Genomic DNA, 57,114 nt, shown 5'->3' on the forward strand with positions numbered 1-57,114 from the left:
GGCGGGCGGCGCCGGGACACCACGGCCGGCGGTTGCGCCGCGGCGCCGTCCGGCCCGGCGGTGTCCGCGCGGGCCGCGACCGCCACCATGCCGTCGAGGGTCGGCCGGGCCAGCAGCGCGTGCGGGGCGATGTCGAGGCCCAGGTCGGCTCGCAGCCGGTGGGCCAGCCGGACGAGCAGCACGGAGTCGCCGCCCAGGGCGAAGAAGTCGTCGTCGGCGGCGACCCGGCGCACGCCGAGCAGCTCGCTCCAGGCGTCGCGGACGGCGTCCTGAAGACCGGTGGTCACGTCGGTGCCAGCGCTCATGGCCCGGATTATCGGCCGCCGCCGGGCACGGTCGTCTGCTCACAACTGAGCAGCAGGCCGCCGTCGGCGCTGCGCAGACTGGGGGCGATCACCGAGGAGGACCAGGATGAGCGCTGCCACCCTCACGGCCGAGCGGTTCCCGCCGCCGCGCCCGGCGGAGCGACCGCTGGGCATACCCGAGGACTACCGCCGGATGTTCGCCGGCGCCCGGGTGCCGCACGTGCTGCTGCCTTCCGGCCGTACGGCCCATCTGCTGGGCCGGTACGAAGACGTCCGCGCGGTGCTGACCGGCCCGGTGAGCGCGGACGGCGCGCACCCCGGCTTCCCGATGGTGCGGGCCGGCACCGCGTCCACCTCGAACGCCCTGTCCTTCTTCCGGATGGACGGGGCGGACCACCGCCGCTACCGCCGGCTCGTGGCGGCCGACTTCTCGGTGGCCCAGGTGGCCCGGATGCGTCCCCGCCTGGAGCGGATCGTCGACGAGCTGATCGACGGCATGCTCGCCGGCGACCAGCCGGCCGACCTGGCCACCATGATCGCGCTGCCCCTGCCGACCCAGGTGATCTGCCACATCCTCGGCGTTCCGTACACCGACCGGGCGAGTTTCCAGCAGCTGAGCGACACCCTCACGCGGGGACCCGAGCACGGCCGGGAGTCGTTCCTGGCCGCGGTGATGCGGCTTCAGGCGTACGTCGAGAAGCTGGCCGTCGCCAAGCGGGACGAGCCCGGCGACGATCTCCTGTCGGCCCTGATCGAGAATTTCGACCACGACGACAGCCTGGACCGCCGGCAGCTCGCGGCCATGGTCCTGCTGCTGTTGGTGGCCGGGCACGAGACCACCGCCAGCATGATCACGCTGGGCGCGCTGGCCCTGATCGAGCACCCGCACGTCGCCGAGGCCGTGCGGGCCGACCCGGGCGTGACTCCGAACGTGGCCGAGGAGCTGCTGCGCTACATCTCCATCGCCCAGTGGGTGCCGCGGGTGGCGACCGAGGAGATCGTCCTCGGCGACACCACCATCCGGGCCGGCGAGGGGCTGATCGCGCTGCCGCTGATGGCCAACCGCGACCCGGACGTCTTCGCGAACCCGGACGCGCTCGAGCCGTACCGCTGGAACGCCGATCGCCACCTCGGCTTCGGTTTCGGCCCCCATCAATGCCTCGGCGTGCAGCTGGCCCGGATGGAGTTGCAGGTGGTGTTCGAGGCGCTGGCCTGCCGCCTGCCCGGTCTGCGCCTGGCGGTGCCGGTCGGCGAGCTGGCCCTGCGGCAGCAGTCCGCGATGTTCGGCGTCGAGTCGTTGCCGGTGACGTGGTGAGCCCGGCCGGAGGAGGACCCATGGAGAAGACGGACCGTCCCGCGCTGCGGATCCAGGACGAGCTCTGCGTCGGCGCGGGCGAGTGCGTCCGCGCCGCCCCGGAGATCTTCGACCAGCACGACGAGGACGGCACGGTGACGCTGCGCCGCGTCACCTGGGACGAGACCTTCGACGAGGACGTGCGGCACGCCGTGTTCGTCTGCCCGAGCGGCGCCCTGACCCTCGGGGAGACCGGGTCTCAGTGACCTCGGTCCCGGTCGAGGAAGCACGACAGGAGTTGCCGGAACTCGTCCGGGTGCTCGATCGCCGGCACGTGCCCGCACCGGCCGAGGACGTGCAGGCGGACATCGGCCAGGTGGTCGAGCAGGGGCAGGGCCGCCGTCCGGAGTGGGGTGAGACGGTCCTCGGCGCCGTGAATCAGCAGTACGGGCGCGCGGATCCCGCCCAGCGTCGCCGCCGAGAGGGTGAGATCGTCGGCCCATCGCGCCCGGGGTGCAGGGAACAACGAGGCGAACGCGGCTTCCCCCGTTCGCATGGCGGCGGCCCGGGCGTCGACGGCCGCATCGGTGACGAGAGCCTGGTCGAGGACGAGGCGACGCAGCATGTCCCGTGCCCCGTCCCGCCCGGCGGGGGCGGCCCAGACCGCGTCGAGGTCGGCGGACAGCGGCGCACCGGGTGCACCCATGGTCGAGACCGCCACGACGCGGGTGACCTGCCGCGGGCGGGCCGCCGCCAGGGCCAGCGCGACGGCGCCGCCCATGGAGTGACCCACCACCGCGTACCGCTCGGCGCCGAGCGCGTCCATCAGGCCCGCGGCCTGCGCCGTCCACAGTCGCAGCCCGCCCCGGGAACCGGCGGGGAGAGGCGTCTGGCCGAACCCCGCCTGATCGGGAGCCACCAGGCGCCAGGACGTGCCCAGCGCCCGCGCCGTCGTCGCCCAGGCTCCGGACCCAGTCGTGCCGGGTCCGGAGCCGTGCAGCATCAGCACCGTGGGCCCGGTGCCGCTTTCCATGACGTGGACGGCGGAACCGTCGACGGCGACGGTCCGAGGTGCCGTCACCGGGAGTCGACGGACTTCGCGAAGAGCTCCATCATGGCCCGGCCGAACTGTGGCATGTCGGGCCAGCCCCGGCAGGAGACGAGGTTGCCGTCCACGACGTCGGGAGCGTCGATGACCGTCGCGCCCGCGTTCTCCATGTCGCCGGTGATGGGCGGGAAGCATGCCGTCTTTCGGCCCTTCAGCAGCCCGTAGACCGCCGGCACCTGCGCGCCGTGGCACACCAGGGCGATGGGCAGGTTGCGCGCGAAGAAGTGCTCGGTGATGCGCCGGACGTCGGCGTCGACCCGGATCCACTCGGGGGCACGGCCGCCGGGGATGATGAGGGCGTCATAACGCTCGACGTCGACTTCGGCCCAGGGCACGTCGACCGGCAGCTTCCGGCCGTTCTTCTCGACGTAGGCGTCGGAGTTGGGGTCGAACTCGTGGATGACCAGCTGCACGTCGCGCATCGTCCGTGACGAGACGTCGACGTCCCAGCCGCCCTCCTGCACGCGGTAGTAGGGATACATGGTGTCGAGCTCCTCGGCGGCGTCGCCGGTCAGGAGCAGCGCTCTGGGCACCTGCTTCTCCTCGCATCTGGTTACGGTGAGGTAAATCCGATCCGATCCGATCCGATGGAGTCAATATTCCCCGGCCCCACCCGCCCGTCAAGCCTCTACCGTCGTCGCCTCGAACAGTCGCCGGAAGCGCTCGCCGGATCGCAGGATGTGCCGGCGCATCGCGTAGGCGGCGGCGTCCGGGTCACGGGCGGCGATCGCGGCCACCACCTGCTCGTGCTCGTCCATGGCCAGATGGGTGACCTGGGTGTCGTGGTGCAGCCGGAACAGGTGCACGTGGCTGTGCAGGCGGGCGAGCGCCTCCCGGATGACCTCGTTCTCCGCGCTCAGCGCGACGAGATCGTGAAAAGCGGCGTCACGGAGCCCGAAGGCGCCGTAGGCCGTGGGCCCGCTGCTCCCCTCCAGCTCGGCCATCTCGGCCAGCATCCGCCGCAGAACGGTCACCTGCTCCGGGGAGGCCCGCTCGGCGGACCGGCGCGCCGCGGCCGGCTCGAGCAGCAGCCGTACCTCGAGCATGTCCTCGAACCGATGCCGGGTGATCTGGGGCGGAATCCGATATCCGGCATGGGGCACCCGCACGACCAGGCCTTCGGCCTCCATGCGGTTCAGGGCGTCGCGGATCGGCGTCTGCGAGACACCCAGCTCTCGCGCCAGGACGTCGATCGTGACGCGGGAGCCGGGTTCGATCCGTAGCGACATCAGCTGTCCGAGCAGCGTGTCGTACACCTCGTCGGCGAGCCGGCCACCGGATCGTCCGTGCGGCACGGCGTCCGTCATGGCCCTTCGGCCCCGCGCGATCGTCGCTTCGTCGTCCATCGTGACGAGAGGTCCTTTCTTGCGTCTTCACGAACCTGTTGACATCAGTCACAACGCTGCGACATGCTGACGCCCACATCGGATCGTATAGGAAAACCGACTGGTGATCGCCATCCGACGCCGTCGCGGAACCTACCCCGAAACCTGCTCGATATCACGCGGCGTACCCGTGACAGCTCAGCACCAATCACTCGGCGAGGGCAGAAAGCAGGCACAAATATGCGGCATTCACAGCGAATAGGACGACTGTCCGCGGCCCTGCTGCTGGTGGCCACGACCGTGGCGGCTTGCGGCGGCAGCCAGGACGACGACGCGAAGGCGAGCGCCCCCAAGGCGCCGGCGGCCATCCCGGAGCTCACCAAGGACCCGCTGACCCTCAGCTTCATCTGGTTCGAGTGGCCACCCGCCCAGGCGCTGGAGGCCTTCGCGAACGAGGAGTACAAGAAAGAGCGGCCGAACGTGACCGTCAAGGTCAACACCGTGCCGAACGCGAACTGGCACGACGCGATGTTCACCCAGTTCGCCGCGCGCAAGACCGACTTCGACGTCGCGATCCTGGACTCGCAGCACATCGGCGAGGCGGTGACGAACGGCAACATCCTCGACCTCACCGACTTCGTCAAGAACAACATCGACGTCGACGCCTACGACCCGTACCTGCTGGCCGCGTACGGCCAGTTCCCCCAGGCGGAGACCGGCCAGCGCGACGAGAACGCCAGCCTGTACGGGCTGCCGCTGCTCGGCGACACCTGGACGATGATCTACCGCAAGGACCTGATCGGCGACAAGCCGCCGCAGACCTGGGACGAGATGATCTCGGCCGCCGAGAAGTGCCAGGCCGACAACCCCGGCGTCAGCGGGCTGGCCTTCCACCAGGCCAACGGCTCCGACGCCGCGGCCGTCACCTACAACACGGTCAACGGCGTCTACGGCGGCAACCTGTGGGACGCCAAGAACCGCAAGATCGAAGGGGTCCTCAACGACGCGGCCGGCCAGGAGGCGATGGACGTCCTGGTCACCAAGATGAAGCCGCTGACGGCCAAGGGCTCCGGCAACTGGTTCATCGACGAGGTGAACGCGGCGGTCGCCCAGGGCAAGGCCTGCATCGCGTTCAACTGGATCGCCGCGAGCGGTGGCCTGCTCGACCCGAAGCAGTCGACGCTCGGCAAGACGCGGGAGCAGATCCTCGGCAAGCTGGGCTTCGCCACCCTGCCGAAGCAGAAGACTGACCTGGTTCCGCTCGGCGGCATGGGCATGCACGTGTCGGCCTACGCCTCCTCGGCCAACCAGGCCGAGGCCCTGAGCTTCATGAAGTGGTTCGAGCAGGCTGACGTCCAGAAGAAGTGGGCCGCGGCCGGTGGCGTGCCATCGCGCAAGGACGCCCTGGCGTCGCCCGAGTTCCTCAACGCCGGGCCGTTCAACAAGGTGTACGCCGACTCGGTGCCGCGGATGCGCGACATGTGGAACGTGCCCGAGTACGCACGCCTCGTCGACATCGAGAACACCAACGTCAACGCGGCCCTCAACGGCGCGAAGAGCCCGAAGGACGCGCTCAACGACATCGCGAAGGACCAGCAGGCCGTGCTCGACTCCAGCAACCGCAAGGGCGGCGGCGGACTGTGAGTGAGCCCGTCTCGCTGACGACCGACCGTCCGGGGCAGGCGGATACGCCGAAGCCGCCTGCCCCGGGCCGGTCCCGCCGGCTGACCGACCGCCGGCTCGCCGTGGCCTTCATCGCCCCCGCGCTGCTGCTGTTGCTCGCCATGTCGGTGTTCCCGTTGCTGTGGGCGCTGTACCTGTCCTTCACCGACTACTCGGCCACCCGCGGGGGTCCCGCCAATTTCGTCTGGTTCGGGAACTACACCGCCATCCTGACCTCGGCCCAGGTCCACCTGCGGGCCCTGACGACGCTGGTGTACGTGGTCGGCGCGGTCGGCCTGCAGACCGCGCTCGGCTTCACCATCGCCTATCTGATCTCCCGGCGCACCCGCGGGCGGGGACTGCTGACCACGCTGTTCCTGGTTCCGATGATGTTGTCGCCGGTCGTGGTCGGGCTGTTCTGGCGTTTCATGCTCGACGCGCAGTTCGGCGTGGTGAACAGCATGCTCGGCTCGCTCGGCCTGGGTCAGGTGGAGTGGCTCACCCGGCAGCGGACGGCGCTGCTCTCCCTGATCGTGGTCGACACCTGGCAGTGGACGCCGTTCATCATGCTCATCGCGCTGGCCGGCCTCACCGCGGTCCCCAAATACCTCTACGAGGCCGCGTCGATCGACCGGGCGTCCGAGTGGTTCCGGTTCCGCACCATCACTCTTCCGCTGGTGTGGCCGCTGCTGCTCATCGCCGTGCTGTTCAGGGCGATCGAGGCCTTCCGGCTGTTCGACCTCGTCTACATCCTCACGAGCGGAGGACCTGGGGTCTCCACCGAGACGTTGTCGTTCCACGTCTACAAGGTCGCGTTCCTGGGCTTCAACACCGGAACGGCTTCGGCGTACGGGATTCTCATGGTTCTCGTCGTGATCGTCCTCACGCAGCTCTACCTGCGCTACCTGAACAAGCTCAAGGAGGACTGATGGCCGTCTCCGTCGACGAGGCCGTGTCCGCCGGTCCGGTCCCGAAGCACGCGCCCCCCACGCGGCGGCGCAGCGGCCGGGGCCGCGCCATCGTCGAGGTCGCGCTGCTGACCGTGCTGGCCGTCGTCATGTTGTTCCCGGTGCTGTGGATGATCGAGACCTCGATCAAGGAGAACCGGGACGTCTACGCCGTGCCGGCGAAGTTCTTCGACTTCGACGTCACCCTGGACCATTACCGCGACGTGTTCGTCTCGTCCGGCCTGTCCGTCTCGTTCCTCAACTCCGTGATCGTGGCCGGGGCCTCCACGGTGCTGGCGACCGTGCTGGGGGTTCCGGCCGCCTGGGCCTATTCACGCTTCACCCTGAAGGCCAAGAAGGATCAGCTGTTCTTCATCCTGTCCACCCGCTTCATGCCGCCCGTGGTGGTCGTGATCCCGATCTTCCTCATGTACCGCTACATCGGGCTCATCGACAGCGCGCTCGGCCTGATCCTCATCTACACCGCGTTCAACGTCCCGTTCACGATCTGGATGATGAAGGGCTTCGTCGACGAGGTGCCCGCCGAGTACGAGGACGCCGCCATGCTCGACGGCTACACCCGCTTGCAGGCGTTCCGGAAGTTCACCCTTCCCCTGCTCGTGCCGGGCATCGCCGCGACGGCGGTCTTCGCGCTCATCTTCTCGTGGAACGAGTTCGTGTTCGCCATCTTCCTCACCTCGAGCGACGAGGTGCGGACGGCGCCACCGGCCATCGCCGGCCTCATCGGCGGCACCACAGTGGACTGGGGACTGGTGGCCGCCTCGTCCGTGGTGTTCGCCCTGCCGGTGCTCATCTTCGCCTATCTGGTGCGCAAGCACCTCGTCGCCGGCGTGACGCTCGGGGCGGTGCGGCGCTGATGGCCGGCATCGAGGTGACCGCGCTGCACAAGCGCTACCCGGACGGGACGGTCGCGGTCGAGCACGTGGATCTGTCCATCCGCGACGGCGAGCTGTTCGTGATGCTCGGCCCGTCGGGGTGCGGCAAGACGACCACGTTGCGGGCCATCGCCGGCCTGGAGAGGCAGACGACCGGCGACATCCACATCGGCGACACGCTGGTCAACGACCTGCCGCCGGCCGAGCGCGACATCGCCATGGTGTTCCAGTTCTACGCCCTCTACCCGCATCTGCGAACCCGCGACAATCTGGCGTTCCCGCTGCGGGCCGAAGGGCTGCCCAAGGCCGAGGTGCGAGCGCGGGTGGACGAGGCCGCCCGGCTGATGCGGCTCGGCCCGCTCCTGGACCGGCGACCGCGTCAACTGTCCGGCGGGGAGCAGCAGCGCGTCGCGCTGGCTCGCGCCCTGGTGCGGCGACCGCGCGCCTTCCTCATGGACGAGCCGCTGACCAATCTGGACGCCGAGCTGAGGGCGGAGATGCGTACGGAGATCAAGCACTTGCAGGGTGAATTGGGGACGACGATGGTCTACGTCACCCACGACCAGGTCGAGGCGATGTCGCTCGGTCACCGGATCGCCATCCTCAACAAGGGCCGCGTCGAGCAGATCGGCACGCCGCTGGAGGTCTACGACCGTCCGGCGAGTCTGTTCTGCGCCGCCTTCATCGGCTCCCCTCCGATGAACCTGATCGAGGTGGAGGTGGCCGACGGGAAGCTGCGCGGCCAGGGTGGTCTGGCCCTCACACCCCCGCCGGGCCTGCCCCGCGACCGTCGCCTGGTCGTGGGGGTCCGGCCGGAGGCGCTGGAAGTCGCCGAACCAGGAGCGGAGAGCTCGGTACCGGCCCGGGTCGTCTCGGCCGAGTGGCTGGGCGACGAAATCATCTACGTGGTCGACCACGGCGGTCAGCACGACGTACGGGTCCGGATGCCCTCGACCGTGCGTTTCGACGCCGACGCCAAGGTCGGGCTGCGGCACACCGGCGGGGCCCCGGCGGTCTACGACGTGAGCACGGAAGAGCTGGTGGCCTGATGGGAACCGTGGCCGCGCACGGGCTGCGCAAGTCCTTCGGCAAGGTCCAGGCCCTGGACGGGGTGACGCTGGACGTCCCGAACGGTGCGTTCTTCGTCGTGCTCGGCCCCTCCGGGGCGGGCAAGACCACGACCCTGCGCGCGATCGCCGGCCTCGAGAAGCTCGACGCCGGGTCGGTGCGTCTGGACGGCCGGGACGCGACCGCCGACACTCCGGCCGAGCGTGACCTGGCCATGGTCTTCCAGAGCTACGCCCTCTACCCGCGGCGCACGGCGTACGAGAACATCGCCTCGCCGCTGCGGGCGCGCCGCAGCTCGTCGAGCGAGATCGCCGCGGCCGTCGACCGGGTCGCGAGCCTGCTGCACATCGAACGTCTGCTGCAGCGCCGTCCCGCGCAGTTGTCGGGCGGTGAGATGCAGCGTGTCGCCCTGGCCCGGGCGCTGGTCCGCAGCCCGCGCGCGTTCCTCATGGACGAGCCGCTGACCAACCTCGACCTCAAGCTCCGCGTCGAGATGCGCACCGAGCTCACCCGCATCCACCGCAGCCTCGGAGCGACCTTCGTCTACGTAACCAACGACCAGGTCGAGGCCCTGTCCATGGCCGATCAGGTCGCGGTCCTCAAGGAGGGGAAAGTGCAACAGGTCGGAACGCCGACCGAGGTCTACGAGCGTCCCGCCAACCAGTGGGTCGCCGGCTTCGTCGGGAGCCCGCCGATCAGCCTGCTCGCCTGCCACGCCGAGGGTGACCGTCTGGTCGGTGCGGACGGCTGGACACTGCCCCGGCCCCGCTGGACCACGGCCGAGGACGGTCGTGCGCTGATGCTCGGCCTGCGCGCGGAGGATCTGTCCGTCGAGCAGCGCGGAGACGCGTCGTTGCCGGGAGAGGTCTACGGGCTGGAGCCGCTCGGCGATCGGACCGTGGTCGACGTCCGCGTGGGCACGGAAATCCTCAAGGTCAAGGCGCGGCCCACCATCACCGGTACGCCGGGCGAGCGACTGCAGGTCACGGTCGACCTGGACCGGGCACACCTGTTCGACGCCGGCACCGGGTTGTCGCTGTCGCAGGCCGGGCGGTGATCGCGTGAACATTCTGGCTCCCGAGCACCGGCGGCTCCGGATCGGTGATGACTGGCGCGACGCCACCGGCGGCGCCACCTTCGACGTCGAGGACCCGGCCACCGGCAAGACCATCGCCGCGGTGGCGGACGCGGGTGTCGCCGACGGGCTCGCCGCTCTGGACGCGGCGGCCGAGGCCATGCCGGCGTGGGCGGCGACCCCGCCGCGGAAACGCTCCGAGCTGTTGACCGCGACGTACCGGGCGCTGATCGACCGGTCCGAGGAGGTCGCCCGGCTGATAACACTGGAGATGGGCAAGCCGCTGGCCGAGGCTCGGGCCGAGGTGGCGTACGGCGCCGAGTTCTTCCGCTGGTTCGCCGAGGAGGCCGTACGCGTCGAGGGGCGCTACAGCACCGCTCCCAACGGCGGATATCGCATCCTCACGGTGCCGAAGCCGGTCGGGCCGTGCGTCTTCGTGACGCCCTGGAACTTCCCGCTGGCCATGGGCGCCCGCAAGATCGCTCCGGCGCTGGCCGCGGGCTGCACGACGATCACCAAGCCGGCCGCGCTGACGCCGCTGACCATGCTGTTGCTGGCCCGCATCATGCAGGAGGCCGGCGTTCCCCCGGGCGTCGTCAACGTGGTGACCACCAGACGGGCCGGCGAGGTGGTCTCGGCGCTGCTGGCCGACCCCCGGACCCGCAAGCTCTCGTTCACCGGGTCGACCGAGGTCGGGCGCGTGCTGCTGCGACAGGCATCGGACACCGTGCTGCGCACCTCGATGGAGCTCGGCGGCAACGCGGCCTTGATCGTGTGTGCCGACGCCGACCTGGACGTCGCGGTCGACGGCGCCATGGTGGCCAAGATGCGCAACATCGGGGAGTCCTGCATCGCGGCCAACCGGATCTACGTCGAGGAGCCGGTGCGGGAGGAGTTCACGGCGCGCTTCGCCGAACGGATGGGCGCGCTGTCGATGGGCCATGGCCTCGACGACGGCGTGAACGTCGGTGCGCTGATCGATGAGGCCGCTGTCGACAGGATCGACGAGCTCGTCACCGACGCGGTCGGCCGTGGCGCCCGGGTCCTGGTGGGCGGCGAGCGCCCGGGCGGGCCGGGCCACTTCTACCCGCCCACCGTCCTGGTCGACGTGCCCGAGCAGGCGCGGATGCTGAGGGCGGAGATCTTCGGCCCGGTGGCGCCGATCATCTCGTTCACGTCCGACGACGAGGTGATGGCGAAGGCCAACGACACCGAGTACGGCCTGGTCGGATACGTCTTCACGCGTGACCTCCGGCGGGCCCTGCGGTTCACCGAGGGCCTCGACACGGGGATGCTCGGCGTCAATCGTGGCCTGATATCGGACCCGTCGGCTCCGTTCGGCGGCGTGAAGCAGTCCGGGATCGGCAAGGAGGGGTCGCACGAGGGCCTCCTCGAGTACCTCGAGCTCACCTACGCGGCGATCGACCTACCGTGACCGGAGGGGACTGACATGCTGGAGACCGTCCGCGGACCACGCCATCTGATAGTGGGGGAGGGGGTCGCGCAGAACATCCCGCGAGTGGTGGCCGAGTGCGGCTCGCGAGCCCTGATCGTGACCGACCGGGTGCTTCTGGGCCAGCCGGGCGTGGCCGGGATCGTGGCCGCCGTACGGGAGAGGGTCGAGCTCGTCAGGGTCTTCTCCGACGCGACCCCCGACGTGCCGCTCGAGGACGTCTCCCGGGCCGTCGCGGCCGCCGCCGAGGTGAACGCCGACGTCATCCTGGCCGTCGGCGGTGGCACGGTGATCGACCTTGCCAAGATCGTCGGTGTCATCCGCCGCCACGGCGGGTCGCCGCGCGACTTCTACGGCGAGTCGAAGGTGCCGGGGCCGACGATCCCGCTCGTCGCGGTGCCGACGACCTCGGGCACCGGCTCCGAGCTCACACCGGTCTCGGTGCTGACCGACCCGGACCGCGTGCTGAAGGTGGGGGTGTCCAGCGTCCACATCGTGCCCGACTTCGCCATCGTCGACCCCGAGCTCACGTACACCTGCCCGGCGACCGTCACCGCCCACTCCGGCATCGACGCTTTCTGTCACGCGGTGGAGAGCTACACCGCGCGACCCCGGCCCCACGGGCCGCGCGACCCGGTGGAGCAGGTGTTCCTCGGCCGCAACCCGATCACCGACCACTACGCGCTGCGGGCCGCGGGGCGTATCGCGAGAAGCTTGCGCCGTGCCGTCCGGGACGGAGGCGACACGGAGGCGCGTGCGGACATGTCCTACGGATCGATGCTGGCCGGGCTCGCGTTCTCCCACGCGGGCAACGCGGCCCCGCACGCCCTCCAGTACCCCATCGGGGCCGCCACGCACACGCCGCACGGGCTGGGCGTCGGGCTGCTCCTGCCCTATGCGCTCGACGCGGCGGGGGAGGCCATCAGCGACCGGCTGGCCGTCCTGGCCCGGGTGTGCGGGCTCGACGTCGGCGGCGCCTCGGACGCCGAGGCCGCCGGCGCGTTCCTCGTCTGGCTCGACGAGCTTCTGGCCGACATCGGCATCCCGCGCACGCTGGCGGACATCGGGGTGGCCCGCGCCGACCTTCCCCGCTTCGCGGAGATGGCCGGCGGCGTCACCCGCCTGATTCAGAACCATCCGGGCCCGACCGACACCGCCAGCCTGACCGCGATCCTCGAAGCCGCCTGGGCCGGTGACCGGACCCGCCAGGTCCTCGCCTGATTGCCAGACCGGCCGAAGCGTTGCCGCGTAACGCTTTCTGGCCGTTCACCTGCGCTCACGCTTCACTCATGCCGAAAAGTAAACGCCGCGTTTCCTCGAGTCGCCTGTGAGTTGTGAAGGTTAACATAGCTGAACCTCAATACCTCAGGGCGGCCCGACCTGGGGAACCCGGCGAAGGAGTGAAGGTGCATCGATCTGAACCTGCCCGGTGGAGGGGCATTCTGCTGGCAGCCCTCATGACCGTCGCGATGGCCGTGGGGCTCGGAGCCGCCGGGCCACGGCCGGCGCGGGCTCTGGAGAACGGTGTGGCCCGCACCCCGCCGATGGGCTGGAACACCTGGAACACCTTCGGGTGCAACATCAACGAGACGCTGATCAAACAGACCGCCGACGCCCTGGTGTCCAACGGGATGCGGGATCTCGGCTACCAGTACGTGGTGGTGGACGACTGCTGGTTCGACCCCAACCGCGACGGCGCGGGCAACCTCCAGGCGAACCCGTCCCGATTCCCCTCGGGCATGCGAGCGCTCGGCGACTACCTGCACGCCCGCGGGCTGAAGTTCGGCATCTATCAGGTGCCCGGGGCCAAGACCTGCGCGCAGTCCACCGGCGGCTACCCCGGCGCGACCGGCAGCCTGGGGCACGAGGTGCAGGACGCCAACCAGTTCGCGGCCTGGGGAGTCGACTTCCTCAAGTACGACTACTGCAACGGCAGCGGGACCATCAACGACCAGGTCGCCACCTTCGCCAAGATGCGCGACGCGCTGCGGGCCACCGGACGGCCCATCGTGCTGAGCATCAACTCCAACAGTTTCCACTGCTGCACCGGCCCCCAGCGCAACTGGTCCGACGTGGCCAACATGTGGCGCACCACCGAGGACATCATCAACCGGTGGGACACCGGCAACACCAACGGCTACCCGATGGGCGTCAAGAACATCATCGACGTCACCGTGCCCCTGGCCGGGTACGCCGGCCCCGGTGGCTTCACCGACCCGGACATGATGGTCGTCGGCCGGGGCGGCATGACCGACACCGAGATGCGTACGCACTTCGCCATGTGGGCGGTCATGGCGGCACCGCTGATCGCCGGCAACGACGTCCGGTCCATGGACAGCGCGACCTCCACGATCCTCAAGAACAGCCGGCTGATCGCCATCAACCAGGACAGCCTCGGCCGTCAAGGCGCCCAGGTCGCCAACGACAACGGCCGCCGGGTGCTGGCCAAGCCACTTGCCAACGGCGACGTGGCGGTGGCGCTCTACAACCCCGGCTCCAGCACCGCGACCATGACGACCAGCGCCGCCGCGATCGGCAAGTCCGGCAGTTCGTTCACCCTCACCGACGCGTGGAGCGGCGCGGTCACCACCACCTCGGGGACCATCAGCGCCTCCGTGCCCGCCCATGGGACGGTGGTCCTGCGGGTCGGCGGCGGTGGCACGACCACCCCGACGGCGACCACCCTGGTCAGTTCCTCGTCCGGGCGGTGCCTGGACGTTCCGAACAGCGCCACCGCCAACGGCACCCAGCCGGTCATCTGGGACTGCGGCACCGGGGCCAACCAGCGCTGGACGGTCTCCGGTCAGACGCTGCAGGCCCTCGGCAAGTGTCTCGACGCACCCCTCAACGCGACCGCCGGCGCCAAGGTCCAGATCTGGGACTGCAACGGCGGCGCCAACCAGCAGTGGACCTCACAGGCCAACGGCACCATCCGCGGCAACCAGTCGGGCTTGTGTCTCGATGTCGACCGCAACCTGACCGCCAACGGCACCGCGGTGCTGCTCTGGACCTGCACGGGAGCCGCCAACCAGGTCTGGGCGCGCCGCTGATCGGCACCCGTGGCCACCGAGGCGCTCGAGGGCGCCCCGGCGGCCACGAGCAGACGGTTCGGGCGGTCAGGGGATGAGGACGACCTTGCCGATGTTCTCGCCGTTCTCGAGCAGCGACAGCGCCCCCGCCGCCGCGGCGAGCGGCCGGCTGGTGATGCGGGGCCCGGTCAGCTCGCCCTCGGCGAGCCAGGTCAGTAGCCGGCCGGCGGCGGCGGACGCGGCCTGTGGGCGCCGGGTCAGCCAGTGCGTGACGTTGAACCCGGTCAGCGTCTGCGCCGGCGCGGGGTTGTAGAGCACGCTGACCAGGGCGGCCGGATCGATGGTGTCGTCGTAGCCGGCGAGGCTGCCGTACGAGATCAGCCGGCCGAACGGGGCCAGGATCGAGATCGTCTCACTCAGGTGCCGCGGTCCCACTGCCTCCAGCGCCACATCGACGCCCCCGCCGCCGGTGATCTGCTCAACCTTCCGCGGCCAGCCGTCCCCGCGGTAGTCCACCGCGTGATCGGCGCCCAACTCGAGGGCGATCCGCCGCTTCTCCTCGGTGCCCGCTCCGGCGATGACGGTGGCGCCGAGCGCTTTGGCGATCTGCACGGCGAAGCCACCCAGGCCGCCCGCGGCCGCCGGCACGAACACCGTCTCGCCCTCGGTGAGCTTGGCCGCCTCGATCAGCATGACGGCGGCGGCCACGCCGACCACGGTCAGGCCGGCCGCTCGCTGTGCGCTCATGCCCGGCGGGATCGGGAACAGGCCGGCCGCGTTCGCCGTGGTGTACTCGGCCCAGCCTCCGTTCGCCAGGACTCCGGACAGCCCGAAGACCCGGTCGCCCACCGCGAGGTTCCGCACGCCGTCGCCGAGCACGGTGACGGTGCCGGCAACCTCAGCGCCCGGGACGAACGGCAGCGGCGTCGGGATGTCGAACGGCATTCCCTTACGCCGCATGAGGTCCATGAAGTTGACGCCGGCCGCTTCCACGCGGATCAGCACTTCACCCTCGGCGGGACGCGGAACCGGCAGGTCGACCTGTTCGAGGACGTCCGGGCCGCCGGTCGCGCTCATCTGGATCGCTTTCATCGAGTACGCTCCTCGGAGTTATGTGGCTAGCCACAGTATTTGTTGGCTAGCCACGTAACTCAACGTGCTCGCCGTCACACCGCCTTCACCGGCACGAAAGAGGAGGCCATGTCCGAAGACCTGTCGAGGCTGCTGGCCGACAAGCCGAGCCTGCTGCAACGGGCGCCGCTGACGTTGAGCCTGCTCGCCTTGGCGCGGACCCTGCACGGCGTGGTCGCCGAGCGGCTGCTGACGCTCGACCTCTACCCCGGGCAGGAGTTGATCCTCATGCGGCTCTTCGATCAGGACGACCAGATCCAGACGAGCCTGCAACAGTCGATCGGGCTCGACCACTCCACCCTGTCCCGCAGCATCCGGCGCATGCAGGACGCCGGCCTGGTGAACCGGCGCCCGGACGAACGGGACAAACGAGCGATGATCGTCTCGCTCACACCCGCCGGCCGAGCACTGCAACCCCGCCTCGCCGAGATCTGGGAACAACTCGAGGCGCTGACCGTCGCGACACTCGGCCAGGACGATGAAGACGGCCTGCGCAAGGCTTTGGAGGCCTTGGAGCGCGCGCTGGCCACGGCGCGCCGCAAGAACGCTTGAAGGGTACGCATACCGCCTTGACGCCACTGTGGAGCCGCACCTAACCTAACGTCGTTAGAAGATCTAACAACGTTAGGAATCAAGGGGACTTCCATGCGCACACGTACCTTCGTATCGGCCTTCGTCGCCGCAGCGGCTGTCGTCGCGGGCATCGCTGCTCCCTCGGCGGCGTCGCCGAAGGAGCAGACCCCGACGGCCGGCGCACGGTCGGTCGCCGAGCATGCGCGGATGAGCCGGGAAAGGGATGACGTGCCGGCGATCGGGCGGCGCTGGGCCGCCGCCTGGGTGACCACCGACACCCGCGATCTCGCTCGTCTGTACACCAAGGACGCCGTCTACACCGACCGCGCTCTCACCCTGGTGTTCCGTGGTCGCGAAGGGGTTGCGGAGTGGGAGACCGGCTCCCATCAGCTCATCGACGACTTCGGCTTCGAGGTGACGGGCGGGTTCCGCGGGCGCGACGAAGTCGTGGTCGAGGGAGTGTTCAGCGGCCACATCGCCGGCGCGCCTCGTCCGTTCGCGGTGCCGGCCGTGACCGTGCTGCGGTTGCGCGGCGACCTGATCCGGTCGAGCGACGACTACTACAACCGGGGTGAGATCTTGAGCGATTCCGGCCTGCCCGCGGACTGGACCCCCGCCGCCGGATGACCCCGCACCTACACGCTCGACGGCAGGCCGGTCCGCCAGCCCAGGAGCAACGTGCGCAACGCCTGCTGGGCGAGCCGCCGGGCGCGCTCGTGGCCGAGGGCGCCGAGTGAGGCCATGCCGTACAACGTGCCCCAGATGATGTCGCAGGCCTCGTCGAAATCGGCCAGGACCACGGCGTGAGTGTCCGACCAGGTGCTCAGCAGTTCCTTGAGGACGGCGATGGCGGGCGCCGCCGCTCGCCGGCGTTCCTCCGCATCGACGGCATTGCCGTTCATGACCTGGTAAAGGTACGGGTGTTCACCGGCGAACCGGACGTACTCGGACGCGAGCTGCATCATGCGCCGGTCGATGTCCGGTTCGCCGGCGGCCTGCCCGAGCTCGGCCATCATCAGGCGGTGGCCGTGGGCGACCAGCTCGAGCACGAGCGCGTCCTTGTTGGCGAAATGCTGGTAGACGACGGGCGCGGTGTACTCGACATCGGTGGCGATGCGCCGCATGGTCAGCGCCGAGGGGCCTTCGCTCTCCAGGACGTGCAACGCGGCCTCGATGATCCGTTCGCGCGTGCTCGCGCGTTCACGGGCCCGCCTAGCGCCGGTCGGCACCGTTGTCACCTCGCTACGAAATCCAGGCACCGAGCCGCGGCGCCGTCACGGCAGCCACCTTAACAACGCCGGCACCACTGCCGCCGTCGGCGATCGGCGTCTGTAGTCGTACTTCGGCCGAGGCTGGGTAAGCAGAGGTTGACAAGATCACTATCTCAGCCGGGAGAGCCCCTCATGTCTCATGCCATCACCCGTTCCTTGGACGGCACCGTCGTCGCGATCACGGGCGCCAGCGCCGGCATCGGCGCGGCCTGCGCCTACTCGCTGGTCGGTGCCGGCGCGCGGGTCGCCGTGTCGGCTCGCCGGGAGGACCGTCTCGCCAAGATCGTCAGTGACCTCGGCGAGGACAAGGTCGTGCCCGTCGTCGGTGACGTCCGTGATCCCGGTCTGAACGACGCCCTGGTCAAGGCCGCCGTCGACAAGTGGGGCCGGCTCGACACGATGGTCGCCAACGCGGGCATCGGCGCGTACGGCGGCATCCTCGACCTCGACGACGACACCCTGACCGAGATGGTCGAGATTAACTACCTGGGTACGGTCTGGAGCGTGCGCTCAGCCGTCAAGCAGTTCCGATCGCAGGACGGTGGCGGTGACATCATCATCGTCTCCTCGGTGGCGGGCTTCCGCGGCGGCGCCGACGAGGCCGTCTACGCCGGCACCAAGCACGCCCAGGTCGGGCTGGCCGGCTCCCTCGACCGCGAACTGCGGGCCGAGGGCACCCGCGTCACCCTGATCTGCCCGGCCGGAACAGCCACCGAGTTCGCCATCGGCGCCGGCCGCACCGAGGGCTCCCCGGACCTCGACGCCTACCTGCGCCCGGAGGACGTCGCGCACGCGATCCGCGTCGTGCTCGAGCAGCCTCGTTCGGTGCGCACCACGGTGTGGCAGCTCTGGAGCACCGAGCAGCAGAGCTGAGGCGGCCTCATGATCGCTGAGCGTGGCGGCAGGAGTGCGCTTAACATCTAAGGCATCGCGGCGAAGCGCGCTGTTAACGTTCACGGGACCGGCGAGAGGTCAGTGCGGTGACACGGCTACACGATCCGAGCGGTGCGCCACGGCCCGTCGCGGCCCGCGGCGGCAGTCCTCGCATGGAGTTGCGGCAACTGCGCTACTTCGTCACCCTGGCCGAGGAGCTGCACTTCGGCCGCGCCGCCGCCCGCGAGCACATCGTGCAGTCGGCGCTGAGTCACCAGGTGCAGCGCCTCGAACGGACGCTGGGCGTCGTGCTCGTCGTTCGCAACACCCGGCACATCGAGCTGACCGAGGCGGGCGCCCGCTTCCTGTCGGAGGCACGGCAGATCCTCTCCCAGGTCGAACGCGCGACCGCCGTCGCGCTCGGCGCCGCGGACACCGGCCCGGTGCTGCGCATCGGTGTCCTGGACGAGGGTTACGAGGCCGTACGCCCGGTGCTGCACCAGCTCTTCACGCGGCACCCCGAAGTGGAGGTCCACCTGGTGCACGCCGGCGTGCCCGAGCAGTGCCGGGGCCTGCTCGACGGAAGTCTCGACGCCGGCGTCGGGCGGGCCTCCGCCGTCCCGCCCGAGATCGCGACCGAGCTGTTCCGGCTCGATCCCCTGGGGATCCTGGTGGCCGACGGCCATCGGCTCGCCGGGCGCGCCGCCGTGCCGGTGTCGCTGCTGGCCGGCGAGCCTCTGCTGCTGCCCGACGAGAGACAGGCGCCCGAGTCGGTGCGGTTCCTGACCGAGCTGTGCCGTTCCTCGGGTTTCTTCCCGAACCGGTTCCGCGGCAGTGTGCAGGGGTTGCGGGCGGGCGCCGACCTCGTGGCGCGGGGCTGCTGCTCGATGGTGGTGCCGGAATCGGCGGTACCGGCGGGCGACGTCCGGTGGCGCCCGCTGGTCCAGCCGACGCCGCGTTATCCCTGGTCGTTGCTGTGGCGGGCGCATGACGTGCCGGACGCGGTCAGCACGCTCGTCGCGACCGCACGCTGCCTGAGCCGGCGCGAGAGCTGGAGAGCCGCCGACGTGGACCTGGCCGGGTGAGACATCAGACGGTCAGGCGGATCATGTTCCAGGACAGCGGCGGCAGCACCACCGTCAGGCGGCCGCCGTCGGCCTTCGCGTCGCCGAGCCGGCGCGGGGTGACCCGTTCCGGGTTGTGCTGGTCGTTCACCGCGTCCGGGTCCGCGTCGGCGATGGCGACGTGCTCACCGGCGACCAGCCGCGGCAGCGACCGCAGGTCGATGTCGACGGCCATCTCCTCGTGCTGGTCGCGGTTGACCGCGAACACGACCAGCCCGCCGTCGTCCCGAAGCACGGCCACCGCGTCGAGCAGCGCGACCTCGCCGTGGGCGGACGTGTCGTGCGCCGGTGAGCGTGCCTCGACCCGCAGGACGGTGCCGCGCCCGTAGCGCGAGGTGAGGGCGTACGGGTGATAGATGGTCTGCCGCCAGGCCGGTCCGCCCGGCACCGTCATGATCGGCGCGATGACGTTGACCAGCTGAGCCTGACAGCCGATCCGGACCCGGTCGGCGTGCCGCAGAAGGCTGATCAGCAGGTTGCCGACGACGACGGCGTCGGTGACCGAGTAGACGTCCTCCAGCAGCGGCGGCGCCTCGGCGATGGGCAGGTTCTCCTCGCCGGGGAAGCGGCTCTGATACCAGACGTTCCACTCGTCGAACGCGATGGTGAGCCGCTTGGCGTGCCGCCCGGTCGCCCGGACGTGGTCGGCCGTGGCCACGATGGCGTCGATGAACTGGTCCATGTCGACCGCGGCGGCCAGGAAACTGTCCCGGTCGTCGCCGTGCTGCTGGTAGTAGCTGTGCATGGAGATGTGGTCGACCGTGTCGTAGGCCTCGGTCAGCGCGATCCGTTCCCAGGTGCCGAAGGTCGGCATCCGGCTGTTGGAACTGCCGGAGACGACGAGCTCGACGCCTGGGTCGACGAGCCGCATGGCCTTGCCCGCCTCGGCCGCGAGCCGCCCGTACTCCCCAGCGGTCTTGTGCCCGATCTGCCAAGGCCCGTCCATCTCGTTGCCGAGACACCACACCTTGATCCCGTACGGCTCGGCCGCCCCGTTGGCCCGGCGCCGGTCCGACCAGGCCGTGCCCGAGGGATGGTTGCAGTACTCCACGATGGCCCGTGCCTCGTCGATGCCGCGGGTGCCCAGGTTGACCGCCATCATCGTCTCGGCGTTCACCGCGGCGGCCCACCGCTGGAACTCGTCGAGGCCGACGTGGTTGGTCTCGATCGACCGCCACGCGAGGTCGATGCGGGCCGGCCGGTCGCGGACCGGGCCTATGCCGTCCTCCCAGTTGTACGCCGAGACGAAGTTGCCGCCCGGGTAGCGGATGATCGGCACGTCGAGGCCCCGGACCAGCTCGGCCACGTCCCGCCGGAAGCCGTTCTCGTCCGCCGACGGATGGCCCGGTTCGAAGATGCCCTGGTAGACACAGCGGCCGAGATGCTCGACGAACGAGCCGTACAACCGGGGGTCCACCGCACCGATCCGGAAGGCGGGGTCGACGATCAGCGACGCGGAACGCACGACGGATCTCCCTTCAGCCCTTGAGGCCGGTGCCGGCGATGCCCTCGACGATGTTGCGCTGGAACAGCAGGAAGACCGCGACCAGGGGAATGGCGCCGAGCACGGCCGAGGCCATGGTGTCGGCGTACCGGATGCCGAACGCGCCCTGCACGGTCGCGAGCCCGACCGGCACGGTCATCAGGTCGGGGTTGGTCAGCACCAGCAGCGGCCAGAGCAGGTCGTTCCACGAGGTGACGAAGGTGAAGATGGCGACCGCGGCCACCGCGGGCCGGGCGAGCGGCATCACCACCTGGCGGTAGATGCGGAACCAGCCGGCACCGTCGATCCGCGCCGCCTCCTCCAGGTCGCGTGGCAGCCCGTCGAAGAACTGCTTGAAGATGAAGATGGCGATCGCGGTGGGGATCTGCGGCAGGCTGACCGCCCAGTACGTGTTGAGCAGCCCCAGCGCGTCCATCTCCCGGAACTGCGGCACGATCAGCACCTGGCCCGGGATCATGATGCCGGCCAGGATGATCCAGAAGACCAGGTTGCGGAAGCGGAACCGCAACCGGGACACGGCGAACGCGGCCAGGCTGGCCGTGATGACCGTGCCCACCGAGGTCAGCGTCGCCGTGATCAGGCTCGCGCCGAACCAGTTGAGGATCGCGGTGTCCTCCAGCACCCGCTGGAACGCGGCGAAGGTCGGGTTGTCGATGAGCCAGGTCGTCTGGGTCGTCTCGGCGTTCGGCTTGAGGGCCGTGTCGACCGCCCAGGCCAGCGGGACGAGCCACAGCAGGGCGAAGGCGATCAGCACACCGAAGCAGATGCGGTTGAACAGCTTCTGCCGCTGGTCGATCTTCGCCTGGGTGACGCCGGCGCCGCCCGTCGTGGTGGTGGCAGTGGTGGTGAGCGCCACGGTCAGACCTCCTTCTCCTGGCGCCGGACCAGCGAGAACCACACCGCCGACACGGCGAGCACGACGAGGAAGAACAGCATGGAGACGGCGGCCGCGTAGCCGAGCCGGAAGTTGGTGAAGCCCTGGTCGTAGACGTACTGCAGGATCGAGCGGGTGGCGAAGTTCGGGCCGCCGGAGGTCATCAGGTACATCTGGTCGAAGACCTTCAGCGAGGCGATCACCTGAAGCACCGCGACCAGGGTCGTGGTGCGGCCGAGCATCGGGATGGTGATCCGCCGGATCTGCTGCCACGGGCCCGCGCCGTCGATGGCCGACGCCTCGTAGAGCTCGCGCGGGATCTCCTGGAGCCCGGCCAGGTAGAGGATGAAGTTGAAGCCGAGCGTCCACCAGACGGTGGTCAGCGCCAGCGACGGCATCGCCCAGTTCGGGTCGCCGAGCCAGGCCGGCGACGCGATGCCGATCTTGGACAGCGCCGCCTCGATCAGGCCCAGCTCCGGGGTGTACATGAAGATCCAGATCAGCGCGACGACGGCCGACGGCAGGATGAACGGCGCGAAGAACGCCAGCCGGAAGAACCAGCGGCCGCGGTTGACCCGGTCGGCGAGCAGCGCGAGGACGAACGCCAGCACGATCAGCGGCGGCGTGGTCAGGATCGTGAACCACACCGTGTGCCACAGCGACGACCAGAAGTCGGGGTCCTGCAGCGCCTCCGCGTAGTTGCCGAAGCCGGCGAAGCTGCCGAGCCCCGGGCGCACGAGGCTGGCGTCGAAGAAGCTCATGATCAGGCCGTAGACGGCCGGGCCGATGATGAAGGCCAGATAGAGCAGGGCGAAGGGCAGCAGGAAGCCGATCGCCGGACGGCCGTGACTCTGCCGCGGGGACGCGGGACTGCCCGGTACCTCGGCCGGCCGGGCGCGGGGGGTGACGGTCTCGATGGACACCAGCGACCTCCGGTCGGTCAGATCGGTGACGGGGTGCGGGCCAGACCACTGAGGGTGGAGCGCATCTGCCGCACCGCGGCGGCCGGCGCGACCTGGCCGTTCATGACGCCGCCGACAGCGGAGCCCATGACGATCTCGAAGTTGGAACCGGAGCCGGAATACCAGCCCTCGGCGTCGTAGGCGGCGGCCTCCGCGGCGGAGGCGTAGTTCGACTGCGGCTTCATCTCCCGGTACCCGGCGCTCTCCAGGAAGGGCTGCCAGCTGGGTACGTGACCACCCTCGGCCCAGGTCTTGCTCTGGTCCAGCATCGAGGCGACGAAGCCGAGCGCCCGGTCCACCCGTTCCGGGCTGTCGTCGGGGTGCCGCGGCAGTACGAAGGTGTGCGAGTCGGCCTGAACGGCGTACGGGCCCTCCCGGTAGAGGTGCGGCACGAGCGTCATGGAGAAGGGCGTCTTCGCCGTCTGGAACGTCGAGATCTCCCACTCGCCCTGGAAGAAGAAGCCCGCCTGGCCCTCGGCGAACATCGCGATCGAGCCCTGGTAGTCGGCGGCCGAGGGGAACAGGCCGTCGGCGGTCAGGCTCCGCAGGAACGTCAGCACCTCGGTCGCCTTCGCGTCGTCGATGACGACCTCGCGGCCCTGGTCGGCTATCACCTGGCCGCCGAGCTGGGAGTAGAACGACTGGAAGATCCGCCACGGGGTCGCGGTCTCGCTGATGAACGCGACCACGCCGCCGTAGGCGCCGGTGACGTCCTTCGCCCGGCGCATGGCATCGGTGAAAGCCTCCGGGCTGTCCAGCGGGGCGAGCGCGCCGTCGCCGTCCAGCAGACCGGCCTTCTCGCAGACGTCGGTGTTGTAGAACATGACGAACGGATGGGTGTCCAGCGGAATGCTGTAGGCGCGCCCGTCCACCAGCCCGGCCTGCCAGGTGCGCGCGGTGAAGCGGTCGGGGCCGAGGCCGTTGCGGGCCAGCACGGCCGGGTCGAGCTCCTGGAGCAGATCCGCCTCGACCAGGTTCTTCATCCGGGTCAGATGCGAGATCGCCACGTCCGGCGGCTTGTCGCCGATCGTGGCCAGCGACAGCTTGGTGTAGTACGGGTTGCCCCAGGCGAGCGTGACCGCGCTCAGATCCACCTGCGGGTTGGCGTTCTGGTACGTCTCGAGCATCTGCTGCATCCGTACGCCGTCGCCCCCGCCGAACAGGTTCCAGAACTCGAGGGATCCGGCCGTCTCGCGGGAGGCGGTCAGCCCGCTGAGGACCTCCGACGAGCACCCCGACAGGGCCGCCGCCGCGCCGGCGGCCGCGACGCCACGCAGCAGGCCACGGCGGCTGAGTCGGGTGTGCGGCGTGCCGGGCATCTGCATGGCATATCCCTCCTCGACGGGCGGGCGCATCCGAGCCTCCCGCCGGCCCCGGCCGCCGGTCAACATCCCGGCTTTCGCAAGAACAGATCCCTCCGACCCGGAATGCGAAAAGTCCGTGGCCACCTCATCCGGAGGTCGCTCTCGCACGTACTGCCTGCCAAGGTGTCGATTCGGGAGGTTCTCGTGCGGTGGCGGCGTCACTTGTGGGGTCCGGTGCTCATGGCGCTGGTCATGGTTCTGCTCGATCCGTTGCGCTCACCGGCCCGCGCGGAGCCCGGCGTGCCGGTGCCACCGGGCGAGCTCATCACCGACACCAACGACGGCGAGATCACCGACGCCGACCGTGATCTGGTCGTCAAGGTCCGGCTCGCCGGCCTGTGGGAGATCCCGGCGGGTCAGATGGCGCAGGAGAAATCGCGCAACCCCAGGATCCGGCAGATCGGCAAGAGCATCGCCGACCAGCACGTCGTCCTCGACAAGCTGGACCGGGCCGCCGCCAAGAAGCTCGGCATCAGAGTGCCCGACAAGCCGAACGCCGACCAGCAGGGCTGGCTCGGTGAGATGCGGGACGCCCAGGGCGAGGACTTCGACCGGATCTACATCGACCGGCTGCGCGCCGCCCACGGCAAGATCTTCCCGGCCATCGCGACGATCCGCAGCAGCACCCGCAACGACACCGTCCGCAAGCTGGCCCAACAGGCGAACCAGTTCGTCGCCACCCACATGACGCTGCTCGAGTCCAGCGGCATCGTCGACTATCAGGCGCTGCCCACGGCGCCGCCGCCCGCGCCCGCCACCACGCCCGCGGTCGCACCGGCCGCTCTCTCGCCGGCCGGCGCGACGCAAACCGGCGGCACGAACCAGGGCCTCGTGATCGGCGTCTTCGCCGCGGCCCTGGCGGCCGGAGCCTTCTTCACCTGGCGCACCATGGCCGCACGCCGGCGCCCGCGCCGCCGGCGCTACTACTACTGACGCCCCTGCCGCAGGAGCAGACGCAGCGCGTCGCTCGCGGCCGGGGCGAGCCCCTCCGGGTTCGCCGGGTCGGTCAGATCGTGGGCCACGCCGGTGACCACGACCCGGCCGGGGCCGGTGGCATGCGCCCGTCGCAGCGCCGCCGCCAGTGTCGTGGTCGCCGGGCACGGGACCCGCGGGTCGGCGGTCCCGCAGGTGAGCAGGACGGGCGTCCGGGACGGCAGCCGCCGGGCGACCACGGCCGGGTCGAGGGCGTCGACGGTCTCGACGGCGAGAGCGATGCGCTGTCGTTCCCGCTCGTCCATCTGGCCCGCGGCCACGGCGGCGGCCGCGAGCCGCTCGTCCAACTGCCGGGCCAGAACGTCGAGGAGCCGTTGGGCCAAGGCTGCATCAGCCCGATCCCGGCCGGGCGAGGCTGGGCCGAGACAGCGACCCGCAGTGCCGTCAGCGCGCCTTCACTGTGCCCGATCAGGCATAGGCCCCGGCGGTCGACCTCGGGCCGGCCGGCCAGCAGCCGGTAGGCGGCGCCGGCCTGGCGGACGTAAGCGGGATAGTCGATCGTCTCGGGCTTTCCGGTGTAGGCGCCGAGCCCGGTGCGGCCCGTGCCGTACTTGTCGAAACGCAGGCTGACCACCCCGTCGCGCCCGAGCGCGCCGGCGATTTTGGGCAGGGTGTGCGAGCGCCTCCGGCTGAGTCAGGTCGCCGTGCAGGTGGTGCCGTTGACCAGGAAGGCGGCCGGTCTCGGGTTGCTGCCGGTGTACGAGCCGTTGAAGCCCAGGCTGACCGATGCGCCGGGGGCCACCGAGCCGTTCCAGGACTGGTTGGTCACGGTGACGCGGGCGCCGGTCTGACTCCATTGGCCGGACCAGCCCTGAGTGACCTTCTGGTTGCCGGGGAAGTCGAAGGCAAGGGTCCAGGAGGGCCACGCCGTCGCGCCGGTGTTGGTGATGGTCACCGATCCGCTGAAGCCGGCACCCCAGTCGTCGGTGCTGTACGCCACCCGGCACCCCGGACCCGGCGTCCCAGTGGGAGTGGGAGTCGGCGTGGGAGTGGGGGTCGGAGTCGGAGTGGGTGACGGGCTGGTCGGCGGGGGTGTCGTCCCGTCGGGTTCCTGGCCCCAGATCCGGTCGCCCGCCTCGTACAGCGGGACGTTCGGGTTCACCGCGGTGCCCGGCAGGTAGGACGGATCGTTGGCCGGGTCCCAGGTTCCGCCCTCGGCCACGCCGATCTTGAACTGCACCTCCATGCGGTATGCCGACTGACCCGCCGGCGCGATCGTGTACCCGGTGCAGTTCACCTCGACGTACCAGATGTCGCCGGAGTACTGCTTCGCGGTGGACGGCGCCGGGCAGCCCTGCGTGTAGCCGGGTGTGACCTGCGGGGCCGCGGTGCCTTCCGGGCGGAAGTAGTAGCGGTACGAGGATTTGGTGAGCGCACGCGCCGGGAACGCCGACTTGTTGTAGACCATGACCTTGAGGGCGGTGGCCCGGGTCTCGTTCTGCATGACCGTGGTCTCCACCGTGATCTCGTCCAGGTCCGGCCTCTCGGGGGTGGGGAAGCCGGCCGCGGGCGCGCCGCCGTACTCGCCGTAGAGCCGGGCCAGGGCCGAGGTGAAGCCGGCGTTGTAGTCGGTGGCCACCTCGTTCATCACGTAGTCGGTGCGGACGTCCTGATAGGCGTCGTTGGGCGAGGACGGGCCGCCGACCAGGGCACCGTACAGAACGTGCCGGGTGTTCGCCGGTGTGCTGCTGTTGTCCCACCACGAGCCGTGTGCCGTCCGGTGGTGCGGGTTCTGCGGGGCGTTGGCGCCGAAGCCGACGACGTAGCTGGAACCGCGCGGGTTGTCGCCGAGGGCGTAGTTGATCTGCCGGACCGCGAAGTCGTGGTAACGGGTCTTGCGGACGGGGTCGGTGAGCCGGTCACTGTAGACCAGCGCGGCGAACGCGGTGTTGGCCGCGTACCGCAGCGAGCCCCAGCTGTCGAGCACGGCCTCACCGCCGGGGGAGTACCGCACCTTCTCGCCGTTGACGCCGACGGTCCACCAGTCGAGCCAGCGGTTGGCGTCGTCGGCGTACTTCTGCTTGCCGGTCAGGTTGGCCAGCAGCACGTACGCCCCGAATTGCTTGTTGTCCCAAGCCAGAGTCCACTTGTACGAGCGGGTCGTGCTCTGCGGCTCGGTGCCGAGCGCGTCGTACTCGCTCTCGGCCTTGGCCAGGTACGCGGCGTCGCCGGTGGCCCGGTACAGCCAGATGGCACCCCAGACCAGCTCGTCCTGATAGCCGCTCCAGGACTTGTAGAAGGCGGCGGCGTCGGTGATGCAGTCGCTGTACGCCTTCCGAACCGTGTCGGCGAACGTGTAGAGCTGCCGGGCGTGGGTGAGCAGCTTGTCGGCGTACGCCGCGTCGGTGGGCCGGAAAACCATCGAGCTCGCGGCCATCGCGGCCGCCGTCTCACCGGCGAGGTCCGAGCCACCACAGCTGGCATCGATCTTGTACGCGGGACGCGCCATCGGCATGACCTCGGCCGGTCCCCACCATTTGTGGTCGTCGTCGCCCTTGCCCACCTGCCCGTAGAGCACGTTGGCCGAGGGGTGCGCCTTGATGAAGTAGTCGTTGGGCACCCGCAGGTTGTTGAGGAAGGTGCTGAGCTGGCCGGAGGCCGCGTACGCGTCGCGGTTCTCGACCGCGCCCCAGGCCAGCATCGTGGTGGTGAACGCCATGGGGAAGCCGAACTTGACGTGGTCGCCGGCGTCGAACCAGCCGCCGGTGAGGTCGAGCCCCACATCCGAGCCGTCCTTCATGGCGGCGTCGCCGCGCCACGACACCTGGCTCCACGCGGGTTTCTTGCCCGCGATCTGCGCCTGGTAGAAGAACATCGACTTCTGCAGCGCCTCGCCGTAGTTGAACGCGGGAGCCGCCACGGCCGGATGCCCACCGTGACCCACGACGAATGCCGCCGCCGCGAGGACGAGAGCCAAGACCGCCACCGCCGAGCGCCGGTACCAGGGATTCCACCGCATGAGGCCCGCCTTATCGACATCCATAGATGGGAGCGCTCCCATCACCATAACACCGAGGCCACGGTGAGGAGTTGCCTGTTGACAACGCGGTGTTGCCGGTACGGTGGTCGGCATCACCGTCCACAGGGGTTGGCAAAGCGGAGGTAAGGCGTGCCGGTCACAGGCCAACGCGTCGTGCGGCGGGCATTGGGGCGGCGGTTGACGCGGCTGCGCACCGCGTCCGGGATGAGCCGGCGTGATGTGGTGCAGGCGCGGCTGGGCATCTCGGAGCCGACGCTGCACCGCATCGAGACGGGCAAGGTGCCGGTCACCGGGGCCAACGTCCGCGCGCTGTGCTGGCTCTACGGTGCCGACCAGGGCATCACCGACGCGCTGGCCGACCTCGCGCTGGGCACGTCACAGCAGGAGTGGTGGGACGCCAGCCCGGTGATTCCCGAGTGGTTCAAGCTGTATGTCGGGCTGGAGGCGTCCGCGTCCCGGATGTTCGGGTACGACGGCGAGATCGTCCCCGGTGAGCTTCAGACCCCGGAGTACGCGCGAGCCGTCTTCGGCGCCGAGCAGCCGGCCGACTCGGAGATCGCCGAGCGCCACATCAACCTGCGCATGCAGCGGCAGAAGACGCTGTTCGCCCGCACCCCGCCGATCCGCCTCGTGACGGTGCTCGGTGAGGGGGCGCTGGCCCGGCCGGTCGGCGGCGAGCAGGTGATGAAGGGGCAGCTCGAGCATCTGCGCCGGCTGTCCGCACAGGACACGGTCGACATCCGGGTGCTGCCGTTCTCGGTGGGGGCGCACGCGGCGATGGCCGGTGCCTTCCGGATCCTGGAGTTCGACGACCCGGACGACCCGGACGTGGTCTACCTCGAGTCCCACGTCGGCGCGCTCTACCTGGAGGAGCAGGTCGAGATCGACGAGTACCGGCGGGTCTTCGATCTCATCAGCAAGGATGCCGTGCCGGTCGAAGAGTTCCGGTGACGAGCTAGTCGGTGAGGAGCCGGTCGAACTCGCCGCGCTTGGCGCCGAACAGGAACGAGTCCCACTCGTCGGTCGTGAACACCACGGTGCCGGCATCGCGTGCCTTGCTGTTGCGAACCTCGATGAGGCCGTCCTGACGGCGGGCCTCGACGCAACTGCCGCCGTTGCCCGTCGACCTGCTGGAAATAATCCAGCCGGTTTCGCTGCTCATCAGTGCCCCCGCCCCTGGCGTTGCTCGCTGTACGTAACCGACATGACACCGCTCCGACGTCCGCCTGAAGTGCGGAATCAGACGCCCGAAACTTTCACCACGAAAGCGGCGGCACTTACCGTAGCCGAAACCCGCCGGGGATGCATCCTGTCATCGTGATACTTGTCCTCGTGAAATCTTGCACGGACCTCGGCCCGCTGTCATGATTCCACTGTGGCGCCTGGCGACCCCTCGCCACTGATCCGACAGCTCCCGCTGGTCCGCCGCAGTTCTGAGAGGACGGCCGATGCGGATCCTCGATCCCGCAGCCGCCGACACGGGCGGCGCCGATGTCGCCCGTCTCCAGGCCCGCATCGATCAGCTCGCGGCGCACGTCCAGCAGCTGGAGCAGGAACGCGCCTCACTGCGATGGATGGCCGGCCACGACGAGCTCACCGGGCTGGCCAACCGCCGCCTCTTCCACGCGCTCGCCCCGGACCTGCTGCGCGGCGACGACTGCTCATCGGCCGTCGTGATCCTCGACCTCAACGGCTTCAAGCCGATCAACGACACGTACGGGCACGATGCCGGCGACGAGGTTCTCCGCGTGATCGCCGGCCGGATGGCCGCCTGCCTCGGCGACCACCTGGTGGCCCGGCTCGGCGGTGACGAGTTCGCCGCCCTGCCCCGCGCACCGCACGCCGACGTTCCGGAGGCGTGGTGGCACGAGGTGGCCGGCTCGCTGAGCGCGGCGATCGCGCCCCCGATGGACGTGCGGGGACACACCCTGTCGGTCACCGCCTCGATCGGCGTCGTCCCGGCCGGGCGCCCGGCCGACCTTCCCGAGCTGCTGCGCCGCGCGGACCGGGCGATGTTCAGCGCCAAGCGACACGCGAAAGCCGCCGGCCAGACCGGTATCACCTGGGTCGTGGCCACCGAGCGGGGAGACCACACCGAGACGTACGGGCCGGCCGCCCCGGAACCCGCGGTGGCGTGCCGCCCGGGCGACCCGGTGTGGGTGCACCGCAGCGGCGCCCGGCGGGCGGGAGTCGTCGAGAGCGCCTGCGAATGGGCGGCCCTGGTCCGCTACCGGTGCCCGAACGGCGCCGGCACGATGGTCGACACGATCCCCACGAGCTGTCTGACGATCCGGGCCGAAACCGATCCGTACCTGGACCAGAATTCGTCCCTCTACCGCTGATCGCGGGTCAGCCCGCCGTCAGCACGATCTTTCCGCGCAGTCCGCCGGCCAGCACCCGCCGGTGGGCGTCGGCCGCCTCGGTCAACGGCATCGTGTCCGCGACACGCGTGCGCAGCTCTCCCGTCGCCACCTGGCCCACGAGCTCGGCCAGCAGCTCGCGGTCGAGCCGGATGAGTTGCAGCTCCTGGCGGACACCGCGGGCCGGGACGAAGCCCGGCGTGGGCCGGGTCACGACCACGACACCCCTGTCCTCGACGGCGGCGGCCGCCGCCTCGCCGAGCGGGACCGCGTCGAACACCGCGGCCACCGGCCCCACCGTGGACAGGTCGGCGGAACGGGGGACGACCTCGTGAGCGCCGAGCTCGCGCACCCATCGCTCATCGTCGTGGGCGGCCTGGGCCAGGACGCGGTAGCCGCCGCGCACGGCGAGCTGGGTGGCGAAGCCGCCGACGCCGCCGCTCGCTCCGGTGATCAGAATGCTGCTGCCGGCCGGAAGCATCGCCAATGACACCAGGGAGAGCCCCTGGTGCGCGGTCTGGGCGTTGAGCGGCACCGTGGCCGCGGAGACGAAGTCCAGCGCATCCGGCAACCGCACCAACCAGTCGGTGTCGGCCGCCACGAACTCGGCATAGCCGCCCGGCACACCCCGGGTCGTGTACCACGGGATCATCCCGGCGACACGATCGCCGACCTCGAGCTCGGCCGGGCCGGGGCCGACCGATGTCACCTCGCCGGCGATGTCCCACCCGGGGGAGAAGGGCGGCACGTCCGGCCCGAGGGGGATCTCTCCGGTGGTGGCGGCGACGTCGGCCGGGTGCACGCAGACCGCACGGATCCGGACCACCACCTGCCCCGGCCCCGCCTCGGGCTCGGGCAACTCGGTCACCTGCAACACCTCAGGCCCGCCAAGCGCGGCCGCGACGACTCCCAGCACGCGTCCACTCTAGACCGTCGGCGCTCGGTGCGACATCACGCTCTGTTGCGAATCGGGAGCGGAACTCTTGACCACCTGAGAAGGCGCGCATAGATTCCAGTGATTACTTCCGGAATGTTTCCGGAACTTTCGGATCCTCATCGCCCTAGTCGCAAGGAGTTCCGGTGCGTCTTCGACTTGCCCTTTCCGTTGTCAGCGCCGCAGTGGTGCTGGGCGGACAACTGACCTTTGCCGGCTCGGCGCCGGCCGGCGCCACGCCGCCGGCCGCGAAACCGTCGCCGCCTCCGTCGTACCCGGCCGACTCGCTCCGCGCGCTCGCCGCCCGCGTGGGCCTGCGCGTCGGCACGGCCGTGAACCCCGATCTGCTGGGCACCAACGAGAAGTACACCCAGATCGCCGCGGAGCAGTTCTCCTCGATCACCCCGGAGAACGCGATGAAATGGGCCGAGGTGGAGGCCGTCCGCGGGACCTACACGTGGGAGAAGGCCGACCAGGTCGTCGCCTTCGCGAAGAAGAACAAGCAGTTGGTACGCGGCCACACCCTCGTCTGGCACAACCAGCTGCCCGCGTGGCTGTCCTCCGACGGCTACACGACCACCCTGTCGAACGACGAGGTCAAGGCGGCCCTGAAGAAGCACATCTTCGACCAGGCGCGCCACTTCAAGGGCGACATCTGGCAGTGGGACGTGGTCAACGAGGCGTTCGACGACAACGGCCAGCCCCGCCAGACGATCTGGTACAAGGCGTGGGGCGGCACCGGCTACATCGCCGACGCGTTCCGCTGGGCGCATCAGGCCGACCCCAAGGCCCTGCTGTTCTACAACGACTACAACCTCGAGTTCACCGGAGTGAAGAGCGACGCCGTGTACGCGATGGTGCGCTCGCTCCAGGCGCAGCGCGTGCCGATCCACGGCGTCGGGTTCCAAGGTCACCTCTCCACCCAGTACGGCTACCCCGACCTCGGCAACAACCTCGAGCGCTTCGCCGCCCTCAAGCTGAAGGTCGCCCTGACCGAGGTGGACGTCCGGACGCAGACCAGGCCGGACGCCGTCAACGAGCCGGTGAACGCGCTCGCCCCGTACGCCCAGGAAAGCTATTGGTCCCGCACGCTCAAAGCGTGCCTGGCCGTCCGCGCCTGCGTCTCGTTCACGCCGTGGGGCTTCGGCGACGCCTACTCGTGGGTGCCCGGCTGGTTCACCGACCCGCAGGAGGGCGCCGCTCTGATCTACGACGAGCAGCTCAACCCGAAGGGCCAGTACGACGTGCTGCAGCAGGACCTGGCGCTCGCCTCCGGCGCCCCGCGCCGCTGAGCACACGACCGCTGCCGCCGGCACGCAGCCGGCGGCAGCGGGCCGGTGACAGGTCAGCCACGGCGTTTCCTCGGGTCGGCCAGCGGAACCAGGCGGCGTTCGCCGAGGCGCGTCATGGCGTTGAGCGGAGCGGTCGCGAGACCGACCACGCGGGCCAGGCCGGCCCGCTTCTGCCGGCGCAGCAGGCGCGGGCCGATGCCCGCCATCACCTCGGTCAACGCCGGCATCGGACGCCCGAACAGCGTCAGCTCGCGGATCCGTCCGTCGCCGTCCAATCGCAGGAGTTGCGCCTCCTCGAGCGGCTCGCGGCCCGCGACCCCGTAGTAGAACAGCGCACGAGTGTCGTCGCTGCCGAGTTCGGTGTGGTAGCGAATGTCGCGAATGATCTCGAACGCCGCGGACAGCACCTCGGTCACCTCGGCCGGGCCCCGGAACCGGAACTTACCGGTGAGCGGCGAGATCAGTTCGACATCCGGGGCGAGGCATGCCCCGGCCGCCGCCGCGTCGCCGCTCTCCCCGGCGGCCCGCCAGGCCGCGATGGTGTTGTGCGCGCTGGTCCCCATGAGAGCCCATGATGCCCTCTGCCGCCGCATCGTGGTATGTGTTGATGCAGCGAACCCGAGCGATGAGCGGTGGGCGGATGGACGTTTCGGTCATCCAGCACGGCGGCGCCGAACACTGCGACGCCGGGACACTGCCGCTGCTGCTCAACCGCGACGACACCCTCGTCTGGGTCGACATTCCGGGGTGTGATCGGGCGGCCGCCGACGTGCTGTCCGAGGTCTTCGGTTTCCACTCGATCGCCATCCGCGACTGCGTGGAGCGCAACCACGTCTCCAAGTTCCACGTCTACGCCGACTACGTGTTCACCGTTCTGCACGCGCCCGAGGTCGGGCGGCGGGGTCATGTGCACTACATGGAGCTGGACCAGTTCGTCGGGCGCAATTATCTGGTCACCGTGCATGGCCCGCTCAACCCGGCGGTGAACCCTGAGGTGGCCCTGCTCGACACCAAGGCGGTGCGCCACCGCATCGAGCGCGGGGTGCTGATCCCGGGCTCGCCGTTCGAGCTGTCGCACGCGATCGTCATGGCGATGACCCGCCGGGAGATCGACCTCATCGCGCGGTTGGCCGAGGAATCCGGCCGGCTCGAGCAGCGCGTCATGCTCGGCGAGGAGCGCGACGACCCGGAGTCCTTCCTGGAAGAGCTGTTCCAGATCTGGTACGAGTTGCTGGCCGTACGCACCATGGCCGTGCACAGCGGCGCCACGTACACCCGGATGACCAAGCAGGCCCGGGACCTTCCGGAGGTCGCCCCGCCGCTGTTGTCCGACATCGCCGACCAGTTCGACCTGGTGAAAAGCATGGCCGATGGGCAGCGCGAGTTCCTGCACGGCGTGATCGAGTTCTATCAGACCCGTAGCTCGGCGCAGACCACGATCGCGGCGGAGAAGGCGGCGGCGACCGGCGTGCGGCAGAACGACGACATGCGCCGGATCACCGCCTGGGTCGCCATCGTCGCCGTGCCGACCGCGGTGACCGGATTCTTCGGCCAGAATGTGCCGTACCCGGGCTTCGGGACCGAGGCCGGAGTGATCGTGTCGGTTTCGCTCATGCTCGTGATGGCTCTGGCGCTGTACCTCGTCTTCCGGCACAAGAGATGGCTGTGACCCGACCGGCGTGCCCGCGCCGCTGGATTCAGCGGCTGAGAAATTCGATGATCGTGGACCGGAATTCCGGACTGCTCCCGATGACCTCGTGCCCGCCGGCGACCAGGCGCAGCGAGGCGCCGGGGATGGCCCCGGCGAGAACGTGCGGGCGCTCGGCGAGCGGGTCGGTGTCGCCGGCGATGACGAGTGTCTCGGCGGTGATGGCCCCGAGGTCGATGCCGTCGCGATGGACGGCCCGGGCCTGCGCGGCCAGCGACGGCAGGTCGGCTCCGAGCATTTCGGCGTGCGCCCGCAGACCCGCGATGTCGGGCGGCAGCTCGCCCGGGTCCTCGGCCAGGAAGGCCCCGGCCAGCCGGTCGTTCGGCAGCGCACGAGTGTCCACGCCGCCGACCTCGACGACCCCGGCCCCCACGCCACCGGCGACGAGCCGGCGGACGGTGGCCGGCGAGGCGGCGGCCAGCAACGCCACGACGGCGCCCATCGAGTAGCCGACGAGATCGACGGCGGGCAGGTCGAGCTGCGCGACGACAGCGAGGAGGTCTTCGGCCATCCGCCGCTCGCCGTAGCGTGCGGCGTCGGGCGACTTCCCGGACCGGCCATGGCCACGAGCATCGATGCCCACTACTCGGCGTCCCGCGGCGGTGAGACCGGCGACCGTCCCGGGGACCACCCAGTCGGCCATGGTGTCGGCGGTGAAGCCGTGCTGCAGGACTACCGGAACCGGATCGGCGGTGACGCCCGCGTCCGCCTCCCAGCAGTAATAGGCGATCGTGGTGCCGTCGTCGACGACGACGCCGCCGGTGGCGTGAACCCTCAACGACGCCTCCTCGGAAGACATCCCCGGCACTTGCCGTCTCAGCTGTGCTGTGCGCCGGTCGCGAACCTCGGGCAGTGGGCGACCACGTCGCGTGGGGGCGCCATATGGTACTTGCCCAGCGCCCGTACCGACGCCCTGGTGATGGCCCGGACGCCACGCTCCGGCTGGAACGCCTGGAGCGCGCTGGTGTACTGCCCGGCGCCGGCCGCATACAGCACCAGCTGCATCCCGTCGATGTACGCGCAGGCCGACCGGTCGTGACCCCAGCCCATGATGTGGTGCCCGTGGTACACCTCGAAAAATCCGGTCCCGTACGAGGGGCTCGCCGCGGGCTGAGCCGGCACCCGCGGGGCGCCCGCGGGTGCCGCGCTGACCGAGCCGGCGACGCTCAGCGCCGCGGCGGCGACGCCCAGGCCGGCGACGGCCCTTCCCATGGCGCTTCGCATGCTCGCCCATTCCCTCCGATGCATTCTGTCCCCATTCAAGGAAGTGAAAGTCTGGCAATAGGCGGCGCCCGGTAACACCACGATTCGCTCCCGATCGTACGCTCGAACTGATTAAATATGGCGTACTTCCCTCGACGGTGCGCTCGCTCGCCGTGGTTACATAAACGCGAGAAACTCGATCATTCGAATGGTGTGGCCGCGGTTGCGGTGGAATTGCTCTGCGGAGGGGGTAATCGTATGACGAAGGCAAACCGTCGTGACGTCCTGCGCTACGGGGCGGCCGGAGCCGTGACGGCCGCGACCGCGGCGGTGGCCGCGCCCGGCCTGGCCGGCGCCGATCCGCGCGCGGGCCTCGGCGAGGCCGCCCCGGTGGATCCGCGCGACTTCGACGAGGCCTACAAAGGCAAGAAGATCAAGGGTAAGCACAATCCACGGGGCAACGACGAGCTGCACATCAACAACAAGAAGCTCGCCGTCACCGTGGTGAACACTTTGTTCGTTCCCGAGGACGGATCCGAGCCGCACGTCGGAGTGCCGCAACGCTGACCGTTGCCGAGAAGGCAGCCTTCATCAATGCTCTTCGCCAGTTCAAAAGCACGTCGGCGAACGGGCGGAACTACAACTGGTACATCGACCAGCACATCTCATTCTTCGCGCGTACGTCGGACAACATCAGCCACGCTCACCGGTCGCCGTCGTTCTTCCCGTGGCACCGCAAATACCTTCAGCTGCTGGAGTCCGACCTGCAGACGGTCAGCGGGAATCCGAACCTCTTCATCCCGTACTGGGACTGGACCGGATCCGTTACTCCGTTCACGGCCGACTTCCTCGGTTCCATCACCAGCGGCAGCGTCTCGAGCGGAAACTTCAGCCCGTCCTGGGGATGGTCGCTCTACCGGAGCAGCATCTCGACCAGCTACCTTCAGCGGCGGCTGGGCCAGAACGCGAGCCGGCCCACCGCCGCTACGGTCAGCACGGTCCAGAGCTACACCTCCTACGACCGTTCACCGTGGGACTCGACGGTGTCGAACAGCTACCGCAACCGCAACGAGATCGACCTGCACAACCGGGTGCACAACTTCGTCGGCGGCCACATGGGAACGCGTGAGGCGCCCAACGATCCGGTCTTCTGGCTGCACCACTGCAACATCGACCGGCTGTGGTGGCTGTGGCAGGGCAGCCGGGGGACCGATACCTATCAGCCACGCACCGGCACGACGTCCGGTGTCGTCGACAACACCGAGACGATGCGCCCGTTCGCCGACGGCAGCACACCGTTGTCGGTGAGCGACATCGGTCCACTCGCCTACAGCTACGCCTGAGGGACGTCGCGTCCGACGGTGAGGGTGTGAGGGATCAGAACGCCCACGCCCTCACTGCCGTAGGGATTCTTAGAGGCGCTGAAGCTGGAAACGCTGGTTGGCGCCGGTGCCGGGCGTCCACTGGGAGATGCGTGCGCCGTCGGTGGTGGCGGCCTGCCAGACGTCCATGGCCAGTCCGCTCTGGCGGTTGACCAGCCTGACCACTCCGCCGCCCTGGTCGTCCACCCGCCACTGCTGGCCGGTGGCGTTCGTGTCGGCCTGCTGGGTGATGTCGGCGCCGGTGGCGGTGCCGGCGACCTGGAGGACCAGGCCGCTGTGCCGGGCCCGGATCCGGTAGTAGCCGCTGCCGGAGGACAGGAAGTCGAACTGCTGGTTGAGCGCGCTGCTGACCTGCCACTGGATCAGCTGGGCGCCGGCGCCGGTCGACGCGCCGTTGATGTCGGCCGCCTTGCCGCTGTGCTGGGCCACCAGGCGGTAGTACACGCCGGTCTCCACCGGTCCCGATGACACGGCCGACGCGCGGTAGGTGTGGCCGGCCTGACCGGTGAACTCGACAAGATCGGTCTCGAGCCGGGTCGGCTCCACCGCCAGGCCGCTCGTCTCGTCGCGCATTTCGAAGGTGCCGGTGAAGACCCGGCTGCGGACCCGGACCGGTCCGGCCCGTTCGGGGGTGACGGCGAGCTCGGTGCGGGTGGCGTTCCAGGTGGCCCCGACCGTATATCCGCCCCGGCCGCGCAGCCCGGTGACGCTGCCGGCCGGCCAGGCCGACGGCAGGGCGGGCAGCACGTGCAGCTCGCCGTTGTGGCTGTGCAGCAGCATCTCGGCGATTCCGGAGGTGGCGCCGAAATTGCCGTCGATCTGGAACGGGGGATGCAGGTCGAACATGTTCGGCGCGAGCCGGTCCGTCCGCACCAGGTCGCGCAGGAGCTTGTGGGCGCGCGCGCCGTCCTCCAGCCGCGCCCAGAAATTGATCTTCCAGGCGAGCGACCAGCCCGTACCGTCGTCGCCGCGCAGTTCGAGGGTCTGGCGCGCGGCCTGGTAGAGCTGTGGTGTGCCGCGCCGGGTGATCTGGTTGCTCGGGTGCAGGCCGTACAGGTGGGAGACGTGCCGGTGGGTGCGTTCGGTCTCCACCCAGTCGGCCAGCCACTCCTGGATGTTGCCGCGCGAGCCGACCCGCATCGGGGCCAGCCGGTCGCGGGCCGCGAGGGCCTGCGTGCGGAAGGTGGCGTCCACCCCGAGGGTCTCGCCGGCGCGCGCCACCCCGGTGAACAGGTCCCGCAGGATCTGGTTGTCCATGGTGGGCCCGGCGCACACGCTGGCGTTCGCGTGGTGGGCCAGCTCCGGAGAGTTGGAGGGGTTGGTGACCAGGTACCCGAGCGACGGATGGGTGACCAGCGAGTCGAGGAAGAACTGCGCGGCACCCTTCAGCGCCGGATAGTTGGCCCGGAGGAACTCGACGTCCCCGGTGAACAGATAGTGGTCCCAGATCATCGTGGACAGCCAGGCGCCGCCGGTCTGCCACATGCCCCAGAACGCGCCGTCGACCACCGACGACCCGCGCCAGGCGTCGGTGTTGTGGTGGGTCACCCAGCCGCCCGCGCCGTACTGCACGCTGGCGGTGCGGGCTCCGGTCACCGCCAGATCCTTGATCATGTCGAAGACCGGGAGGAAGCATTCGGACAGGTTCGTGGTGTCGGCCGGCCAGTAGTTCATCGGCAGGTTCGCGTTGATCGTGTATTTGGAATCCCACGACGGGGCCATCTCCTGGTTCCAGATGCCCTGCAGGTTGGCCGGCTGGCTGCCCGGCCGGGACGAGGAGATGAGCAGGTAACGGCCGTACTGGAACAGCAGGGCGGCGAACTGCGGATCGTTCTGCGAAGCGTGCTGGGCGATGCGTACGTCGGTGGTCTGGTCGGCCGCCGACGTACGTCCCAGGTCGATAATCACCCGGTTGAACAGCGCCTGATAGTCGGCCACGTGCCGGGCCCGCAGCTGGTCGAAGCCGGCGCCGCGGGCGGCGGCCAGGTGCCGCCGCGCGATGCCCTGATAATCACCGTTGACCGTGCGGTAGTTGACGTAGCTCGACCCGATGGACACGAGCACCGTGACGCTCGTGGCCCCGGAGACCCGCAGCGTGCCGCCGGAACTGCTGACCGTGCCGCCGGTGGCGCTCACCGCGGCCAGGGCGTGGAACCGGACCGAGCCGGCGATGCCCTCCATGTCGCCGGAGATGCCGTCGAGGGCGATCGTCGACGAGTCCGGACTGGACGTGGTCGTCCGCTGCGGGCTGTCGAACGTGCCGGTGAAGCTGATCGCGCCGGCCCGGTCGGCGGTCAGCCGCACCACCAGCACCTGATCGGGCGCGCTGGCGAACACCTCCCGCTGATAGCGCACCCCGTTCAGCACGTACGTGGTGGTCACCGTGGCCGTGGTCAGGTCGAGCGTCCGGCTGTACTGGGTCGCGCCGGAGGCGCTGCCGACCGCCAGCCGCAGGTTGCCGACCGGCTGGTACGCCAACTGCCCGCCGGGGCTGCCCATCATCGTCGAGTTGATCAGGTCCTGGGCCGAGGTCCACTGGTCGGCGAAGACCCGTCGCCGGATCTCGGCCAGGTTGGCCGCGCCCCGGGTGTTGGCCGAGTCGTAGGGTCCGCCCGCCCACACGGTGTCCTCGTTGAGCTGGAGCCGTTCGGTGTCGACATTGCCGAACACCATGGCACCGAGGCGCCCGTTGCCGATCGGCAGGGCCCGCAGCCAGTCCGTTCCCGCGCCCTCGTCGTACCAGAGGGACAGGTCCCCGGCCGCCGCGGCGTGGGCGGCGGTTGCGGACCACCCGGCTGGCAAGATCGCGGCTCCCGCCCCGGCCATCCCGGCGGCGAGGAGCTTTCGGCGTGTCAGCTCAGTCATGCCAGGCTCCATCGCTGGTTCGCAGCGCCGTGACAGGTCCAGATGATCAGTTGCGTCCCGTTCGCGGTGCTGGCGCCGTTGGCGTCCAGGCACTTGCCCGACTGAGGGTTCACCAGCGAGCCGTTGGATCCCGCGGTCCAGTTCTGGCCGCCCGAGCCGTTGCAGGTGGCGAGCTGGATCGCCGCGCCGTTGGCGGTGCTGCCGCCGGCGACTCCCATGCACTTGCCGAGCGAGCGCAGGGTGCTGCCGTTGACCGTCCACTGCTGGTTGCCGGCGCCGCTGCACGTCCACAGCTGAATCTTCGTACCGTCGGCCGAGCTGTTGCCGTTGACGTCGACGCACTTGCCGGTGGAGCTGGTGATCGGCCCGGTCCGGGTCGGCGTGCCGCCCAGCTCCTTGATCCGGATGTTGCGGAACGACACGTCGTCACCGGTGCCGTGGTTCTGGATGCCGATGTGGCCGGAGGTCAGCGACCGCACCGGATCGGTGTTGGTGAAGTCGTTGACGAGGCGGCCGTTCAGGAAGACCCGCAGCCGTTCCCCCTCGACGAGCAGCTCGTAGGTGTTCCACTCGCCCGGCGCGTTCAGCGCCGCGTCGCGGGCGGCGATGTCGGCCGACTTGAAGCCGTAGATCGAGCCGGTGGTGCGGTCGCTCGCGTCGGTGGCGTCGATCTGCACCTCGTAGCCGTTGGCCATCGCCGCGTCGGGGTCGCTGCCGGCCGGGAAGCCGATCACCACGCCGGAGTTGTCGTCGCCCGGCATCATCCAGTCGAGCTTGAGCGAGTACGACGCGTACTGCTTGGCGCTGTACCACAGCAAGCCCAGCCCACCGGACGAGGTCAGGGTCGCGTTGCTGTTGGTGAAGCTGCCCGGGCCGGCCTGGGACCAGCCGGTCGTGCTGCCGTTGTAGATCGCGGTGTAGCCGGTCTCGACGCGGCAGTCGGCCTTGCTGCGGTTGGCGGCGTAGCGCAGGCCGCCGAGCAGGTGGTTGCGGAAGTTGGTCTCCGAGTAGGAGGCCTGGGTGTGGCCCAGACCGGTGTACCAGGAGCGGCCGCCGTCGATCGTCTTGCACCAGGCGATGGGGTGGTCGCTGCCCATGGTGCCGCCCGAGTAGGTGGACTCGTCGAGGGTGGCGAGCACATGGGCGGTGCTGCGCGGGTTGGTGGAGTAGTTGTAGAGCTCGTCGGTGCGGGTCCAGGCCTGGGGCAGGTGGGCGGTGCTGGCGTGTCCGCGATCCTGGACGCGGGCGGTGACCTGCTGGATGGCCGGGTGGGAGCTGAAGTAGGCCCCGACGAGCTGGCCGTAGAAGGACCAATTGTATTCGGTGTCGGCGGCCGCGTGGACTCCGACGTAGCCGCCGCCGCCCCGGATGTAGGACTCGAAGGCGGTCTCCTGGGAGGAGTTGAGGACGTCGCCGGTGGTGTTGAGGAAGACGACGGCCTCGTACTGGGCCAGGTTCGAGGTGGTGAAGGCGTTGGCGTCCTCGGTGGCGGTGACGGTGAAGCTGTTGGCCGCGCCGAGGTCACGGATGGTCTGGATGCCGGTGGCGATCACGTCGTGCCGGAACCCGGCGGTCTTGGAGAAGACCAGCACGTCGTACGGTGCGTCGGCGGCGCTCGCCGGCAGGCCGGTGCCCGCCAGGGTCAGCAGCACCGCCCCCGCCACGCCCAGGATCTTGTGAGTGAGTCGTCGCATGGCCGGGATTCCTCTCATGGCCGGATTTCTATGGCAGGGTCCAGCGCTGGTTGGTGCCGCCGTGGCAGGTCCAGAGGATCAGCTGGGTGCCGTTGGCCGAGCTCGCGCCGTTGGCGTCCAGGCACTTGCCGGAGCCGTTGACCAGGGATCCGTTGGAACCCGCGGTCCAGTTCTGCGCGGTCGAGCCGTTGCAGGTCGACAGCTGCACCAGACTGCCGTCGGCGGTCGCGCCGCCGGCCACGCTCATGCACTTGCCCAGCGACCGCCAGGTGCTGCCGGTGCGGGCCCACTGCTGGTTGGCGCCGGTGCCGCAGGTCCAGAGCTGAATCTTGGTGCCGTCGGCCGAGCTGTTGCCGTTGACGTCGACGCAGGAGCCGCCCGCGCCGACGATCCGGCCGGTTCCTCCGCCGTTCGACGTCGCGCCGAAGGTGAAGGCGTCCACGTCGAACAGCGTCCCGCTGCCGCCGCTGAACGTCAGGTACAAAGTGATGGTGCCGGACGGGACGTTCGACAAGGTCGTCGACACCTCGGTGAAGGTCTCATAGCTGCCGGTGACCGGAACGGTGACCGAGCCGAGCACCGTGCCGGTGGCCGATCCGGCCCGCACCGAGAGCGTGCCGCCGGCGCCGCCCGACGAGACCCGCGCCGTGAATCGGTTCTCGCTGCCGAGGGCGTACCGCTGGAACGCGATCCAATCGCCGTTCTGGATGTCGCCGACCGTCTGACCGCCCTCGGCGGTCGTCTTGCTGTACAGCGAGGTGCCCGACTGACTGCTCCGGTGCTCGGCCTGCCGGTGCCGGGGCTGGAGGATCTTCTGGGCCCGGGTGGTCAGCGCGGGCTGGCCGTTGGCGCCATTGTCGGTGTACTCCGCGTCGAGCACCGCGAACAGGTTGGCCGCCGTGTCGTGCTCGCCGTCCACCGGGATCTGCAGGGTGCCCGAACATCCGGTGGCCGAGCTGATCGGGTGCGCGTGGTCGTCGTGGCCGAGCAGGTAGCTCAGCTTCACCTTGGTGCAGTCGATCGTGCCGTCCTCGGGGTCCGACACCGTGATCGTGTAGGGCACGCTGTCACCGAAGCTGAACAGCGCCCCGTCGGCCGGCGTGCTGAGCGTGACCGTCGGTGCGGTGTTGCCGACCGTGACCGTCATCGAGGCGGTGGCGGTGAGACCGGCGTTGTCGGTCACGGTGAGAGTCACCGAGCGCTGACCGGCGCTCGAGTAGGTGTGGCTGGGGTTGGCCGCCGTCGAGGTGCCGCCGTCGCCGAAGTTCCAGGCGTACGTCAGTGCCCCGCCCTCGGGGTCGGAGGAACCGCTCGAGGAGAAGGCGACGGTCAGCGGCGCGGCGCCGGACGAGGGGTTGGCCGCCACGCGGGCGATCGGTGACTGGTTGTTGCCGGCCCCGTTGTACTCGATGCGGTACAGGGCCGAACTCGCGTCGCCGTTGCCCCATCCGGTGCCGTAGTCGAGCACGTAGAGAGCGCCGTCCGGGCCGAAGGCACTGTCCATCACCTGCGTGCCACGCCAGGGGAACTCGCTGATCTGACCGGCCGACCCGTCGCTGTTGACGTCGATGGTCTTGATCCACCGCCGGCCGAACTCCGTCGCGAAGTAGTGCCCGTCGAGGGTGGCCGGGAACTTGACGGTGGACGGGTTGGAAGCGTCGTAGCGGTACACCGGTCCGCCCATCGGCGACTCCGAGCCGCAGCCGAACGCGGCCAGCGAGCAGTTGTCGTACTTGATCCACGCCGGGCGCGCGGCCGGCAGGTTGGTCAGTCCCGTGTTGCGCGGTGAGTTGTTGACCGGCGCGGCACAGTTGAATCGGCTTCCCGAGGGCCCGGACGGGAACGTGTAGTCCACATAGGTCTCGTTCGTCGTGTTCGAGCCGGTGCAGTACGGCCAGCCGTAGTTGCCGGCGGAGGGGATCCGGTTGAACTCCACCTGGCCCGCCGGGCCACGCGTCGAACTGCTCGTGCCGGCGTCGGGTCCGTAGTCGCCGACGTACAGGACGCCGGTCGCCTTGTCGACGCCGATCCGGAACGGGTTGCGCAGACCCATCGCGTAGATCTCGGGCCGGGTGCGGGCGGTGCCGGGCGGGAACAGGTTGCCCGAGGGGATCGAGTACGACCCGTCGGCGTTCACCTTGATCCTGAGCACCTTGCCGCGAAGGTCGTTGGTGTTGCCCGCGCTGCGCTGGGCGTCGTAGACCGGGTTGCGGTTGCTGCGCTCGTCGATCGGTGTGTAGCCGCTCGAGTCGAACGGGTTCGAGTCGTCGCCGGTGGACAGGTAGAGGTTGCCGGCCGCGTCGAAGTCGATGTCGCCGCCGACATGGCAGCACATGCCGCGGTTGGTGGCCACCTCCAGGACGGTCACCTGACTGGCCGTGTTCAGGGTGAAGTCGGCGTTGAGGGTGAACCTGGACAGCCGGTTCACGCCGTTCCACGTGGAGAAGTCGGTACCGGTGGCCGGCGCGTCGCCGCTGGGCGTGGACAGGGGCGGCGCGTAGAAGAGGTAGATGAACCGGTTGCTGGAGAAGCCGGGGTCGACCCCCACGCCCTGCAGCCCCTCCTCGTCGTGCGTGTAGACCGGCAAGGTGGCGATCACGCTGGTGACGCCGGCGGCGGTGGTCCGGCGCAGAACGCCGTTGCGGGCGGTGTGCAGCACCGAGCGGTCCGGCAGCACCGCCATCGACATCGGCTCGCCCAGCTCTCCGACGCCCCGGGCGAGCTCGACCTGCTGGAAGTCGGCCGCGTTGACCGGGTGGGCGGCGGCGGGGGACTGAGGGCCGAGGATCGCCGTGAACAGGACCGCGGCCGTGAGGAAGGCGGTCGCTGCCGCCACTGTCGCGCGTACTCTCATGAAATGGCCACCTTTGTCGTCGGCGTAGAAATGCGGACAGGGCGCCTGGGGCCGACCGGCTGCGAAATGCCTGTGAACGTTAACAGGATTGAAGCCGTCGCCCTCTTTGAGATGACACGCTAAGCAGGTAATAGAAGTTAGTCAATACTTGATCAGCCGTACATTTTCCGGAAACAATCGCCGGCCCCGACTGGCGGGGGCCTTTGTCATAACACTTTTTCACGATCCGATTTACATTGGCTTGTGTAAATTTGTTGCAGGCGGACCCTTGAAGTCCGTGGGAGCGCTCCCGTAATGTCCGCGAAATAGGCGTTAACGATAACAAGGCCGTCCCCCCGGTCAGGAGATCCCCATGAACCTGTCAAGATCGAGCAAGCTCGCCGCCGTGTCGGCCGGCGTGGCGGTGCTGGCCGCGACCGTCGTCGTCGCGGCCCGCCCGGCCGGCGCCGCCGCCGCCGGCTGCGCGGTGAACTACGCCGTGTCGTCGCAGTGGCAGGGCGGGTTCGGCGCCAGTGTCTCCATCACCAACCTGGGTGACGCGGTGTCGAGCTGGACGCTGACCTGGTCGTACAGCGCCGGGCAGAGCGTGACCCAGGCGTGGAACGCGACGGTGACCCAGAACGGCTCGGCCGTGACCGCGACCAACGCGAGTTACAACGGGTCCATCGCAACCAACGGCACGGTGTCGTTCGGCTTCAACGGCTCGTGGACCGGGAGCAACCCGGTTCCGTCCGGCTTCGCGCTGAACGGGGTGACCTGCACGGGCGGCACCGTGCCGACGTCACCGCCCCCGTCGAGTCCGCCGCCGTCGACTCCCGACCCCGGCGGCACGTGCACCCTGCCGTCGAGCTACCGCTGGACCTCGACCGGTCCGCTGGCCGAGCCCAAGAACGGCTGGACGTCGCTCAAGGACTTCACCAACGTCGTCTACAACGGCAAACACCTGGTGTACGCGTCGAATGTGTCGAACGGCTCGTACGGCTCGATGAATTTCGGCCTGTTCACCAACTGGTCGGACATGGCCTCGGCCAGTCAGAACGGGATGAGTCAGGGCACAGTGGCGCCGACCCTGTTCTACTTCGCGCCGAAGAACATCTGGGTGCTGGCCTATCAGTGGGGACCGACGTCGTTCAGTTACAAGACGTCGACCGACCCGGCCAACGCCAACGGCTGGTCCAGCGCACAGACGCTGTTCACCGGCAAGATCGCCGACGCCCCGTACGGCGTCATCGACCAGACGCTCATCGGCGACAGCCAGAACATGTACCTGTTCTTCGCCGGTGACAACGGCAAGATCTACCGCGCGTCGATGCCGATCGGGAACTTCCCGGGGAGCTTCGGCGCCTCCTACACCACAATCATGAGCGACTCCACGAACAACCTGTTCGAAGGCGTCGAGGTCTACAAGGTGGCCGGGCAGAACCAGTACCTGATGCTCGTCGAGGCCATCGGCAGCCAGGGCCGCTACTTCCGCTCGTTCACCGCGACCAGCCTGAACGGCTCGTGGACCCCGCAGGCCGCCTCCGAGAGCAACCCGTTCGCGGGCAAGGCCAACAGCGGCGCCACCTGGACCAACGACATCAGCCACGGCGACCTGGTCCGCAGCAACCCCGACCAGACCAAGACCGTCGACCCGTGCAACCTGCAACTGCTCTACCAGGGCAAGAACCCCAACGCCGGCGGCGACTACAACAACCTGCCGTGGCGGCCCGGTCTGCTCACCCGCCAGCGCTGACAACCTCGGAGATGACGATGAGACGAGCTGTTCTCGGGTTGCTCACCGCCGCCGCCGTCGTGCTCGGTGCGGCACCGGCCCAGGCCGCCGTCGGCGGCTCCGGCCCCTACCTCGCCGACTACGAGACCTCGGCCGGCCTGCCCAACCACACCATCTACCGGCCGCAGACCATGCCGGCCGACCGTCTTCCCCTCTTCGTGTGGGGCAACGGCGGATGCTCGGCCAACGGCCTGTCGCAGAACAACTTCCTCCGCGAGATCGCCTCCCACGGCTTCCTCGCCATCGCCAACGGCGGCCCGAACGCCTCCGGCTCGACCAATTCCGCGATGCTCACCCAATCCATCGACTGGGCGGTGGCCGAGAACTCCCGCACCGGCAGCAAGTACTACGGCAAGATCGACACCAGCAAGATCGCGGTCGGCGGATTCTCCTGCGGGGGTTTGGAGGCGTACGCGGTCTCCAACGACCCGCGGGTCACCACGACCACCATCTTCAGCAGCGGGCTGCTCAACGACGCCGACGACTACCAGCTGCGCCGGCTGACCAAACCGATCGCGTACTTCGTCGGCGGCCCCAGCGACATCGCCTATCCGAACGCCATGGACGACTGGGGCAAGCTCCCGGCCGGGCTGCCCGCCTTCATGGGCAACCTGAACGTCGGCCACGGCGGCACCTACGACCAGGCCAACGGCGGCGAGTTCGGCCGGGTGGCGGTGCTGTACCTCAAATGGCGGCTCAAGGGTGACACCACTGCCGGCCGGAACTTCGCCGGCGCGGACTGCGGCCTGTGCCGCAGCCAGTGGCAGGTGCAGCAGAAGAACCTGACGCTGGACGGGGACACGCCGCCACCCGACGACTCCACCTGCTCGGCGGTCTACGCGGTGCAGGACCAGTGGAGCGGCGGCTTCGTCGCCACGGTCACCGTCACCGCCGGCGCCTCCGCGATGAGCGGCTGGCGGGTCGCGCTCGGCCTGCCGGGCGGAGCCTCGATCAGCTCCCTGTGGAACGGCGTCGCGACCGGCACCAGCGGCACCGTGACGGTCACCAACCAGAGTTACAACGGCCGGCTGGCCGCCGGCCAGAGCACGACCTTCGGCCTGCAGGGCACCGGCAACGGGGGCGGCGCCACGGCCACCTGCACCGGCGGCTGACGTCCGGAGCATGCTCGCTGCCGACCGTCGGCAAGGAATGAGGGACTTAATCGCCGTCGAGCACCGTGGTCGACGGCATCGAACGCGGCGACCATCGAAATCGAACCTCCGCGAACACCGGGCGAAGCTCTCCAGCTTCGCCCGGCTTCTTTTATCCCACCTTCGAGCACAGGACCGCAGATGAGTGTTGACATGGAAGCCACCGGCCAGGGCCGCTTCGCGGTGGTGCGAACGTCGCTGAGCGAGGAGTTCGCGGCCCAGACCACTCGACTTCAGCAGCTCACCACCGCCGCTGACGCGAGCGAGGCGCACGAGCGGGCGGCTCTGCTGTTCGCCACCCGGCAGAGCCTGGACCAGATCAGTGGTGCGCTGCGCCGCATCGCCGAGGGAACCTACGGCACCTGCGAGAAATGTGCTGCTTCGATTCCGCCCGAGCGGCTCGAGGTGCTGCCGCACGCCCGGTTCTGCGTGCCCTGCCAGCAGAAGCACCACGGATGAGGCGGCGGCGTGCCGATATCATCGCTGCGAGCACCCGCTGTCCGGCGACGGGTGTGACCAGGATGCTCGACCTGACGGGACGAGGGCCAGCCGTGAAGCATCCGTCCGCCGGTGAGCGGGACGACCAGTGGCTCACCGCCGTCGCCGAGGGCGCCAGCCGGGACGCCGGTGGCGTGCCGGTGGAACTGCTCGGCGACTACCTGTTCATGCTGGCCGACGCGGCCATCGCGGGCCGGCGGCCGAAACGGGCCGAGCTCGACGCGGTGGAAGCCCTCGGGCGGCGCGCCGCCGAACAGGGGATCTCGGCCGGCCGCGCGGTGCAGCTCTACCTGTCGGCGGCGCGCCGCCTCTGGCACGACCTGCCCACCGTTGTCCGCAGCCGTGACCGCGAGGCCGTGCGGGCCGCCGCCTCCGCTGTGCTGCACGTGGTCGACGACGCGGTGGCGACCCTGGCCGAGGGGTACGCGATGGCGCGCCGCGACCTGGTGCGCCGTGAGGAGTCGCTGCGCCGGGAGCTGGTCGACGATCTCCTGCGCGGTGACTCCGACCCGGGCGCGCTGGTCGACCGGGCCGAGCCCTTCGGCCTCGATCTGGCCCGGTCGCATCAGGTGGCCCTGGCCTCGGCCAGTCAGCGTCTGCCGGACGCGGAGGCCGCCATCTCGGCTCTCGAGGCGGTGATCTTCGACCGGCTCGGCGACCGGGACGTGATGGTCGCGACCAAGGACGGCCTTCTCGTGGTCCTGGCCCCCGCGGAAACCGTCGCCCCGGGCGGGGCGCCGCCCGGACGCGACGCCACCGAGCTCGGGCGGCTGATGCACGACCAGCTGCGCCGGCTGCCGCGTGGCCAACCGTGGCGCATCGCGGTCGGCCGTCCCCATCCCGGTCTGTACGGCATCGCCCGCTCCTACGAGGAGGCTCGCGAGGCACTGACGATGGCGACCCGGCTGCGCCTCGAAACGCCCATCGTCAATGCCCGGGAGCTGCTCATCTACCGGGTTCTGCTGCGCGACCAGCCGGCCATCGTCGAGCTCGTGCACGCGGTGCTGAGCCCGCTCGAGCAGGCCCGGGGCGGGGCCGAGCCGCTGCTGAGCACCCTGCGGGCGTACTTCGAGACGGGCGGGGTGGCGACCGAGACCGCCAAACGCATTCATGTGTCCGTGCGGGCCGTCACCTATCGGCTGGACCGCGTGAGAGCCCTGACCGGTTACGACCCCTCCGACCCGGCGCATCGTTTCACCCTGCAGGCCGCGGTGCTCGGAGCCCGCGCCCTCGACTGGCCGGCGGCGCCGCTGTCCGGACTGCCTTGAGCCGGCCCTTCCTTGCCGACCATCGGCAAACCGGGGCTTGGCATGTGGCCGTCACCGTACGTAGTCGCTGACCTCCTTCGCGGCCATGCTTGAGGGCGGGGGAGTGCCCCTCGGGAAGTCGCTGGAGGCATCATGACGACGACACTGCACCACGCCCCGCCCGAAGCGCCGGCGGAGCCGATGGAACTGTTCCGCATCATGCTCGAGGACGAGTTCGCCGCCGAGACCACCCGGCTGACACAGCTGACGGTCTGCGCCCGGCGGCCTCGCCACGGCGGCTATGACCCGCGGATCCTCGACGGGCTCATCACCTCGGCCCGGCAACGGATCGCCGCCACGGCGCACGCCCTCAGGCGCATGTCCGAGGGAACCTACGGCGTGTGCGCCACATGCGACAAGCCCATCCCGCTGGGCCGGCTGCACATCGCGCCCACCGCCGCCCACTGCGCGCGTTGCGCGCCGGCGCGCGACCGGAGTTGACGCCCGGCCGCGGTCCGTCTGCCGGTCCACATACACCGGCAGGCCGAGCATCTGCGCGACCGCCTGAGCCTCGGCCCCGGTCAACACCACGCTGTGCGCGATCCGGTCGAGGTCCTCGGGATCGTAGGTGACGACGTCGCGCCGGCCGCTCGCGTGGGCCACCACGCCGACCCGCTGCTCCGCGGCCGTCGTCAGGGCATACGAGACAGCCCGCCCAGGCAGCGGCGCCATGTCGACTTCCAGGGAATGGGGCCGCCTCACCCCGGCGGCGGGACGGGCCACGGCTCGCGGCAGATGCGCCGGCCGGCCGGACGCTGCCGGGCGCCATTCACCGGCGCTGTGGCCGGCCGGTCGGCGTGCGTCGGTGGCGGCATGAGTGAGCAGGCCGAGGGCGCCACCGACGGCGCCACCGACCAGCAGGCCACCGGCCGTCGCGAGGGGCAGCGCCAGCGCGGTGACGGAAAGACCCAGCACCACACCCGTGAGCAAGCCGAGCCAGGCCAGCAAGCCGAAGCCCACCATCACCGCGTTCCGCCAGGCCCGCCGGCCCCTTTTCGGGGATCCGGAGTCGAGCCGCGGAGCGTCGTCTGCCTGCTGCGTGTGGCGCAAGGTCGTCGCCGTGACCATGCCGATGACCGCCCTTCAAATAGTTGGTATAACCCAACTATATCTCAATAGTTGGTTGGACCAAACCAACTATCCGGTAAGGTCGGCCACATGGGCGACGACTCCACGGCTCGACAGGTCCATCAGGCTTTCACTCGGCTGATGCGGTGGGCCCACCGCGGCGACGTCCGCCGGTCACTGGCCGGGTCCACCGCCGACACCCTGTCCATGAACGACCTCACGCTCCTGCGGGCGGTCACCGCGCACGGTCCCGTCCGCATCTCCGATCTGGCCTCGTGGCAGGGCGTCGACAAGTCGACGGTCACCCCGCAGGTGCGCCGTCTCGAGGACCGGCATCTGGTCGAGCGTCACGGCGATCCCGCGGACCGGCGCGCGACCCTGCTGACCGTCACCGACCACGGCCGGCGCCACCTCGACAACATGGACGACGTCGGCGAAGATCTCTTCGCGCGAGCTCTCGACGGCTGGTCCGGCGACGACCGGCGAACCCTCGCCGAGCTGATGCGACGCCTCGCCGACGAACTCGCCGTGATCCCGCACGAAAGCGTGCTGCGCACGCGCCGGACGACCTGACAGGCGCACACGAAGCCGAGACAGATGTCGGCACCTCCTTGCCGAGCGCTGGCAACCTCGGCACGTCCTCTCTACCTTTCGTAGCCCTTATTCGGCAAGGAAGGCGAGGCGACACTGGACGCAGACTTCGACAGCACCGGAGAGGACAGACATGTGGCAATGGCGGGTGCAAAACGTGATGACCACCGATGTGGTCACCGCTTCCGTTGATGCGCCGGTCGCGGAGCTCGTCACTCTGCTCAGAAAACGGCGGATCGGGGCGGTGCCGATCGTCGACGACTTCGGCGTCGTGCTCGGCATGGTCACCTGGAGCGATCTCCACGAGATCATCGACATCGTCGAGCCTGAGAGCCCACGGCGATGGTGGCAGCGCGCGTTCTCACCGCGCCTGGTCTGGCCCGAGGGCACGGCCGCCGGGGTCATGAACGGTCCACCGATGACTATCGGGGCCGATGCGTCGTTGACCGCCGCCGCCCGGCTCATGCACAAGCACGGCGTCGGCCGGTTGCTGGTGGTCGGCGCCGACCGCGGGTTGCGCGGCATCGTCAGCCGATCCGACCTGTTCAAGGTCCACGACCGCCTGGACGCGGTCATTCGCGACGACGTGGTGAACCACGTCCTGCTCGACGAACTGCGGATCCGGCCCGGATCGGTGCACGTCCGCGTGGAGGACGGCGAGGTCACGCTCACCGGGGACACGGCACACCGGACCACCGCGCTGGCCGCGGCCCGGACGGCCGCGCTGATCCCCGGTGTGACCGATGTGGACAATCAACTCGGATCGGAGGCCGACGACACCGCCTCGCGCAGCTGCCGCCGGGAGGTGACGCCGAGCTTCCCGAAGACCTTGCGCAAGTGCCACTCGACGGTGCGCGGGCTGAGGAACAACCGCGCCGCGACCTCCGGGTTGGTGAAGCCGTCGGCGACCAGCCGGGCGATCTGCCGCTCCTGAGCGGTCAGCGCCACGTCGGCCGCCGCCGCGGCCGCGGGCTTGCGCACGGCATCGCCGGCGGCGATCAACTCCCGGCGCGCACGCTCGGCGAATCCCTCCATCCCGATCGTCACGAACATGTCGTACGCCGTGCGCAGGTGTTCGCGGGCGTCCAGTCGCCGCCGTTCGCGGCGCAGCCACTCGCCGTACACCAGATGAGCCCGGGCCAGCTCGGTCCGCAGGCCGGTCCGCCCGAGCTTCTCGATCGCCTGGCGGTAAAGGCCGTCAGCCTCCGCGCCCTCCGCGACCAGGGCGCGGGTGCGAGCCTCGATCCCCTGTGCGAACGGGGTGCCGAACGGCTGAGTCTCCTCGACGAGCCTGGCCAGGGCATCGAGCGCCACCTCGGACTCGCCCGCGCGGACCGCGGCTTCCACCAGCTCCGGGAGAACCCAGGCGGAAAGGTTCGCGTCGAAGAAGTTCCCGATGGACTCGACGGCGCGTACAGCCTCCGGATATCGGGCCAGTCCGTTGTACAGGACGGCCGCTGCCCAGTTGGCTGCGATGATCCCGAGCCCGAAGCCGGCGGCGGCCGAATTCGTGATGGTGGGTTCGATGATCCGGACCGCCTCGGCCTCCCGCCCCTGGAGCGAGAGCGCCACTGCGCATCGTCGACCAGGCAGAGCAGCGGCCGGCTCTCCGAGGCGTACGACAGAAGCTCGAGCACGCCCAGGCCGACCAGGAACAGGTCCGGTGGCGGCCCCACGCGCATGGCGATCGCCGTCTCGATGGCCTCGCGGCGGGGCGCGGGAAGGTCCGGCAGCCGGTCGAGCAGTGGCAGGCACAGCTGGTGCACGGCGGCGAAGGCCAGCTCCATCTCGGATTCGGTGCCGCCGACCCGCAGGACGCGAAAGCCGGGCGAGTTCTGCCGGGCGTGGTCGAGCAGGGCGGACTTGCCGACGCCGGCGGAGCCGTGCAGGACCAGGACGTGGCTCTCGCCGGCGCCGACCGCCGCGATCAATCGGCCGAGGGCCGCGCGCTCCTCCTGGCGGTCGACGAGCGTGGTCATCGGGCGACCATACCGCCTCGGCCGGTGGCCGGAATCAGCTGCTCAGAGCGCGACGATCTTCCAGCGCTGGTTGGCGCTGGTGGAATCGCTGTACTGGCCGGCGCTCGCCCCGTTCGCCGTGCGGCCCATGCTGTCGAGGTACAGGCCGGTGGCCCGGTTGCGCAGCCGTACGTTGTTGGCGTCGGTGACCACGGTCCACTGCTGGTTGGCCGAGGTTCCGCCGGTGTACTGGCCGGCGGCGCTGCCGTTGGCGGTGCGGCCCATGCCGTCGAAGTACAGCCCGGTGCCGAGGTTGCGGATCCGCACGTACGTGCCCGAGTTTTCGACCACCCACTGCTGGTTGAGGCTGGTGGTGGCGGAGCCCTGGCCGAGGTCGGAACCGGACGCGGTACGGCCCAGGCCGTCGGCGTACCGGCCGGTGGCGGCGTTGACGATGCGCACCGTCGTGCTGCCGCCGGTGCCGAGCCCCCACGAGTAGCGCAGGCGGTCGAGGCCGGAGGGGTTGGTCAGGGTCAGTGTCAGGTTCGGGCCGCTGCCCGTACGCCGGGTCAGGCTGTACCAGTCGCCGTCGCGCAGGCCGGGCCAGTAGACCCCGCCCACGCCGAGCTCGCGCAGCTTGCCGCTGACGCCCCGGATGTAGTCGGCGAAGAACGACCCGCTGGGAATGCTGTAGTCGATGGTGTCGTACGCGACCCCGTTCTTGCTGCCCGGGCCCATCGGCCCGCCCCACTCGGTGGCCACGGTGCGAGAGGCGTACCCGCCGATGGAGCTCGCTATGTGGTTGGCCCAGGAGGTCTCGTCCTCGAAGCCGGCGAAGAAGGAATAGTCGTGTACGGCCAGCAGCGTGTTGTTCAGCCGGACGTCCTGGCCGACCGCGGCGACGTTCTGGGCGAGCCCGGCGCCGTCGAGGATGACCCGGCCGCGCGGTATGTCGGCGTGCCGCGCGAGCCACGCGTTGTAGAAGTCGTTCAACGCGGCCGTGGAGTATCCGTGCGGCTCGTTGATGACCTCGAAGTAGGCGTTGCTGTTGCCGGCGTACCGGGCCACGACGGTGTCCCACATCCGGTCGTAGGCCGCGACGTCGGCGGGCCGGCCGCCGCTGTGCGCCCAGTAGGCCAGGATGACCTTGCCCTTGGTGAGCGCCTGGTCGATCGCGCCGGTGTAGGTGGTCCAGTAGCTCGCGACGGTCGGCTCGTTGATCGGCATGCGGACGGTGTTGGCCCCGGTGATCGAGTAGAGCTGCCCGACCACCCGGTCGGCGACGACCGATGCGGTGGCGTACGTGTCGGCCGAGCCCAGGCCCGACACGTACAGCACCCCGTTGACGAAGTTGTCCCGCTGGTCGGCCCAGTTCACCCCGCGGAACTGCAGGGTGTCGGCGCGTGCCGGTTCCTGGATCACCGCGGTGCCGGCGGCGGCGAGCACCGCGGCGAGCAGGATCCGGCCCGTGCGGCGGGCCATTGACCCGATCATGATCGGATCCACTGCTGGTTGCTGCCGCCGTTGCAGGTCCACAGGGCAACGGCCGAGCCGTTGGCGGTGGCCGCGCCGACCACGTCGAGGCAGAGGTTCGACTGGACCCCGGTGATGGTGCCGTCGGCGTTGACCCGCCACTGCTGGTTGGCGCCGCCGGTGCAGGACCAGATCCGGATCCGGGCCCCGGTGGATGCGCTCGGGGCGTCGAGGCACTTGTTGCCGTACACGGTCAGCTGGTTACTCGATGTTGCCGTCCAGGTCTGGTTGGCGCCGTTGTTGCAGTCCCAGATCTGCACGACCGCCCCGTCGGCCTGGCTCTGCCCGTTGACGTCCAGGCAGCGGTTGGAACCGGCGCCCCGGATCGCCCCGGTGGGGCTCGTGCCGCCGCCGAGCGGGGTGACGGTCAGGTTGTCGAACTGGGCCGTCACGCCCTGGCCGGTGGCGTAGCCGATCTGGCCGGCGATCCACGTGGTGTCGGTGACGCTGCCGACGGTCACGCCGTCGATGGCCGCGCTCAGGCTGCTGCCGTTGAGGGTGAGCGCCAGCTTGTGCCAGCGGCCGGTGCCCAGCGCCGCGGTGGTGCCGCTGGCCAGGGTCCGCTGGTTGCCGCTGGTGCTGTTGCTGCGGATCGACCATTGCCCGTTGTCGGCGACCCGCAGGTAGTACGCGTTGAGGTTGTGCGGGTTGTCGTGGTTGTAGTTGGTGGCCCGCCCGACGAGCTGGGCGTAGCCGGACTTCTCCAGCATGACGTCGGAGGACACGGTGTAGTTGCGCCAGCCGACGTCGCCCAGCAGGGTGAACGGCTCGGCGTGACCGGATGTCCAGAAGATCGGCGCCTGCTCCGACATCTGGCGTACGCATTGACCGGCACGGCCAGCACCGCAGGCGACCACCTCGAACGAGCCCTGGTGGTCCGACAGGTACTTGGCCTGCCGCCCGCTCGCGTAGCTGTCGAAGCCGTCGGCGTACGGCAGGGCGAGGGTGCCCTGCGCGGGGCTGACCGCGGTGCCCTTGCCCTGACCGGTGGTGGTGGTGATGCTGTAGACGTAGCCCGGCTGGACCGTCAGCGAGAACGACCCGTTGGACGGGGTGATGTCGGCGCGCCGGACGAAGTGCTCGGCCGGGTTGCTCGACCGCACGTTCGTCGACCACACCCGGACCGTCCCGGTCGACAACCCGCCGGTCACGGAGAACGTGAGGTCCTGGGCCGAACCGGCGTCCATCGTCTCGATGACGGTGCTGTAGTCGCTGTTGTTCGGCGACTTCAGGGAGACGTAGCTGCCGTTGGCGCGGTTGCCGCCGAGGTAGCCGGTGGAACTGTCCAGATAGCGCCATCCGGGTGCGGTGAACTGGGTGGTGTGGCCCATCACCCAGGTGTTCTTGCCGATGGAGTAGTAGCCGGACCAGGGCTGCGGCGCCACCGCCACGCCCGTCGTCGACCACGGGACGTTCGGGGTGATCGCCGCGATGACCGGCCAGTTCAGGTAGGCGGTCATCTTCCCGTCGATGTAGTCACGGTTGATGCCCCGGGCCAGCGCCGGGGCGCCGGCGTTGTAGTCGTCCGAGCCGTTCTCGCTGGCCCACAGCGTCTTGCCGGAGTTCACCGCGTTGGCCGAGCTCGGGCAGTCGGTCTGCGCGCTGCGATACCCGCAGACGTAGTGGCTGCCGAACACCGACACCGCGTTGCCGAAGGCCGGGTCGCGCAGTGCGTCGTCGGCCGAGCCCCAGCCGAAGTCGTCCGACGCCACGATCTTCACGTTGGCGTACCCGCGGGAGTTCAGCGCCGAGCGCAGGTTCTTGTACCAGTTCAGGTCGCGTCCGCGTTCGTTCCAGCCGCCGAGGTAGTCGATCGTCAGCCCGTGCGAGGCGGCGCAGCCCAGCCAGGCGACCAGGTAGTCGATCGAGTCGCTGGACCAGAAGTTGCCGTTGCCGATCCAGCCCGGCGCTCCCCAGGACAACCCGACGAGCTTGATGTTGGGGTTACGGGCCTTGGCCTGGGCCATCATCCACCACTCGTACCCTCGGTCGCAGTTCACCGCGCCCCGGGTGTGCTCGTGGCTGGGCTCGGCCCCGGAGGTCGAGTTGGTGTCCCCGCCGATCTCGACCTTCATGATCTGCATCGCCGCGCCGTAGCCGGGCTTGAACAGGTAGTCGAGGATGTCGCTGCGCTGCGGCTCCGGGTAGTCGAACAGCAGCCGGCTGTTGCCGCCGCCGCCGCTGATCGCCCCGACCCCGTCGAACACCCGGCCGCCGGACGAGCCGTTGACGGTGATCGCCGTCGCGGCCCGCGCCGGCGAGGGGAGCACGACCAGCACGCCGGCCAGTGCCAGCAGCAGAGCCGCCACCCCGGCCCAGCCGCGCGACTGCCACGAGCGGTCCGCACGTGTCGTCACCATCTCGGTTCCTTCCGCCACGCCGTCCGGCGGTGCACGTCATGACCGGTACCGCGGCGGACCGGAGACGGCACATCGGCCAGACCCGATGATTACGTGGTCGTGAAGTTAGCGTTAACCAAGAGGGCGGTCAAGCGACGAATGTCGATGTAACTGATCGTTGCGCGGCGGACCCCGAAGAGGACTAAACCGCCCAGAACTGCTCCTCTAGCGGCCCTAGCTGAAGGCGACGACCCGATCTCGAGGGCTCGCGTAACACTTTTTGGCGGCAGGTCGACCGGCTCTATTCGCCGTACATGACAACTTGCGTCTCCCCAAATGTGAAGGCTAACAACGGTGAATCCGCGGTGTCGCCGGTGCCGGTGCCGGCGCCGGTGCAGACTTGGCACCGGCGCCGGCCGTACGACCGGAGTCAGGCGCTCGACCACCAGGGCAGGAGAACGAAATGGCAGCAGGAGAACTGACGGGGGACGGCCGGGCGCGGGTGCTCGCCGACGGCAACGAGATTCCGCTGCTCGCACTGGGCGTATGGCAGGTGCCCGACGGGCCCGAATGTGAGAGCGCGGTGCGGTGGGCGCTCGAGGCCGGCTACCGCCACATCGACACCGCACAGGCGTACGGCAACGAGGCCAGCGTGGGCCGGGCGCTGCGCGACAGCGGCGTCGCCCGCGAGGATGTCTTCATCACGACCAAGTTCTACCCGGGCTCGAGCGACCCGGAGGCCGAGGCTCAGCGCAGCCTGGAGCGCCTCGGCGTCGACTCGGTGGACCTGTA

51 protein-coding genes and 2 pseudogenes (2 of these 53 running past the window's edge) are annotated in these 57,114 nt (G+C 69.8%); 28 read left to right on the plus strand and 25 right to left on the minus strand.

Annotation, left to right across the window (positions count from 1 at the left end):
* On the minus strand, nt 1–305 hold the beginning of the coding sequence (locus CRP55_RS07690) for a phosphopantetheine-binding protein (protein WP_097318971.1). Its footprint begins 1,114 nt before the window's first position; only the first 305 of its 1,419 coding nucleotides appear in the window; its start codon is at nt 303–305; its stop codon lies beyond the left edge, outside the window.
* 106 nt (nt 306–411) lie between these two features.
* On the opposite strand from CRP55_RS07690, the gene CRP55_RS07695 reads away from it, so the two are divergent.
* A complete protein-coding gene (locus tag CRP55_RS07695; RefSeq protein WP_097318972.1) occupies nt 412–1,620 on the plus strand; it encodes a cytochrome P450 in 1,209 nt (402 codons plus the stop codon).
* A gap of 20 nt (nt 1,621–1,640) precedes the next feature.
* Nucleotides 1,641–1,865 (plus strand): ferredoxin, encoded by a 225-nt coding sequence (locus tag CRP55_RS52825; protein WP_179855060.1) that lies wholly within the window; start codon nt 1,641–1,643, stop codon nt 1,863–1,865.
* Here CRP55_RS52825 and CRP55_RS07705 read toward each other — a convergent pair.
* From CRP55_RS07705 to CRP55_RS07715, 3 genes are all read right to left on the minus strand, one after another.
* The gene (locus tag CRP55_RS07705) at nt 1,859–2,680 is read right to left on the minus strand and encodes an alpha/beta fold hydrolase (protein WP_097318974.1); all 822 of its coding nucleotides are present in this window, start codon (nt 2,678–2,680) and stop codon (nt 1,859–1,861) included. The two genes, CRP55_RS52825 and CRP55_RS07705, sit on opposite strands and share 7 nt — an antisense overlap.
* On the minus strand, nt 2,677–3,240 hold the full coding sequence (locus CRP55_RS07710; RefSeq protein ID WP_097318975.1) for a DJ-1/PfpI family protein: 564 nt from the start codon (nt 3,238–3,240) through the stop codon (nt 2,677–2,679). The genes CRP55_RS07705 and CRP55_RS07710 overlap by 4 nt, the downstream gene beginning before the upstream one ends.
* Before the next feature lie 87 nt (nt 3,241–3,327).
* Nucleotides 3,328–4,053: a GntR family transcriptional regulator gene (locus CRP55_RS07715; RefSeq protein ID WP_097318976.1), complete on the minus strand. Its 726-nt coding sequence runs from the start codon at nt 4,051–4,053 to the stop codon at nt 3,328–3,330.
* Nucleotides 4,054–4,272: 219 nt separating this feature from the next.
* On the opposite strand from CRP55_RS07715, the gene CRP55_RS07720 reads away from it, so the two are divergent.
* From CRP55_RS07720 to CRP55_RS07755, 8 genes are all read left to right on the plus strand, one after another.
* Nucleotides 4,273–5,676 carry an extracellular solute-binding protein gene (locus CRP55_RS07720; protein WP_097318977.1) on the plus strand — a complete coding sequence of 468 codons (1,404 nt, stop codon included), beginning with the start codon at nt 4,273–4,275 and terminating at the stop codon, nt 5,674–5,676.
* Nucleotides 5,673–6,623: a carbohydrate ABC transporter permease gene (locus tag CRP55_RS07725; RefSeq protein ID WP_097318978.1), complete on the plus strand. Its 951-nt coding sequence runs from the start codon at nt 5,673–5,675 to the stop codon at nt 6,621–6,623. The genes CRP55_RS07720 and CRP55_RS07725 overlap by 4 nt, the downstream gene beginning before the upstream one ends.
* A complete protein-coding gene (locus tag CRP55_RS07730) occupies nt 6,623–7,519 on the plus strand; it encodes a carbohydrate ABC transporter permease (RefSeq protein ID WP_097318979.1) in 897 nt (298 codons plus the stop codon). Before CRP55_RS07725 ends, CRP55_RS07730 begins: the two co-directional genes overlap by 1 nt.
* A complete protein-coding gene (locus CRP55_RS07735; RefSeq protein ID WP_097318980.1) occupies nt 7,519–8,586 on the plus strand; it encodes an ABC transporter ATP-binding protein in 1,068 nt (355 codons plus the stop codon). Before CRP55_RS07730 ends, CRP55_RS07735 begins: the two co-directional genes overlap by 1 nt.
* The gene (locus CRP55_RS07740) at nt 8,586–9,662 is read left to right on the plus strand and encodes an ABC transporter ATP-binding protein (RefSeq protein ID WP_097318981.1); all 1,077 of its coding nucleotides are present in this window, start codon (nt 8,586–8,588) and stop codon (nt 9,660–9,662) included. Before CRP55_RS07735 ends, CRP55_RS07740 begins: the two co-directional genes overlap by 1 nt.
* A gap of 13 nt (nt 9,663–9,675) precedes the next feature.
* Entirely contained in the window at nt 9,676–11,115 is a 1,440-nt protein-coding gene (locus tag CRP55_RS07745) for an NAD-dependent succinate-semialdehyde dehydrogenase (RefSeq protein WP_179855097.1), read from the plus strand.
* Between the two features lie 15 nt (nt 11,116–11,130).
* Nucleotides 11,131–12,354, plus strand: a complete 1,224-nt coding sequence (locus CRP55_RS07750; RefSeq protein WP_097318983.1) for an iron-containing alcohol dehydrogenase — start codon at nt 11,131–11,133, stop codon at nt 12,352–12,354.
* Between the two features lie 236 nt (nt 12,355–12,590).
* Complete coding sequence (locus CRP55_RS07755; protein WP_097318984.1) at nt 12,591–14,183, plus strand: glycoside hydrolase family 27 protein; 1,593 nt, start codon at nt 12,591–12,593, stop codon at nt 14,181–14,183.
* A 66-nt stretch (nt 14,184–14,249) separates the two neighbouring features.
* Here the strand turns inward: CRP55_RS07755 and CRP55_RS07760 are convergent, their stop codons facing one another.
* Entirely contained in the window at nt 14,250–15,254 is a 1,005-nt protein-coding gene (locus CRP55_RS07760; protein WP_097318985.1) for a quinone oxidoreductase family protein, read from the minus strand.
* Between the two features lie 108 nt (nt 15,255–15,362).
* On the opposite strand from CRP55_RS07760, the gene CRP55_RS07765 reads away from it, so the two are divergent.
* Both CRP55_RS07765 and CRP55_RS07770 read left to right on the plus strand, forming a co-directional pair.
* Nucleotides 15,363–15,845 carry a MarR family winged helix-turn-helix transcriptional regulator gene (locus CRP55_RS07765; protein WP_097318986.1) on the plus strand — a complete coding sequence of 161 codons (483 nt, stop codon included), beginning with the start codon at nt 15,363–15,365 and terminating at the stop codon, nt 15,843–15,845.
* Between the two features lie 93 nt (nt 15,846–15,938).
* A complete protein-coding gene (locus CRP55_RS07770; protein WP_097318987.1) occupies nt 15,939–16,493 on the plus strand; it encodes a nuclear transport factor 2 family protein in 555 nt (184 codons plus the stop codon).
* 8 nt (nt 16,494–16,501) lie between these two features.
* Here the strand turns inward: CRP55_RS07770 and CRP55_RS07775 are convergent, their stop codons facing one another.
* Nucleotides 16,502–17,095, minus strand: coding sequence for a TetR/AcrR family transcriptional regulator (locus CRP55_RS07775; protein ID WP_097318988.1), 594 nt, complete (start codon nt 17,093–17,095; stop codon nt 16,502–16,504).
* Between the two features lie 174 nt (nt 17,096–17,269).
* Between CRP55_RS07775 and CRP55_RS07780 the strand changes: the two genes are divergently transcribed.
* Nucleotides 17,270–18,010 (plus strand): SDR family oxidoreductase, encoded by a 741-nt coding sequence (locus CRP55_RS07780; protein WP_097318989.1) that lies wholly within the window; start codon nt 17,270–17,272, stop codon nt 18,008–18,010.
* A gap of 173 nt (nt 18,011–18,183) precedes the next feature.
* Nucleotides 18,184–19,095: a LysR family transcriptional regulator gene (locus tag CRP55_RS07785; RefSeq protein ID WP_097318990.1), complete on the plus strand. Its 912-nt coding sequence runs from the start codon at nt 18,184–18,186 to the stop codon at nt 19,093–19,095.
* 4 nt (nt 19,096–19,099) lie between these two features.
* On the opposite strand, the gene arfA is transcribed toward CRP55_RS07785, so the two are convergent.
* The 4 genes from arfA to CRP55_RS07805 are packed head-to-tail and all read right to left on the minus strand — an operon-like array spanning nt 19,100 to nt 23,829.
* Nucleotides 19,100–20,599: an arabinosylfuranosidase ArfA gene (gene arfA, locus CRP55_RS07790; protein ID WP_097318991.1), complete on the minus strand. Its 1,500-nt coding sequence runs from the start codon at nt 20,597–20,599 to the stop codon at nt 19,100–19,102.
* A gap of 13 nt (nt 20,600–20,612) precedes the next feature.
* Nucleotides 20,613–21,494 (minus strand): carbohydrate ABC transporter permease, encoded by an 882-nt coding sequence (locus tag CRP55_RS07795; RefSeq protein ID WP_245922866.1) that lies wholly within the window; start codon nt 21,492–21,494, stop codon nt 20,613–20,615.
* Between the two features lie 2 nt (nt 21,495–21,496).
* Nucleotides 21,497–22,435 carry a carbohydrate ABC transporter permease gene (locus CRP55_RS07800; protein WP_245922867.1) on the minus strand — a complete coding sequence of 313 codons (939 nt, stop codon included), beginning with the start codon at nt 22,433–22,435 and terminating at the stop codon, nt 21,497–21,499.
* Between the two features lie 17 nt (nt 22,436–22,452).
* Nucleotides 22,453–23,829, minus strand: coding sequence for an extracellular solute-binding protein (locus CRP55_RS07805; protein WP_179855061.1), 1,377 nt, complete (start codon nt 23,827–23,829; stop codon nt 22,453–22,455).
* A gap of 153 nt (nt 23,830–23,982) precedes the next feature.
* On the opposite strand from CRP55_RS07805, the gene CRP55_RS07810 reads away from it, so the two are divergent.
* On the plus strand, nt 23,983–24,771 hold the full coding sequence (locus tag CRP55_RS07810; RefSeq protein WP_342751528.1) for a DUF4142 domain-containing protein: 789 nt from the start codon (nt 23,983–23,985) through the stop codon (nt 24,769–24,771).
* Between the two features lie 73 nt (nt 24,772–24,844).
* Here the strand turns inward: CRP55_RS07810 and CRP55_RS56615 are convergent, their stop codons facing one another.
* Together CRP55_RS56615 and CRP55_RS07820 are read right to left on the minus strand one after the other, a co-directional pair.
* Nucleotides 24,845–25,405 (minus strand): hypothetical protein, encoded by a 561-nt coding sequence (locus CRP55_RS56615; protein WP_498368166.1) that lies wholly within the window; start codon nt 25,403–25,405, stop codon nt 24,845–24,847.
* A gap of 60 nt (nt 25,406–25,465) precedes the next feature.
* Nucleotides 25,466–27,790 carry a glycoside hydrolase family 9 protein gene (locus CRP55_RS07820; protein WP_179855062.1) on the minus strand — a complete coding sequence of 775 codons (2,325 nt, stop codon included), beginning with the start codon at nt 27,788–27,790 and terminating at the stop codon, nt 25,466–25,468.
* Nucleotides 27,791–27,964: 174 nt separating this feature from the next.
* Here CRP55_RS07820 and CRP55_RS07825 point away from each other — a divergent pair, with 174 nt between their 5' ends.
* On the plus strand, nt 27,965–28,762 hold the full coding sequence (locus tag CRP55_RS07825) for a helix-turn-helix domain-containing protein (protein ID WP_281260768.1): 798 nt from the start codon (nt 27,965–27,967) through the stop codon (nt 28,760–28,762).
* A 4-nt stretch (nt 28,763–28,766) separates the two neighbouring features.
* Here the strand turns inward: CRP55_RS07825 and CRP55_RS07830 are convergent, their stop codons facing one another.
* Complete coding sequence (locus tag CRP55_RS07830) at nt 28,767–28,973, minus strand: DUF397 domain-containing protein (protein ID WP_097318996.1); 207 nt, start codon at nt 28,971–28,973, stop codon at nt 28,767–28,769.
* A gap of 286 nt (nt 28,974–29,259) precedes the next feature.
* Here CRP55_RS07830 and CRP55_RS07835 point away from each other — a divergent pair, with 286 nt between their 5' ends.
* Nucleotides 29,260–30,153, plus strand: a complete 894-nt coding sequence (locus CRP55_RS07835; protein ID WP_097318997.1) for a GGDEF domain-containing protein — start codon at nt 29,260–29,262, stop codon at nt 30,151–30,153.
* 7 nt (nt 30,154–30,160) lie between these two features.
* On the opposite strand, the gene CRP55_RS07840 is transcribed toward CRP55_RS07835, so the two are convergent.
* Nucleotides 30,161–31,087: an NADP-dependent oxidoreductase gene (locus tag CRP55_RS07840; RefSeq protein ID WP_097318998.1), complete on the minus strand. Its 927-nt coding sequence runs from the start codon at nt 31,085–31,087 to the stop codon at nt 30,161–30,163.
* A gap of 164 nt (nt 31,088–31,251) precedes the next feature.
* Between CRP55_RS07840 and CRP55_RS07845 the strand changes: the two genes are divergently transcribed.
* Nucleotides 31,252–32,397, plus strand: a complete 1,146-nt coding sequence (locus CRP55_RS07845; protein WP_097318999.1) for an endo-1,4-beta-xylanase — start codon at nt 31,252–31,254, stop codon at nt 32,395–32,397.
* Nucleotides 32,398–32,450: 53 nt separating this feature from the next.
* On the opposite strand, the gene CRP55_RS07850 is transcribed toward CRP55_RS07845, so the two are convergent.
* On the minus strand, nt 32,451–32,960 hold the full coding sequence (locus tag CRP55_RS07850; RefSeq protein ID WP_179855064.1) for a nuclear transport factor 2 family protein: 510 nt from the start codon (nt 32,958–32,960) through the stop codon (nt 32,451–32,453).
* A 77-nt stretch (nt 32,961–33,037) separates the two neighbouring features.
* Between CRP55_RS07850 and CRP55_RS07855 the strand changes: the two genes are divergently transcribed.
* Nucleotides 33,038–34,066, plus strand: coding sequence for a magnesium transporter CorA family protein (locus tag CRP55_RS07855; RefSeq protein WP_179855065.1), 1,029 nt, complete (start codon nt 33,038–33,040; stop codon nt 34,064–34,066).
* A gap of 28 nt (nt 34,067–34,094) precedes the next feature.
* Here CRP55_RS07855 and CRP55_RS07860 read toward each other — a convergent pair whose 3' ends face one another.
* Together CRP55_RS07860 and CRP55_RS07865 are read right to left on the minus strand one after the other, a co-directional pair.
* Nucleotides 34,095–34,883, minus strand: a complete 789-nt coding sequence (locus CRP55_RS07860) for an alpha/beta fold hydrolase (protein ID WP_218854183.1) — start codon at nt 34,881–34,883, stop codon at nt 34,095–34,097.
* Nucleotides 34,884–34,921: 38 nt separating this feature from the next.
* Complete coding sequence (locus tag CRP55_RS07865) at nt 34,922–35,317, minus strand: tyrosinase family oxidase copper chaperone (protein ID WP_179855066.1); 396 nt, start codon at nt 35,315–35,317, stop codon at nt 34,922–34,924.
* Between the two features lie 249 nt (nt 35,318–35,566).
* On the opposite strand from CRP55_RS07865, the gene CRP55_RS07870 reads away from it, so the two are divergent.
* Nucleotides 35,567–35,875 carry a tyrosinase family oxidase copper chaperone gene (locus CRP55_RS07870; RefSeq protein WP_179855067.1) on the plus strand — a complete coding sequence of 103 codons (309 nt, stop codon included), beginning with the start codon at nt 35,567–35,569 and terminating at the stop codon, nt 35,873–35,875.
* Between the two features lie 83 nt (nt 35,876–35,958).
* Nucleotides 35,959–36,651 (plus strand): tyrosinase family protein, encoded by a 693-nt coding sequence (locus CRP55_RS07875; RefSeq protein WP_281260769.1) that lies wholly within the window; start codon nt 35,959–35,961, stop codon nt 36,649–36,651.
* Between the two features lie 69 nt (nt 36,652–36,720).
* Here the strand turns inward: CRP55_RS07875 and CRP55_RS07880 are convergent, their stop codons facing one another.
* From CRP55_RS07880 to CRP55_RS07890, 3 genes are read right to left on the minus strand one after another with little or no spacing between them, the layout of a single operon-like run.
* On the minus strand, nt 36,721–39,555 hold the full coding sequence (locus CRP55_RS07880) for a glycosyl hydrolase family 95 catalytic domain-containing protein (protein WP_097319005.1): 2,835 nt from the start codon (nt 39,553–39,555) through the stop codon (nt 36,721–36,723).
* Nucleotides 39,552–41,249, minus strand: a complete 1,698-nt coding sequence (locus tag CRP55_RS07885; RefSeq protein WP_097319006.1) for a ThuA domain-containing protein — start codon at nt 41,247–41,249, stop codon at nt 39,552–39,554. The genes CRP55_RS07880 and CRP55_RS07885 overlap by 4 nt, the downstream gene beginning before the upstream one ends.
* 28 nt (nt 41,250–41,277) lie before the next feature.
* Nucleotides 41,278–44,103, minus strand: coding sequence for a PQQ-dependent sugar dehydrogenase (locus CRP55_RS07890; protein ID WP_097319007.1), 2,826 nt, complete (start codon nt 44,101–44,103; stop codon nt 41,278–41,280).
* A gap of 352 nt (nt 44,104–44,455) precedes the next feature.
* Between CRP55_RS07890 and CRP55_RS07895 the strand changes: the two genes are divergently transcribed.
* From CRP55_RS07895 to CRP55_RS07910, 4 genes are all read left to right on the plus strand, one after another.
* Nucleotides 44,456–45,838: a non-reducing end alpha-L-arabinofuranosidase family hydrolase gene (locus CRP55_RS07895; RefSeq protein WP_097319008.1), complete on the plus strand. Its 1,383-nt coding sequence runs from the start codon at nt 44,456–44,458 to the stop codon at nt 45,836–45,838.
* 17 nt (nt 45,839–45,855) lie between these two features.
* Nucleotides 45,856–46,989: a cellulose binding domain-containing protein gene (locus CRP55_RS07900; protein WP_245922868.1), complete on the plus strand. Its 1,134-nt coding sequence runs from the start codon at nt 45,856–45,858 to the stop codon at nt 46,987–46,989.
* A gap of 180 nt (nt 46,990–47,169) precedes the next feature.
* On the plus strand, nt 47,170–47,487 hold the full coding sequence (locus CRP55_RS07905; RefSeq protein WP_097319010.1) for a TraR/DksA family transcriptional regulator: 318 nt from the start codon (nt 47,170–47,172) through the stop codon (nt 47,485–47,487).
* 92 nt (nt 47,488–47,579) lie between these two features.
* A complete protein-coding gene (locus CRP55_RS07910; protein WP_245922869.1) occupies nt 47,580–48,794 on the plus strand; it encodes a PucR family transcriptional regulator in 1,215 nt (404 codons plus the stop codon).
* A 51-nt stretch (nt 48,795–48,845) separates the two neighbouring features.
* Here CRP55_RS07910 and CRP55_RS56450 read toward each other — a convergent pair whose 3' ends face one another.
* Nucleotides 48,846–49,901 (minus strand): cation:proton antiporter regulatory subunit, encoded by a 1,056-nt coding sequence (locus CRP55_RS56450; protein ID WP_438865768.1) that lies wholly within the window; start codon nt 49,899–49,901, stop codon nt 48,846–48,848.
* A gap of 90 nt (nt 49,902–49,991) precedes the next feature.
* Between CRP55_RS56450 and CRP55_RS07920 the strand changes: the two genes are divergently transcribed.
* Together CRP55_RS07920 and CRP55_RS07925 are read left to right on the plus strand one after the other, a co-directional pair.
* The gene (locus CRP55_RS07920; RefSeq protein ID WP_097319011.1) at nt 49,992–50,474 is read left to right on the plus strand and encodes a MarR family winged helix-turn-helix transcriptional regulator; all 483 of its coding nucleotides are present in this window, start codon (nt 49,992–49,994) and stop codon (nt 50,472–50,474) included.
* 178 nt (nt 50,475–50,652) lie between these two features.
* Nucleotides 50,653–51,192: pseudogene (locus tag CRP55_RS07925) on the plus strand (CBS domain-containing protein); the annotation flags it as partial.
* Between the two features lie 53 nt (nt 51,193–51,245).
* Here CRP55_RS07925 and CRP55_RS54415 read toward each other — a convergent pair.
* From CRP55_RS54415 to CRP55_RS07945, 4 genes and pseudogenes are all read right to left on the minus strand, one after another.
* Nucleotides 51,246–52,064: a helix-turn-helix transcriptional regulator gene (locus CRP55_RS54415; RefSeq protein ID WP_245922870.1), complete on the minus strand. Its 819-nt coding sequence runs from the start codon at nt 52,062–52,064 to the stop codon at nt 51,246–51,248.
* 53 nt (nt 52,065–52,117) lie between these two features.
* Nucleotides 52,118–52,471: pseudogene (locus CRP55_RS56175) on the minus strand (ATP-binding protein); the annotation flags it as partial.
* Nucleotides 52,472–52,513: 42 nt separating this feature from the next.
* Nucleotides 52,514–53,932 carry an RICIN domain-containing protein gene (locus tag CRP55_RS07940; RefSeq protein WP_245922871.1) on the minus strand — a complete coding sequence of 473 codons (1,419 nt, stop codon included), beginning with the start codon at nt 53,930–53,932 and terminating at the stop codon, nt 52,514–52,516.
* Between the two features lie 8 nt (nt 53,933–53,940).
* Nucleotides 53,941–56,343 carry a ricin-type beta-trefoil lectin domain protein gene (locus CRP55_RS07945; RefSeq protein ID WP_097319013.1) on the minus strand — a complete coding sequence of 801 codons (2,403 nt, stop codon included), beginning with the start codon at nt 56,341–56,343 and terminating at the stop codon, nt 53,941–53,943.
* A 442-nt stretch (nt 56,344–56,785) separates the two neighbouring features.
* On the opposite strand from CRP55_RS07945, the gene CRP55_RS07950 reads away from it, so the two are divergent.
* A protein-coding gene (locus CRP55_RS07950; protein ID WP_097319014.1) for an aldo/keto reductase crosses the window boundary here: on the plus strand, nt 56,786–57,114 show its 5' end (the start). Its footprint extends 502 nt past the window's final position; only the first 329 of its 831 coding nucleotides appear in the window; the start codon lies at nt 56,786–56,788; its stop codon lies beyond the right edge, outside the window.

The sequence above is a fragment of the Paractinoplanes atraurantiacus genome, from assembly GCF_900215205.1.
Lineage (GTDB): Bacteria > Actinomycetota > Actinomycetes > Mycobacteriales > Micromonosporaceae > Actinoplanes > Actinoplanes atraurantiacus.

Coding starts and splice junctions, on each gene's coding strand:
- CRP55_RS07695 (WP_097318972.1), top strand. CDS start 412: ATGAGCGCTGCCACCCTCACGGCCGAGCGGTTCCCGCCGCCGCGCCCG.
- CRP55_RS52825 (WP_179855060.1), top strand. CDS start 1,641: ATGGAGAAGACGGACCGTCCCGCGCTGCGGATCCAGGACGAGCTCTGC.
- CRP55_RS07715 (WP_097318976.1), bottom strand. CDS start 4,053: ATGGACGACGAAGCGACGATCGCGCGGGGCCGAAGGGCCATGACGGAC.
- CRP55_RS07720 (WP_097318977.1), top strand. CDS start 4,273: ATGCGGCATTCACAGCGAATAGGACGACTGTCCGCGGCCCTGCTGCTG.
- CRP55_RS07730 (WP_097318979.1), top strand. CDS start 6,623: ATGGCCGTCTCCGTCGACGAGGCCGTGTCCGCCGGTCCGGTCCCGAAG.
- CRP55_RS07735 (WP_097318980.1), top strand. CDS start 7,519: ATGGCCGGCATCGAGGTGACCGCGCTGCACAAGCGCTACCCGGACGGG.
- CRP55_RS07740 (WP_097318981.1), top strand. CDS start 8,586: ATGGGAACCGTGGCCGCGCACGGGCTGCGCAAGTCCTTCGGCAAGGTC.
- CRP55_RS07750 (WP_097318983.1), top strand. CDS start 11,131: ATGCTGGAGACCGTCCGCGGACCACGCCATCTGATAGTGGGGGAGGGG.
- CRP55_RS07755 (WP_097318984.1), top strand. CDS start 12,591: ATGACCGTCGCGATGGCCGTGGGGCTCGGAGCCGCCGGGCCACGGCCG.
- CRP55_RS07760 (WP_097318985.1), bottom strand. CDS start 15,254: ATGAAAGCGATCCAGATGAGCGCGACCGGCGGCCCGGACGTCCTCGAA.
- CRP55_RS07765 (WP_097318986.1), top strand. CDS start 15,363: ATGTCCGAAGACCTGTCGAGGCTGCTGGCCGACAAGCCGAGCCTGCTG.
- CRP55_RS07770 (WP_097318987.1), top strand. CDS start 15,939: ATGCGCACACGTACCTTCGTATCGGCCTTCGTCGCCGCAGCGGCTGTC.
- CRP55_RS07780 (WP_097318989.1), top strand. CDS start 17,270: ATGTCTCATGCCATCACCCGTTCCTTGGACGGCACCGTCGTCGCGATC.
- CRP55_RS07785 (WP_097318990.1), top strand. CDS start 18,184: ATGGAGTTGCGGCAACTGCGCTACTTCGTCACCCTGGCCGAGGAGCTG.
- CRP55_RS07805 (WP_179855061.1), bottom strand. CDS start 23,829: ATGCGCCCGCCCGTCGAGGAGGGATATGCCATGCAGATGCCCGGCACG.
- CRP55_RS07820 (WP_179855062.1), bottom strand. CDS start 27,790: ATGCGGTGGAATCCCTGGTACCGGCGCTCGGCGGTGGCGGTCTTGGCT.
- CRP55_RS07830 (WP_097318996.1), bottom strand. CDS start 28,973: ATGAGCAGCGAAACCGGCTGGATTATTTCCAGCAGGTCGACGGGCAAC.
- CRP55_RS07835 (WP_097318997.1), top strand. CDS start 29,260: ATGCGGATCCTCGATCCCGCAGCCGCCGACACGGGCGGCGCCGATGTC.
- CRP55_RS07850 (WP_179855064.1), bottom strand. CDS start 32,960: ATGGGGACCAGCGCGCACAACACCATCGCGGCCTGGCGGGCCGCCGGG.
- CRP55_RS07855 (WP_179855065.1), top strand. CDS start 33,038: ATGGACGTTTCGGTCATCCAGCACGGCGGCGCCGAACACTGCGACGCC.
- CRP55_RS07865 (WP_179855066.1), bottom strand. CDS start 35,317: ATGGGAAGGGCCGTCGCCGGCCTGGGCGTCGCCGCCGCGGCGCTGAGC.
- CRP55_RS07870 (WP_179855067.1), top strand. CDS start 35,567: ATGACGAAGGCAAACCGTCGTGACGTCCTGCGCTACGGGGCGGCCGGA.
- CRP55_RS07880 (WP_097319005.1), bottom strand. CDS start 39,555: ATGACTGAGCTGACACGCCGAAAGCTCCTCGCCGCCGGGATGGCCGGG.
- CRP55_RS07885 (WP_097319006.1), bottom strand. CDS start 41,249: ATGCGACGACTCACTCACAAGATCCTGGGCGTGGCGGGGGCGGTGCTG.
- CRP55_RS07890 (WP_097319007.1), bottom strand. CDS start 44,103: ATGAGAGTACGCGCGACAGTGGCGGCAGCGACCGCCTTCCTCACGGCC.
- CRP55_RS07895 (WP_097319008.1), top strand. CDS start 44,456: ATGAACCTGTCAAGATCGAGCAAGCTCGCCGCCGTGTCGGCCGGCGTG.
- CRP55_RS07900 (WP_245922868.1), top strand. CDS start 45,856: ATGAGACGAGCTGTTCTCGGGTTGCTCACCGCCGCCGCCGTCGTGCTC.
- CRP55_RS07905 (WP_097319010.1), top strand. CDS start 47,170: ATGAGTGTTGACATGGAAGCCACCGGCCAGGGCCGCTTCGCGGTGGTG.
- CRP55_RS56450 (WP_438865768.1), bottom strand. CDS start 49,901: ATGGTCACGGCGACGACCTTGCGCCACACGCAGCAGGCAGACGACGCT.
- CRP55_RS07920 (WP_097319011.1), top strand. CDS start 49,992: ATGGGCGACGACTCCACGGCTCGACAGGTCCATCAGGCTTTCACTCGG.
- CRP55_RS07940 (WP_245922871.1), bottom strand. CDS start 53,932: ATGGCCCGCCGCACGGGCCGGATCCTGCTCGCCGCGGTGCTCGCCGCC.
- CRP55_RS07945 (WP_097319013.1), bottom strand. CDS start 56,343: ATGGTGACGACACGTGCGGACCGCTCGTGGCAGTCGCGCGGCTGGGCC.